This window comes from Roseovarius sp. D0-M9, from assembly GCF_037083805.1.
Classification (GTDB): domain Bacteria; phylum Pseudomonadota; class Alphaproteobacteria; order Rhodobacterales; family Rhodobacteraceae; genus Roseovarius.
In genome coordinates this window covers 80501-137687 of the sequence record NZ_JBAPKZ010000002.1, presented here as the reverse complement: position 1 = coordinate 137687, position 57187 = coordinate 80501, and the positions used below count along the sequence as shown (strand labels likewise).

At 63.4% G+C, this 57187-nt stretch carries 53 protein-coding genes (1 of these 53 only partly in view); 33 read left to right on the top strand and 20 right to left on the bottom strand.

Features of this window, described 5'->3' with window-relative positions; all coding sequences use genetic code 11:
- From glyS to folP, 5 genes are all read left to right on the top strand, one after another.
- Positions 1–301 carry the end of a glycine--tRNA ligase subunit beta gene (gene glyS, locus V8352_RS02390; protein ID WP_336422650.1) on the top strand. 1907 nt of this gene lie to the left of the window's left edge, so only the last 301 of its 2208 coding nucleotides appear in the window; the start codon falls outside the window, past its left edge; its stop codon occupies positions 299–301.
- Between the two features lie 76 nt (positions 302–377).
- On the top strand, positions 378–2975 hold the full coding sequence (locus V8352_RS02385; protein WP_336422649.1) for a putative PEP-binding protein: 2598 nt from the start codon (positions 378–380) through the stop codon (positions 2973–2975).
- Between the two features lie 150 nt (positions 2976–3125).
- Entirely contained in the window at positions 3126–3752 is a 627-nt protein-coding gene (locus V8352_RS02380; RefSeq protein WP_442970937.1) for a cell wall hydrolase, read from the top strand.
- 95 nt (positions 3753–3847) lie between these two features.
- On the top strand, positions 3848–4780 hold the full coding sequence (locus tag V8352_RS02375; RefSeq protein WP_336422648.1) for a dihydroneopterin aldolase: 933 nt from the start codon (positions 3848–3850) through the stop codon (positions 4778–4780).
- A 4-nt stretch (positions 4781–4784) separates the two neighbouring features.
- Positions 4785–5792: a dihydropteroate synthase gene (folP, locus tag V8352_RS02370; RefSeq protein ID WP_336422647.1), complete on the top strand. Its 1008-nt coding sequence runs from the start codon at positions 4785–4787 to the stop codon at positions 5790–5792.
- Here folP and V8352_RS02365 read toward each other — a convergent pair.
- Complete coding sequence (locus V8352_RS02365) at positions 5760–6710, bottom strand: DMT family transporter (protein ID WP_336422646.1); 951 nt, start codon at positions 6708–6710, stop codon at positions 5760–5762. The two genes, folP and V8352_RS02365, sit on opposite strands and share 33 nt — an antisense overlap.
- Positions 6711–6891: 181 nt before the next feature.
- Between V8352_RS02365 and V8352_RS02360 the strand changes: the two genes are divergently transcribed.
- On the top strand, positions 6892–7062 hold the full coding sequence (locus V8352_RS02360; protein WP_336422645.1) for a hypothetical protein: 171 nt from the start codon (positions 6892–6894) through the stop codon (positions 7060–7062).
- A 47-nt stretch (positions 7063–7109) separates the two neighbouring features.
- Here V8352_RS02360 and ilvC read toward each other — a convergent pair whose 3' ends face one another.
- On the bottom strand, positions 7110–8132 hold the full coding sequence (ilvC, locus tag V8352_RS02355) for a ketol-acid reductoisomerase (RefSeq protein WP_336422644.1): 1023 nt from the start codon (positions 8130–8132) through the stop codon (positions 7110–7112).
- A 132-nt stretch (positions 8133–8264) separates the two neighbouring features.
- On the opposite strand from ilvC, the gene V8352_RS02350 reads away from it, so the two are divergent.
- On the top strand, positions 8265–8720 hold the full coding sequence (locus V8352_RS02350) for an Lrp/AsnC family transcriptional regulator (protein ID WP_336422643.1): 456 nt from the start codon (positions 8265–8267) through the stop codon (positions 8718–8720).
- Complete coding sequence (locus V8352_RS02345; RefSeq protein ID WP_336422642.1) at positions 8717–9172, top strand: Lrp/AsnC family transcriptional regulator; 456 nt, start codon at positions 8717–8719, stop codon at positions 9170–9172. Before V8352_RS02350 ends, V8352_RS02345 begins: the two co-directional genes overlap by 4 nt.
- On the opposite strand, the gene V8352_RS02340 is transcribed toward V8352_RS02345, so the two are convergent.
- Positions 9169–10374, bottom strand: a complete 1206-nt coding sequence (locus V8352_RS02340) for a UbiH/UbiF family hydroxylase (protein WP_442970936.1) — start codon at positions 10372–10374, stop codon at positions 9169–9171. The two genes, V8352_RS02345 and V8352_RS02340, sit on opposite strands and share 4 nt — an antisense overlap.
- A 100-nt stretch (positions 10375–10474) precedes the next feature.
- Positions 10475–11119 carry a pyrimidine 5'-nucleotidase gene (locus V8352_RS02335; RefSeq protein ID WP_336422641.1) on the bottom strand — a complete coding sequence of 215 codons (645 nt, stop codon included), beginning with the start codon at positions 11117–11119 and terminating at the stop codon, positions 10475–10477.
- Positions 11120–11200: 81 nt separating this feature from the next.
- Here V8352_RS02335 and V8352_RS02330 point away from each other — a divergent pair, with 81 nt between their 5' ends.
- Positions 11201–11872, top strand: coding sequence for a GntR family transcriptional regulator (locus tag V8352_RS02330; protein ID WP_336422640.1), 672 nt, complete (start codon positions 11201–11203; stop codon positions 11870–11872).
- On the opposite strand, the gene V8352_RS02325 is transcribed toward V8352_RS02330, so the two are convergent.
- The 3 genes from V8352_RS02325 to carA all read right to left on the bottom strand — a co-directional run bounded on the left by V8352_RS02325 (position 11869) and on the right by carA (position 15026).
- A complete protein-coding gene (locus tag V8352_RS02325) occupies positions 11869–12984 on the bottom strand; it encodes a glycosyltransferase family 2 protein (protein WP_336422639.1) in 1116 nt (371 codons plus the stop codon). The genes V8352_RS02330 and V8352_RS02325 overlap by 4 nt on opposite strands.
- Positions 12945–13781 carry a hypothetical protein gene (locus V8352_RS02320; RefSeq protein ID WP_336422638.1) on the bottom strand — a complete coding sequence of 279 codons (837 nt, stop codon included), beginning with the start codon at positions 13779–13781 and terminating at the stop codon, positions 12945–12947. The genes V8352_RS02325 and V8352_RS02320 overlap by 40 nt, the downstream gene beginning before the upstream one ends.
- Before the next feature lie 81 nt (positions 13782–13862).
- The gene (carA, locus tag V8352_RS02315; RefSeq protein ID WP_336422637.1) at positions 13863–15026 is read right to left on the bottom strand and encodes a glutamine-hydrolyzing carbamoyl-phosphate synthase small subunit; all 1164 of its coding nucleotides are present in this window, start codon (positions 15024–15026) and stop codon (positions 13863–13865) included.
- Positions 15027–15256: 230 nt separating this feature from the next.
- Between carA and V8352_RS02310 the strand changes: the two genes are divergently transcribed.
- Complete coding sequence (locus tag V8352_RS02310; RefSeq protein WP_336422636.1) at positions 15257–15724, top strand: GatB/YqeY domain-containing protein; 468 nt, start codon at positions 15257–15259, stop codon at positions 15722–15724.
- Positions 15725–15813: 89 nt separating this feature from the next.
- Here the strand turns inward: V8352_RS02310 and V8352_RS02305 are convergent, their stop codons facing one another.
- The 3 genes from V8352_RS02305 to V8352_RS02295 all read right to left on the bottom strand — a co-directional run bounded on the left by V8352_RS02305 (position 15814) and on the right by V8352_RS02295 (position 18922).
- Positions 15814–16314 carry a DUF2244 domain-containing protein gene (locus tag V8352_RS02305; RefSeq protein WP_336422635.1) on the bottom strand — a complete coding sequence of 167 codons (501 nt, stop codon included), beginning with the start codon at positions 16312–16314 and terminating at the stop codon, positions 15814–15816.
- Positions 16315–16444: 130 nt separating this feature from the next.
- Positions 16445–16891: a GNAT family N-acetyltransferase gene (locus tag V8352_RS02300; RefSeq protein WP_336422634.1), complete on the bottom strand. Its 447-nt coding sequence runs from the start codon at positions 16889–16891 to the stop codon at positions 16445–16447.
- A 63-nt stretch (positions 16892–16954) separates the two neighbouring features.
- Entirely contained in the window at positions 16955–18922 is a 1968-nt protein-coding gene (locus V8352_RS02295) for a protein meaA (RefSeq protein WP_336422633.1), read from the bottom strand.
- Positions 18923–19279: 357 nt separating this feature from the next.
- Here V8352_RS02295 and V8352_RS02290 point away from each other — a divergent pair, with 357 nt between their 5' ends.
- The 4 genes from V8352_RS02290 (at position 19280) to V8352_RS02275 (ending at position 25505) form a co-directional block, all read left to right on the top strand.
- The gene (locus V8352_RS02290; RefSeq protein WP_336422632.1) at positions 19280–20704 is read left to right on the top strand and encodes a 1-acyl-sn-glycerol-3-phosphate acyltransferase; all 1425 of its coding nucleotides are present in this window, start codon (positions 19280–19282) and stop codon (positions 20702–20704) included.
- A gap of 140 nt (positions 20705–20844) precedes the next feature.
- Complete coding sequence (gene ccrA, locus V8352_RS02285; protein WP_336422631.1) at positions 20845–22131, top strand: crotonyl-CoA carboxylase/reductase; 1287 nt, start codon at positions 20845–20847, stop codon at positions 22129–22131.
- Positions 22132–22346: 215 nt separating this feature from the next.
- Positions 22347–23339: a TAXI family TRAP transporter solute-binding subunit gene (locus V8352_RS02280; protein ID WP_336422784.1), complete on the top strand. Its 993-nt coding sequence runs from the start codon at positions 22347–22349 to the stop codon at positions 23337–23339.
- A 75-nt stretch (positions 23340–23414) separates the two neighbouring features.
- A complete protein-coding gene (locus V8352_RS02275) occupies positions 23415–25505 on the top strand; it encodes a TRAP transporter permease (protein WP_336422630.1) in 2091 nt (696 codons plus the stop codon).
- Positions 25506–25545: 40 nt separating this feature from the next.
- Here the strand turns inward: V8352_RS02275 and V8352_RS02270 are convergent, their stop codons facing one another.
- Both V8352_RS02270 and V8352_RS02265 read right to left on the bottom strand, forming a co-directional pair.
- A complete protein-coding gene (locus V8352_RS02270) occupies positions 25546–26412 on the bottom strand; it encodes a branched-chain amino acid aminotransferase (RefSeq protein WP_336422629.1) in 867 nt (288 codons plus the stop codon).
- A 271-nt stretch (positions 26413–26683) separates the two neighbouring features.
- Positions 26684–27205, bottom strand: coding sequence for a hypothetical protein (locus V8352_RS02265; RefSeq protein ID WP_336422628.1), 522 nt, complete (start codon positions 27203–27205; stop codon positions 26684–26686).
- Between the two features lie 292 nt (positions 27206–27497).
- Between V8352_RS02265 and V8352_RS02260 the strand changes: the two genes are divergently transcribed.
- Positions 27498–28760, top strand: a complete 1263-nt coding sequence (locus V8352_RS02260) for an MFS transporter (RefSeq protein WP_336422627.1) — start codon at positions 27498–27500, stop codon at positions 28758–28760.
- A gap of 60 nt (positions 28761–28820) precedes the next feature.
- Here the strand turns inward: V8352_RS02260 and V8352_RS02255 are convergent, their stop codons facing one another.
- Positions 28821–29477 (bottom strand): winged helix-turn-helix transcriptional regulator, encoded by a 657-nt coding sequence (locus V8352_RS02255; RefSeq protein WP_336422626.1) that lies wholly within the window; start codon positions 29475–29477, stop codon positions 28821–28823.
- Between the two features lie 87 nt (positions 29478–29564).
- Here V8352_RS02255 and V8352_RS02250 point away from each other — a divergent pair, with 87 nt between their 5' ends.
- Complete coding sequence (locus V8352_RS02250; protein ID WP_336422625.1) at positions 29565–30290, top strand: DUF1428 domain-containing protein; 726 nt, start codon at positions 29565–29567, stop codon at positions 30288–30290.
- A gap of 155 nt (positions 30291–30445) precedes the next feature.
- Here the strand turns inward: V8352_RS02250 and trpS are convergent, their stop codons facing one another.
- Entirely contained in the window at positions 30446–31483 is a 1038-nt protein-coding gene (gene trpS, locus V8352_RS02245; RefSeq protein WP_336422624.1) for a tryptophan--tRNA ligase, read from the bottom strand.
- Positions 31484–31577: 94 nt separating this feature from the next.
- Between trpS and V8352_RS02240 the strand changes: the two genes are divergently transcribed.
- Positions 31578–32264 carry a rhomboid family intramembrane serine protease gene (locus V8352_RS02240; protein WP_336422623.1) on the top strand — a complete coding sequence of 229 codons (687 nt, stop codon included), beginning with the start codon at positions 31578–31580 and terminating at the stop codon, positions 32262–32264.
- Here V8352_RS02240 and murJ read toward each other — a convergent pair.
- The 3 genes from murJ to V8352_RS02225 are packed head-to-tail and all read right to left on the bottom strand — an operon-like array spanning position 32255 to position 37821.
- The gene (gene murJ / locus V8352_RS02235) at positions 32255–33799 is read right to left on the bottom strand and encodes a murein biosynthesis integral membrane protein MurJ (RefSeq protein ID WP_336422783.1); all 1545 of its coding nucleotides are present in this window, start codon (positions 33797–33799) and stop codon (positions 32255–32257) included. The two genes, V8352_RS02240 and murJ, sit on opposite strands and share 10 nt — an antisense overlap.
- Positions 33800–33825: 26 nt before the next feature.
- Positions 33826–36597 carry a [protein-PII] uridylyltransferase gene (locus V8352_RS02230; RefSeq protein ID WP_336422622.1) on the bottom strand — a complete coding sequence of 924 codons (2772 nt, stop codon included), beginning with the start codon at positions 36595–36597 and terminating at the stop codon, positions 33826–33828.
- Between the two features lie 36 nt (positions 36598–36633).
- A complete protein-coding gene (locus V8352_RS02225; RefSeq protein WP_336422621.1) occupies positions 36634–37821 on the bottom strand; it encodes a penicillin-binding protein activator in 1188 nt (395 codons plus the stop codon).
- A 78-nt stretch (positions 37822–37899) separates the two neighbouring features.
- Between V8352_RS02225 and rsmI the strand changes: the two genes are divergently transcribed.
- The 4 genes from rsmI to V8352_RS02205 are packed head-to-tail and all read left to right on the top strand — an operon-like array spanning position 37900 to position 41073.
- Positions 37900–38763, top strand: a complete 864-nt coding sequence (gene rsmI / locus V8352_RS02220; protein ID WP_442970934.1) for a 16S rRNA (cytidine(1402)-2'-O)-methyltransferase — start codon at positions 37900–37902, stop codon at positions 38761–38763.
- A gap of 7 nt (positions 38764–38770) precedes the next feature.
- Positions 38771–39178 carry a YraN family protein gene (locus V8352_RS02215; RefSeq protein ID WP_336422620.1) on the top strand — a complete coding sequence of 136 codons (408 nt, stop codon included), beginning with the start codon at positions 38771–38773 and terminating at the stop codon, positions 39176–39178.
- A gap of 57 nt (positions 39179–39235) precedes the next feature.
- On the top strand, positions 39236–40183 hold the full coding sequence (gene gshB, locus V8352_RS02210) for a glutathione synthase (protein WP_336422619.1): 948 nt from the start codon (positions 39236–39238) through the stop codon (positions 40181–40183).
- Complete coding sequence (locus V8352_RS02205; RefSeq protein ID WP_336422618.1) at positions 40180–41073, top strand: alpha/beta hydrolase; 894 nt, start codon at positions 40180–40182, stop codon at positions 41071–41073. Before gshB ends, V8352_RS02205 begins: the two co-directional genes overlap by 4 nt.
- Here the strand turns inward: V8352_RS02205 and V8352_RS02200 are convergent.
- The 3 genes from V8352_RS02200 to cobU all read right to left on the bottom strand — a co-directional run bounded on the left by V8352_RS02200 (position 41051) and on the right by cobU (position 43802).
- Positions 41051–42565 carry a YifB family Mg chelatase-like AAA ATPase gene (locus V8352_RS02200; protein WP_336422617.1) on the bottom strand — a complete coding sequence of 505 codons (1515 nt, stop codon included), beginning with the start codon at positions 42563–42565 and terminating at the stop codon, positions 41051–41053. The two genes, V8352_RS02205 and V8352_RS02200, sit on opposite strands and share 23 nt — an antisense overlap.
- 143 nt (positions 42566–42708) lie before the next feature.
- Positions 42709–43281: a histidine phosphatase family protein gene (locus tag V8352_RS02195; RefSeq protein WP_336422781.1), complete on the bottom strand. Its 573-nt coding sequence runs from the start codon at positions 43279–43281 to the stop codon at positions 42709–42711.
- Complete coding sequence (gene cobU, locus V8352_RS02190) at positions 43278–43802, bottom strand: bifunctional adenosylcobinamide kinase/adenosylcobinamide-phosphate guanylyltransferase (protein WP_336422616.1); 525 nt, start codon at positions 43800–43802, stop codon at positions 43278–43280. Before cobU ends, V8352_RS02195 begins: the two co-directional genes overlap by 4 nt.
- A gap of 155 nt (positions 43803–43957) precedes the next feature.
- Here cobU and V8352_RS02185 point away from each other — a divergent pair, with 155 nt between their 5' ends.
- The 12 genes from V8352_RS02185 to V8352_RS02130 all read left to right on the top strand — a co-directional run bounded on the left by V8352_RS02185 (position 43958) and on the right by V8352_RS02130 (position 57152).
- Entirely contained in the window at positions 43958–44791 is an 834-nt protein-coding gene (locus tag V8352_RS02185) for an RNA polymerase factor sigma-32 (RefSeq protein ID WP_442970932.1), read from the top strand.
- Positions 44792–45015: 224 nt separating this feature from the next.
- Positions 45016–46212 carry a bifunctional phosphopantothenoylcysteine decarboxylase/phosphopantothenate--cysteine ligase CoaBC gene (gene coaBC, locus V8352_RS02180; RefSeq protein ID WP_336422614.1) on the top strand — a complete coding sequence of 399 codons (1197 nt, stop codon included), beginning with the start codon at positions 45016–45018 and terminating at the stop codon, positions 46210–46212.
- 81 nt (positions 46213–46293) lie between these two features.
- Positions 46294–46587 (top strand): hypothetical protein, encoded by a 294-nt coding sequence (locus tag V8352_RS02175; RefSeq protein ID WP_336422613.1) that lies wholly within the window; start codon positions 46294–46296, stop codon positions 46585–46587.
- A 35-nt stretch (positions 46588–46622) separates the two neighbouring features.
- Complete coding sequence (locus tag V8352_RS02170) at positions 46623–46856, top strand: TM2 domain-containing protein (RefSeq protein WP_336422612.1); 234 nt, start codon at positions 46623–46625, stop codon at positions 46854–46856.
- Between the two features lie 278 nt (positions 46857–47134).
- Positions 47135–47518, top strand: a complete 384-nt coding sequence (gene sdhC, locus V8352_RS02165) for a succinate dehydrogenase, cytochrome b556 subunit (protein WP_336422611.1) — start codon at positions 47135–47137, stop codon at positions 47516–47518.
- A gap of 13 nt (positions 47519–47531) precedes the next feature.
- Entirely contained in the window at positions 47532–47903 is a 372-nt protein-coding gene (gene sdhD, locus V8352_RS02160) for a succinate dehydrogenase, hydrophobic membrane anchor protein (protein ID WP_336422610.1), read from the top strand.
- A 19-nt stretch (positions 47904–47922) separates the two neighbouring features.
- Positions 47923–49728, top strand: coding sequence for a succinate dehydrogenase flavoprotein subunit (gene sdhA / locus V8352_RS02155; protein ID WP_336422609.1), 1806 nt, complete (start codon positions 47923–47925; stop codon positions 49726–49728).
- Positions 49728–50042: a succinate dehydrogenase gene (locus tag V8352_RS02150; protein ID WP_336422608.1), complete on the top strand. Its 315-nt coding sequence runs from the start codon at positions 49728–49730 to the stop codon at positions 50040–50042. Before sdhA ends, V8352_RS02150 begins: the two co-directional genes overlap by 1 nt.
- A 13-nt stretch (positions 50043–50055) precedes the next feature.
- A complete protein-coding gene (locus V8352_RS02145) occupies positions 50056–50835 on the top strand; it encodes a succinate dehydrogenase iron-sulfur subunit (RefSeq protein WP_336422607.1) in 780 nt (259 codons plus the stop codon).
- A 149-nt stretch (positions 50836–50984) separates the two neighbouring features.
- The gene (locus V8352_RS02140) at positions 50985–52670 is read left to right on the top strand and encodes an NAD(P)H-dependent oxidoreductase subunit E (RefSeq protein ID WP_336422606.1); all 1686 of its coding nucleotides are present in this window, start codon (positions 50985–50987) and stop codon (positions 52668–52670) included.
- Positions 52670–55450: a formate dehydrogenase subunit alpha gene (fdhF, locus tag V8352_RS02135; RefSeq protein WP_442970931.1), complete on the top strand. Its 2781-nt coding sequence runs from the start codon at positions 52670–52672 to the stop codon at positions 55448–55450. Before V8352_RS02140 ends, fdhF begins: the two co-directional genes overlap by 1 nt.
- A 25-nt stretch (positions 55451–55475) precedes the next feature.
- The gene (locus V8352_RS02130) at positions 55476–57152 is read left to right on the top strand and encodes a formate--tetrahydrofolate ligase (RefSeq protein WP_336422605.1); all 1677 of its coding nucleotides are present in this window, start codon (positions 55476–55478) and stop codon (positions 57150–57152) included.
- Positions 57153–57187: the final 35 nt, after the last annotated feature.

The window sequence follows — 57187 nt, the reverse complement described above, 5'->3', positions numbered from 1 at the left end:
TAACGACGGCGTTGAATACTCCTTTGGCGCGGATGTGAAATTTTCCGAAACGGATGAGGAGCGCGCGCTCTTCAACGCGCTCAAGGATGCCGCGCCGCGGATCGACACCGCCCTCAAGTCCGAGGATTTCGCCGCGGTCATGAGCGCGCTTGCGAACCTGCGCGCGCCGATTGATGCCTTCTTCGAGGCGGTGCAGGTCAATGCGGAAAATCAGGTGGTGCGCCGCAATCGGCTGAATATGCTGGGCCAGATCCGCAAGATCGGTCTATCGGCGGCGGATCTGACCCGGATCGAAGGGTAGACTCCCCTCCGTTTCGCCCGGCTGGCGCAGGCTCGGACAGGCGCCAGTTTTCCTTGCCTTGTGCGGCATCACGCCTATGCTCCTCCGACACAGCAAGGATGCCGCAGTGCAGCAAACGAACCCAGATATCACGTGCGTCACGCCCGATGCCCCCATCGCCGCACAAACGCATGGCGGTCGCGCGAAATGCCTGCAACGGCTGGCGCGGTTGAACCTGCCCGTGCCCCCGACCGTGGCGCTATCGTTCAAGGCTGTTCACGCGATTGCGGTGGGCGACTTGCCCGACATGCGCGCGCTGTTGTCGCAGCTCGATCCCGAGGCGCTGCTCTGTGTGCGCCCCTCGTCGGAGGATGGCGATTGGGGCGGGCCGCGTGCGGTGCTGAACATCGGCATGTCGGACGCGATGTGCGCTCACCTGGCCGGGCGGATCGGCTCCGAGGCGGCCACGCGCCTATACCTGCGCTTTGTCGAAAGCTACGCGATCCATGTCGCGCGGCTGGACCCGGACATGCTGGACGATATGCCGAGCGATCCCGATGAGGCGCTGGCCTTTGCCTTGCGCGTCTATGAGGACGAGGTCGAAGAGGCGTTCCCCCAGGATCCCGCCAAGCAACTGGCCGAGGTGCTGCGCTCCATGGCGCGGGCATGGGACGGCACCACCGCCCGCCTCTTGCGTCAGGCCAAGGGCGCGCCTGCGGATGCGGGGCTGGGCCTTGTGGTGCAGGAAATGGCCATCGGCCTTGGCCGCGGCGAAAGCGGCAGCGGCGTGATGCAACTGGTCAACAGCAAGTCGGGCGCGCGCCAGATCACGGGCCGCTACCTCAGCCAGAGCCAGGGGCGCGATGCGCTGTCCGGTGGCAAGGAGGCGCTCTATCTGGAGCGTGACCCGCGCGGGCCCTCGCTGGAAGAGCTGGCGCCAGAGGCTTTTGCAGAGCTGAAATCGCACCTGTCGCTGATGCGCGAAAAGCTGTGCGAGGAAATGCAGGCCGAGTTCACCATCGAAAACGGCAAGCTGCACCTTCTGGACGGGATGCGCGTCGCGCGCAACGCCCGCGCGGCGGTCAGCATCGCGGTGGCGCTGGCCGAGGATGGCATCATCGCCCGCGAAGAGGCGCTGATGCGGATCGAGCCGCGCGCACTGAACGAGTTGCTGCACCGCCAGGTTGATCCCGAGGCCAAACGCGACGTGCTGGCGCGCGGTGTCGCCGCCAGCCCCGGCGCGGCCACGGGCAAGATCGTCTTTAACGCCGAAGCGTCGCAGGCCGCCGCCGCGCGCGGCGAGGCCACCGTGCTGGTCCGGCGCGAGACGACGTCAGAGGATATTCGCGGCATGCACGCCGCCGTTGCCATCCTGACCGAGCGGGGCGGCATGACCAGCCATGCCGCCGTGATCGGGCGTGGCATCGGCTTGCCTTGCGTCGTTGGGGCCTCCTCGATCCGCTTTCAAACTGTCAATCGCAAGCTGACGGCTCCCGATGGCCGGGTGCTGAAGGAAGGCGACGAGATCACCATCGACGGGACCAATGGCGAGGTTCTCTTTGGTCGGGCGCCGCTGCTGGACGCGGGCCATGACGACAGCTTTCGGGTGCTGATGGAATGGGCCGACGATGTGCGCGACATCGCCGTGCGGGCCAATGCCGACACGCCCATGGACGCCAAGATGGCGCATAACTTCAACGCGCAGGGCATCGGTTTGTGCCGGACCGAGCATATGTTCTTTGAGGAGGCGCGCCTGCGCGTCATGCGCGAGATGATCTTTGCCGGCAGCAGCGCCGACCGCGCCGCCGCGCTCGAGCGTCTTTTGCCGATGCAGCGTGGCGATTTCGCGGATCTGTTCCGCATCATGCAGGGCCAGCCGGTCTGTATCCGCCTGTTTGATCCGCCGCTGCACGAATTCCTGCCCAGTGACCGCGCCGGTCACCGCGAGTTGGCCGAGGCACTGGACCTGCCCCTCAGCAAGGTGACGCGCCGGGTCGAGGCGCTGGCCGAGTATAACCCCATGCTGGGCATGCGCGGTGTGCGCCTTGGCATCACGGTGCCGGAAATCTACGAGATGCAGGTGCGCGCCATTTTCGAGGCGACCATTCAGGTCGCGCGCGAAGGGGTCGAGATCGTGCCCGAGATCATGATCCCGCTGGTCTCGGCCAGCCGCGAGGTCGAGCTGGTCAAGGGCCGCATCGACGCCATCGCCGCAGCCGTGCGCAACGAGACGGGCCAGAATTTCGATTATCGCCTCGGGGTCATGGTGGAGACGCCGCGCGCGGCGCTGCGCGCGGGCGACATTGCGCCGCAGGTGTCGTTCCTTAGTTTCGGGACGAACGACCTGACGCAGATGACCTACGGGCTCAGCCGCGACGATGCCGGGCGCTTCATGTCCGAATATGTGCAACTCGGTGTCTATCCCGAGGATCCCTTTCACACGCTGGACCTCGATGGTGTGGCCGAACTGCTCAGCATCGGGGCCGAGCGGGCGCGCGCGGCCAATCCCGATCTGATCCTGTCGATCTGCGGCGAGCATGGCGGAAATCCCGAATCGATCGGCTTCTGCCGGGCGGCGGGTTTCGATTATGTGTCCTGTTCGCCCTTTCGTGTCCCGGTGGCGCGGCTGGCCGCCGCACAGCTTGCGGTCCGGGACAAGATCGGCGGAATTTTACATCAAGCTACTGAAATTTAATAATTTTTATCTCCTGGCGCATTTCTGAGTGGAGTCTGAAAACGGCGCAATCTTGCCTAAAATCGTCGCGGGCTGGACGGCTGGAACTTATAATTATATGGCTCCGCGATCTTGGGGGGCATCGCCCGTCGCTGCTAGCAGGTCTCTTTTATGTCGCGCAGTCTATGTTACTTATTCGCCGCTGCACTCGTCGGCTTGGCGCCCGCTGTTCCCGCCGTGGCCGATACGGCCATGCACAAGCTTCTGGGCCAAGAGCGCCGTGGCCTCTCGGCGATGCCGCAATCACGTGTCGCAAGCTATCTGAAAAAGCCGGCCGCCACTGCCGGATACACCCGTGCGTGGCTGGACGCGCAACAGCCTGCCGAGGGCGATGACGAGTGGCGCTGCCTGTCCGAGGCGCTCTACTTCGAGGCACGTGGCGAGACGGTCAAGGGCCAGTTCGCTGTTGCCGAAGTGATCCTGAACCGCGTCGATAGCCCGCGCTATCCCAACTCGATCTGCGGCGTCATCAATCAGGGCACCGGCGCGAAATACGCGTGCCAGTTCACCTACACCTGCGATGGCCACCCCGAAGTCATCGCCGAGCCACGCGCGTTCGAGCGTGTGGGCAAGGTTGCCAACATCATGGCGAGTGGCGCCGAGCGGCCCCTGACCAAGGGTGCGACGCATTATCATACCCATGCGGTCAATCCCCGCTGGGCGCGTACATTCCCGCGCACCGCCGAAATCGGCTATCACTACTTCTATAAGCAGCCGACGCGCCTGTCGCAGAACTGAGGCCCCGCGCGGCTTTGCCGATTTGTGTGCGCCCCGCCGCCGTGTTAAGGCGCGGCTGCGGGGCAATTTCCCCGCGAGGCGATCAGGAATGCGGCATGAGCAACGACACCACCTTGGCCTTCGGGCACCCCGATGCCCGCGCCGAGGCGACCGCGCCTGACGGCCCGCTCGACCGGATTTCGGTGCGCGACCATATCGTCGAGGTCGAGATCGGCGCGTTCCAGTCCGAGCGCGGGATTACCCAGCGCATCTGCTTCAACGTCGTGGTCGAGGTCCGCCCAGTGGACGACGATCTGGACGACGATGTCGACCGCATCCTCAGCTATGATCGCGTGACGCAGGCCATCGCCGCCGAACTGGCCGAAGAGCGCCTGAACCTTCTGGAGACGCTGGCCGAGAACGTGGCCGAGCGCATTCTGGCCGAACCTCAGGCCGTCCGCACCTTCGTGCGCATCGAAAAACTGGATCGCGGCCCCGGCGCACTGGGGGTCGAGATCGTGCGCTCGGTCAGCGATCTGGCGCAAAAGCCTGCCAGCGCCCATTCCGTCGCCGTCCCGCGTCCGCATGTCGTCTACCTCAGCAATGATGCCGTCGCCTCGCCAAACTTGAACCGGTGGCTGGACCAGCTGGAACAGCGGGCCGAGCCGGTGATCCTCTGCGTGGGGCGCGCGGGCGCGATGCCGCCTCAGACAGGGCATAAGATGACCCAGCGCCGTGTCGACCTGCTGGCGATCGAGCAGAACGCATGGGTGCTGGCGGGCCGCGATGACCGCTGCGTCGTGGTGGACACAAGGACCGAGCTGGACTGGGCGATGCGCAACGCCCGCATCAGCGTCTGGGCACCGTCCAAGATCGTGCTCGATGCGGTGGATGGCCCCACCGTGGGGCCGGACAAGCCCGTTGCCCTGGCCGCATGGTTTGCCGGGCATATGGACGCGTCTGATCTTTTGCTGATCGGCGAGGCGCCGCCCGATGACGGCGCGCGTGTGCCCGTGCTGGTGCAGGACATTGCCGAATCGGGGCTGTAACCCCATGCGCAGCTACTATCGCCCCATTGCCCAGCTCGATCCATGCCGCCCGCCGCATGCGCGGCCCCTTGCCGGGGGCTGGGCATGGTTTGACCGGGCCGAGCGCCTTACGCGCGGCGGGGCCGAAATGGTCAGCGCAGAGGACATCCCGCGCGACGTGTTGGAGCGGTTGACCGCGCCGCGCGCGCCCATCGCGGGCCTGACGTGGGATGCGCCAAGGCTGATGGGCATCCTCAACGTGACGCCCGACAGTTTCTCCGACGGCGGGCAGTTTCACGCGCCCGAAGCCGCCTTGGCCCAGGCCAAAGCGATGGCCGAGGCCGGTGCAGATCTCATCGACGTTGGCGGCGAATCGACCCGCCCCGGTGCGCTGCCCGTTGCGGTGAGCGACGAGATCGCGCGCACCGCGCCGGTGATCGCGGCCATTCGGCAGGTGCTGGGCACGCCCATCTCGATCGACACGCGCAAGGCCGATGTGGCGCAGGCGGCGATCGAGGCGGGTGGCACGCTGGTCAACGATGTGTCTGGTTTTACTTTTGACGCCGCCCTTGCGCCTTATTGTGCGGGCGCAAGGCTGCCGGTCTGCGTGATGCATGCCCAAGGCGACCCCCAGACGATGCAGGATGCGCCCAGCTATGACGACGTGACGCTGGACGTTTACGATTTTCTGGCGGGGCGCATCGACGCGCTGGTGGCCCAAGGCATCCCGCGCGCGGCGATCATCGTCGATCCCGGCATCGGCTTTGGAAAGACGCAGGCGCATAACCTGACCCTCCTTAGCCGCCTCAGCGTCTTTCACGGGCTTGGTTGTCCGATTCTTCTGGGCGCGTCCCGCAAGAAATTCATCGGCACCATCAGCGGCGCGCCGGAGGCGTCCGACCGTATGCCCGGCTCGGTCGCCGTGGCGCTGGCGGGCATTGCGCAGGGCGTGCAGATCATCCGCGCGCATGACGTGCGCGCCACGCGCGCCGCGATGCAGCTATGGCGCGCGGCGACCACCGGCGCCGCGTGAGGCGCGCCCGGCAAAGAGCCGGCGCAGCGCCCCCAACTGGCTGAGCGCGAGACCTGACAGGATCAAAAGCAGTGCCCAGTAGATGTTGGACGGCAGCGCCTCACCAAGGAATATGATCCCAAGGGCCACCGACCAGATCGGCACCTGATAGTTGACGAGGCTCATGAAAACCGGACCGGCGCTGCGGATGATGCGCACCAAGAGGATCTGCGCCACCGCGGTGGGCAGCACCCCGAGGTAGAGCAGCGCCAGCGCGCTCGAGCCGGAAATCTGCGCCGGGATCTCTTCGACCGCGAGCGCGTAGGGCACGAATAGCGCCGCCGCCACCGTCAGCGCCGCCGCCGAGAGGGACATCATGTCCACCTCTGGGCAGAGGCGCGTGATGATCGACCCGATGGCATAGCAGCAGGCGGCACTGACGCAGGCGATACGCGCGGCCAGCTCGAACTCGGCCCCGGTCGCGGCGAAGGCGGCTGGCCCGATGAGCACAATGACACCTGCCGTGCCGATGACAAAGCCGATGAGGCGGCGCAAATTCATCTGCTCGCCCGGCACCAGCAGATGCGCGAGCGGCAGGGTCAAAAGGGGCACGACGGACATGCACACCCCGGCAAAGCCCGAGGCGACATATTGCTGCCCCCAACTGAGCAGGAAAAACGGCGCGGCGTTTGAGAAAAGCCCCATCCCGAACACGCAAAGCCAGATCGCGCCCGCACGCGGCCCGCGCAGCGGCGGCAGGCCGACGCCGCGCAGATGCGCGAGGATCAACAGCAGCACGGCCCCCAACCCCAGCCGCGCCGCGACAAGCAGGCGGGGTGGCACTCCCTCGAGCGCGATGGTGATGAACATGAAGGACGCACCCCAGATCACCCCGAGGGCGGTCAGGCGCAGCCAGTTGACCGGCGTGATCGTGGACATGGCACGCGCTCCGAGATTGTGACGAGGTAGGGCGCAACCCGAAGCAGCGCCCCTGAAACCGGCTTAAAATATCGCCTGGTCCGGCGCCTGGCGGCGGATGGCACGGGGCGTCATGTCGCAGGCCGGGAACGGCGGGAATGTCATCGACGTTGGCTTGGCAATGATGGAAAGGAGTCTAATCATGGAAATGCCATTACTTCTCATCCTTGCCGGCGTCACACTCGTTCTGGCGATCGGTGTGGCGCTCTGGAGCAAACGTGCAACCGACAAGCGGATGCGAGATCATGACCAGCCGAAATCCACGCTGGCTGCGGATGCCGAAAGCAAGGGCAAACCTGCCGACGTGGAGTGATGTCACGCCCGGCCACAGGGACTACTACGGCCGGGCGATAACGTGGTTTAGTTCTTGTCTTGGTCGACAAGCTTGCCAGCCGAAATCCACGGCATCATGCCGCGCAGTTTCTTGCCGACTTCTTCGATCTGATGCTCGTCGTTCATGCGGCGCGTGCCCTTGAAGAACGGCTGGCCAACTGAATTTTCCTGCATGAAATCACGCACGAACTTGCCCGACTGGATGTCGTGCAGGATCGCCTTCATCTCTTTCTTGGTCTGCTCGTAGGGCAGGACGCGCGGGCCGCTGACATACTCGCCATACTCGGCCGTGTTCGAGATCGAGTAGTTCATGTTGGCGATGCCGCCTTCATAGATCAGATCGACGATCAGCTTCACCTCATGCAGGCACTCGAAATAGGCCATCTCGGGGGCATAGCCCGCCTCGACCAGCGTCTCGAAGCCCATGCGGATCAGCTCGACAAGGCCGCCGCAGAGCACGGCCTGCTCGCCAAAAAGGTCTGTCTCGCACTCTTCGCGGAAATTCGTCTCGATGATGCCCGAACGCCCGCCACCGATGGCCGAGCAATAGCTGAGGCCCAGCTCCAGCGCCTTGCCGGATGCATCCGTGTCGACAGCCACGAGGCAGGGAACGCCGCCGCCTTTGGCATATTCGCCGCGCACGGTGTGGCCGGGGCCCTTGGGCGCCATCATGATGACGTCGATGCCCTCCTTGGGCTCGATCAGGCCGAAATGCACGTTGAGGCCGTGGGCGAATGCGATGGCCGCGCCCTCGCGGATGTTGTCGTGAACGTATTTCTTGTAGGTCTCTGCCTGAAGCTCATCGGGCATGGTGAACATGATGAGGTCGGCCCAAGCGGCCGCTTCGGCGATGCCCATGACCTTGAGGCCCTCGGCCTCGGCCTTCTTGGCCGATTTGGAGCCTTCGCGCAGCGCGACAACGAGGTTCTTGGCGCCGGAATCGCGCAGGTTCAGCGCGTGCGCGTGACCTTGGCTGCCATAGCCGAGGATGGCCACTTTCTTGTCCTTGATGAGGTTGATGTCGCAATCGCGGTCATAATAAACGCGCATGATATGATCCCTTTCGGTTGAGTGATTGGTGCTGAAATTACAGGCATATGCCCGAGAGGAAATGCAAAAGCGCGTTGCAGCTGTGGTTATTTTGAGTATTTATAACCAAGATGAAGTATGGGCGGGATTTTCATGCTGGATGACACAGACAGGCGCATCCTGCGTCATTACCAGCACGCGCCGATGCTGGCGCAGGCGGATCTGGCAGATCTGGCGGGTGTTACCGCCAATACCTGCGCGCGGCGGTTGGAGCGGATGGAAGCGCAAGGGGTGATCCTGGGCAACCGCGCCGTGATCGACTGGCGCGCGCTGGGCTATGAGGTCGAGGTGTCCTTGCGCGCGCAGCTGGACAAGACGCAGCCGCGCGCCTTTGACGAGTTCACGGCGGCGGCGCGCGAGGTGCCGGAGGTGATCGAGATCCAGACATTTCTGGGCCGTGTCGATCTGCGGCTGTATGTGATTGCGCGCGATATGGCGCATTACCAGCACATCTACCGCAGTGCGATCCTGCCGTTGCCGCATATCACCGATATCGAGGCGCTGATGCATATGGCGCGGATCAAATCGGACGAGGCTCTGCCGCTATGATCCAGCTGGATGAGATGGACCGGCGCATCTTGCGCGAATTGGTCGTGGACGCGGCGCAAAGCGCCTCCGCGCTGGGCCGCAAGCTGGGCCTGTCGCAGCCCGCGACATGGCGGCGTGTGCGGCGCCTTTACGAGACGGGTGTGATCAAGGGGCAGCGGCTGGATCTGGACCGCGAGAAGCTGGGCTTTGGCGTGAGCGTTTTTCTGGGGGTCAAGCTGGCGACCAAGGGGCGCGTCAGCCTTGATGATTTCGAGCGGGCGGTCAGTGCCATCCCCGAAGTGCAGAGCGTCGAGCATATCCTGGGCGTCTATGACTACCGGCTGCGCGTCGTGGCGCGGGACATCGGCGATTTTGAGCGCGTGCTGCGGCGGCGCATCATGACGCTGCCGGGGGTGGGGGATGTGGAGGCCAACGTGCTTTTGAGCGAGGAACGCAGGCCCGGCCCGATCTAGCCGCGCTTGCGCGCCGTTCCCATGCCAAGGCGCATCAGGCCGCGCCGCACCGGGGCCAGCGCATGAAGCGCGTTCAGGCCCATTGCGCGTGCATCGCGCAAAGGCTGCGCATCCATCATCGAGGCACGGTTCAGCAAATCTATGCCGCGCATGCGCAGCGCCACTTCGGTATGGCGCGCGCGGTGATAGGCGTTCAGCATGGCAGCATCGCCCAGCGCCTCGGGCGATTTTTCGGCCAGCGCGAGCAACGCGCGCAAATCGGCGAGCGAGGTGTTCAGGCCCTGTGCGCCGATGGGCGGCATGACATGTGCGGCCTCGGCGATCAGCGCCACGCGCTGGGCGCTGTAGCGGTCTGCGATCTGGCTGATGATCGGCCAGACGCCGCGCTGCGACGCCAGCTTGAGCGGGCCAAGGACATGACAGCTGCGCGCGCTGGCCTCTGCGTTGAAGGCATCCTCGTTCAGCTCGGCAAGGCGCTGCACTTCGGCTCCACGCTCCATCCAGACGATGGCGGAGGAGGGCAATCCCTCGTGATCCGGCAGCGGGACCAGCGTGAAGGGGCCCCCGCTGCGGTGAATTTCGGTCGAGACATTGCCATGAGGGATCGGATGCGTGACGGCAAAGGCCAATGCCTTTTGGCCATAGCGCGTGGTTTGCACGTCAATACCGGCCGCGCGGCGAATGGGCGAGGCGCGGCCATCGGCGGCGATCACCAGCCTTGCGGTGACGTGGCTGCCGTCCGTTAGGTGCACGCGCGCTTCGGCGGTGCGTGTCAGCAGGCCATCGGTGCCGACGCCGGGGCGAAACGTAATGTTTCCGGCGGCCTCCACATGGGCCAGCAGCTCGCGCCGCAGCAGCCAGTTGGGCAGGTTCCAGCCAAAGGGGCCATCTGAAATCTCGTCGGCATCGAAGTCGCGGGTCAGGCGCGCCTCGGGTGCTGCGCCGCCCGCGTCGATGATGCGCATCGTCTGGAGCGGCATGGCATGAGGGGCAAGGCGATCCCAGAGGCCAGCCTGCGCGAGCAGACGCTGCGCCGGTTGGAGAAAGGCGGTGCTGCGCAGATCGGCACCCTTGGCCTCCCGCTCGGTCACGGGGGCGGCGGGATCGACGCAGAGCACGCTGAACCCGGCGGCACCAAAGGCGCAGGCCGCCGTCAGCCCGGCAATTCCGCCGCCCGAAATCAGGATCTCGACCTTGTCCATGATGGTGCCCCTTTTTCGCGGACGTGCGTTTCTGAACTCTTGCGCCCAATATAGGGATCCGTGGGGTCCGGGGCCAGTTGGCACAAGGCCGCAGGCTTTCTTAGATCAGGCGCGCCAGAAATCCGCTGAGATCGTCGGTATGGTGGTGGATGTGATCGGCCTCATGAGGATCGGGCGCGACCAGAACAGTGCGCAGGCCCATGGCGTGCGGCTGGGCAAGGTTGCGCGGATCATCCTCGAACATGGCAGCCGTCCGGGCCGTCAGCCCGTCGGCGGCAAAGATGGCCTCGAAGGCAGCGCGCGCAGGCTTGGGTGTATAACCTGCATGCTCGACGCCATAAACGGCATCGAAAATACCGCCGAGGCCGCGCGCGCTGGCGACCCGCTCTGCATAGGGTGCGCTGCCGTTGGTAAAGATGATCTTGCGCCCCGGCAGCGCCGTGATGCGCGCGCGCAAGTCCGGATCGGGGGAAAGGATGCTCATGTCGATGTCATGCACGTCGATCATGTATTGCTCGGGGTCCATGCCATGCAGGTTCATAAGGCCCGCCAGCGTAGTGCCGTGATCGCTCCAGTATTGCACCCGCAGACGATCCGCCTCGGCATGGTCCACGCCGAGCGTATCCATCACGAACTGCGTCATCCGCACCTCGATCTGATCGAAGAGGCGCAGGTGCGGCGAATAAAGCGTGTTGTCCAGATCGAACACCCAGGTGTCGACATGGCTGAAATCCTGTTTCGGCATGCCGGGCAAACTAGACGCATGGCGCGTGCTGTCAATCTATGCAGGCTTGATCAGCGTGCATTGCGCGCCTACCGTCGCATCATGACAGGACCAAACAAATCCGCGCCCGCGAAGACGCCGCCTACAGATGCTTATTCGCTGATCCTGGAGGCGATCGACATGGGCGATTTTCGCCCCGGCGACCGCTTGGTCGAGAGCGACCTGGCAGAACGGTTCGGCGTGTCGCGCACTCCGATCCGCGAGGCGTTGCAGCGGCTTGAGACGCAGTCATTGCTGACGCGCGACGGGCGCAGCCTGATCGTCGCCTCGCTGGATCACAACCAGCGCGCCGAACTGTACGTCGTGCGCGCCGAGTTGGAGGGGCTGGCCGCCAGCCTCGCCGCGCGCCATGCCACCCCCGAAGAGGTGGCGGTGCTGCGCGGCATGGTCGAGCAGGATCGCGCCCTGATCGGCGACCCGGCGCGCATGGCGCGCGCCAATCGCCGCTTTCACAAGCAGATCCACTTGGCCTCGCACAACCGCTTTCTTGTGCAGCAGCTGGGTCTCGTCCACCGCTCGATGGCGTTGATGGCGACGACATCGCTGGCCGCCGAGGGCCGCGGCGAGGTGGCAATCGCCGAGCATGACGCCATCGTCACTGCCATCGAGGCGGGCGATGCGGGCACTGCGCATGATGCGCTCAAGGCGCATATTTCCAAGGCTTTCGTCACCCGGCTCAGGCTGGAAGCGGGCGAGGTGAAATCGACGCTCTAGGGCGCCTTGACCTCGGTCTGGACCTCGTCGACCGAATGGCCATGGCTCGTCTTGTCCCAATAGAACGGCGCGACGATCATTTCATAGAGCGCCTTGATCGCGGCGATGGTGCCAAGTGGCGTATAAAGATGCATGGTCGGTGCCCAAGGCAAAAGGTGACGATGCCCCTTTCCCGACACGCCCAGCATGTAGAACCCGATATTCAGGATCTCGACGGCGAGGAACAGCCTGCCGAAAAGCAAAAGCCCCTCGCGCGGCAGCACCGGGTCCAGCGGGTGCGGCAGGCCAAACAGGACCAGCCAGAAGGACCACAGGAACGGCGCCAGCAGGAATTGCGACAGCGCGGCCAGAAAATGCGCCTGAAATCCCCAGAATCGCCAAGCGCCCAGCTGGCGATGCAGCAGCAGGGGGCGCCGCATATGCACCAGATAGGTCGTCATATACCCCTTGAGCCAGCGCGAACGCTGCTTGACCCACGGCCAGGGGCGGCAATTGGCTTCTTCGCCGGTGACGGTGCCGATAACCTCGCTGCGGAAGCCATGCCGCACCAGCCGAAAGCCCAGATCGGCGTCCTCGGTCACGTTATGCGCGTCCCATCCGCCCAATTCCTCCAGCACGTCGCGCCGAAAATAGAGCGTCGTGCCCCCCAGCGGAATCGCGAGGCCCAAGCGCGCCATGCCGGGCAGCATCACGCGAAACCAGGTCGCGTATTCGATGGTAAAGCACCGCGCGAGCCAGTTCTGGCGGAGGTTGTAGTAATCCAGAATGCCCTGAAGGCACACCACATCGGGCGGCGCCACGGCAAAACGGCGTGCGATCTGGGTGATCTGATCGGGGGCTGGGGCGTCCTCGGCATCGAAGATCCCGACGATGTCGCCTTCGCAGAAATCGAGCGCATAGTTCATCGCGCGCGGCTTGGTGCGGGGCTGGCCGTCGGGGACGATCACGGCGCGCATCCATGGTGGCAGGTTGATGGCCGAAACCGTCTGGCGCGTTGTGTCATCCGTCTCTTCCAGCACGAGGATGACGTCCAGCAGGCATTTGGGGTAGGTCAGCCGACTGAGCCGCTTGATCAGCACTTGCGCGATCCGCGTCTCGCGATAAAGCGGCACGAGGATTGACACCTTGGGCAGTTTGACCCCCTCGGGGAGGGGGGCTGCACCGGCTCGGGGCGGCCCGAAATGGCGCTTGCGCAGACGGCGGCGGTCTTGAGCAGTGCCGAGACGACAAGGGTCAGCGCCGCCCATCCGGCAAAGAGGCCAAAGGTGATGGTTGGATAGAACACAGCGGCGAGCACACAGGCGCTGATGACCGCGAGGGCGAGGATCCCGCGCCGGACGGGAGATGCGCGCCAGGTTCGGCAACTCTCGCTGGCGGCGGGGCGCGCCTCGGCGGCAGCTGTCAGCGCGGTGCGCGCGGCGGTCGCCATGGCGCCCTGAATGGCGCGGCGCGGTGCGATCAGGGAGGGGTGGCCGCAAAGCGCGCCGGGCAGATTGCCGAGTGTCTGGCTTGCCTCGGGCCGGTCAACGGCAAGGCGCAGAATGCCGTCCGTGCCGCGCAGCGGAACAAGGCCGCGCCGGATCAGCTCGCGCGCGTCGATGCCGGGGAGCGTCTCGGCGCCGCTCTCCAGTTCGGCGTCGGTTGCTTGCCTCAGCCCGGCGCGCGTAGCTTGCGCGCGGAGTGCGTCATCCTCGTCCAGCAGCCCCTCGGCCTGCAGAACGCGGTCGATGGGCGCATCGCATTGGCTCTGCACGATCTGCGCCAGTTCCGCGTCCGAGCCCGAGATCATGCCAGTCTGCACCAGATGCTGGCCCAGCGCACAAAGGGGCGCGATCTGGCCTGCGCCCTCGCGCAGACTGGCAGACGTCCAAGACTGCGTGTCCAGCAGTCGCAGCTTTGATAAAGCCATTTTATTCCCTTCGCCCGCACCCTAGCGAAGAGTTTCGTTCATCTCGGTTAATGAAAGGTAAACGGTTTTCGGAAAAAACCCTTAGGAAACAGGGCTTCGGGCAGCCATCGAGGCTGCAAACCGCTCAAAAAGGTAAAAGCTGTCCTGCGGACCGGGGCTGGCCTCGGGGTGGTGCTGCACCGAAAAGACAGGCCGATTCGCAAGCGCGATGCCACAGTTTGATCCATCGAAGAGCGACACGTGGGTCTCGTCGACGCCCTCGGGCAGGCTCTGTCCATCGACGGCAAAACCATGGTTCATCGACGTGATTTCGACCTTGCCGGTGGTGTAATCCTTGACCGGATGGTTGGCGCCGTGGTGACCATGGCTCATCTTGACGGTGCGTCCGCCCAGCGCCAGCGCGAGCATCTGGTGGCCAAGGCAGATGCCGAACATCGGCAGATCGGCCGCCAGCAACTCCTTGATGACCGGCACGGCATAGGCGCCCGTCGCGGCCGGATCACCCGGCCCGTTCGTCAGGAATACGCCGTCAGGATTATGCGCCAGCACCTCTTCGCTGGTTGCGGTCGCCGGCAGAACCATCACGTCGCAGCCCGCGCTGGCGAGGCAACGCAGGATGTTGCGCTTGGCGCCGTAATCAATCGCGACCACCTTGTGCGGCGCATTCTCCTGCACCGGATAGCCATCGGGCCAGGCCCAGCGCATCTCGTTCCAACGGTAGGATTGCGTGCAGGTGACCTCCTTGGCCAGATCCAGCCCCTCGAGACCGGCAAAACCGCGCGCCTTTTCGACCAGCGCGCCGATGTCGAAATTGCCCTCGGGATCATGCGACAGCGCCACATGCGGCGCGCCCTGCTGGCGGATCGCGCGCGTCAGGCGCCGCGTGTCGACGCCGCCCATCGCAATGCGCCCGCGTTGCTCCAGCCAATGCTGTAGCGTCTGCGTGCTGCGCCAGCTGCTGGGCGCGGTTGGATCCCATTTGACGACCATCCCGGCGGCGACAGGGTCGGCGGTTTCGTCGTCCTCGGCATTGGTGCCGGTGTTGCCGATATGCGGGAAGGTGAAGGTGACGACCTGCCCGGCATAGCTGGGGTCGGTCATGATCTCTTGGTAGCCCGTCATCGCAGTGTTGAAGCACAGCTCGGCCACCACCTCGCCCGTTGCACCAAAGCCGTGGCCGAAGAACACCGTGCCATCGGCCAGCGCAAGGCAGGCAGTGGGGCGAGGCTGGGGCGCATCTGGCATGGCGTCTCTCCGGAATGTGGGGTGAGGGCAGGTTAGGAAGCCGGGCAAAATCTGCGCGAAACTAAGGGTGCGGGCCCATGGGGTCAAGGCCAGATGCCCCGCAAATGACGCTGCGGCAGCGCGCATGCGGCATTGGCGCAGGTTGCTTCGCCGCGCTTGATTGGATAGATGTGCGGTCTTGTGAACCCGCGCCGGAGCTTCGGCGTTCACCGCTGCCAAAGGACCTCGACATGGAAAACACCCTGCGCGACCGCGTCAACGCCGCCCTCAAACAGGCCATGCGGGACAAGGACGCATCCCGCCTCGCGACGCTGCGCCTTATCAACGCGGCGATCAAGGATCAGGAAATCGCGGCCCGCGGCACCGGCCGCGAGGCTCAGCTTAGCGACGACGACGTGCTGACGATCCTCGGCAAGATGACCAAGCAGCGACAGGAATCCGTCCGCGCCTACGAGGAGGGTGGCCGCATCGACCTGGCTGAACGCGAAGAGCAGGAAGCTGCCATCATTTCCGAGTTTCTGCCGCGCCAGCTGTCCGAGGCCGAAGTGGATGCCGCGATCGAGGCCGCCATAGCCGAAACCGGCGCGAATTCGATCCGCGACATGGGCAAGATCATGGGCGTGCTCAAGGCGAAATACACCGGCCAGATGGACTTTGGCGCGGTCGGCCCCCGCATCAAGGACCGCATGACGCAATAGGCGCATAGCGCCCGGCCAGCGGTGCCGGGCCGGTCTTTCATTGTTCCAGAAATACTCGAAATGCCCGGCCTGCGGCAGGCGCGGCGGTCCTAGCTCTTGGCCCGCGCGAGGTTCAGCGCGCCGGTCAACTCTCCGAAGAGCGCCTTGCGCTCGTCCTCGGACAGGAATGCGCCCACTTCCACCTCGCGGCCCGCGCCGCGCAGGGTGATGTAATAGGCCACCGGCCCGCCCGAGGGATAGATCTGCGCCTTGGCCCAGTAGGCGTTGCAATCCCATTTCTGCACGTCGCCGCGCGGGTTGGTGCGGGTCAGCAGGATTTCTTGCGCGTCGATGATCAACGCCTCATGCATGCGCCCCGCCGCATAGCTGCGCTCCAGCGCCCACCACATCAGCGCGACAGCCCCTGCAAGAAAGGGGAGCAGCCCCCAAAGCACGACCGTTCCGACCAGCGCGAACAGCGGGATCGAGAACATGATGCAGGTCACCAGCATGAACAAGGCAAAGCCCTTTCGTGGCAGGGACCGATGCGGCCACATGTCCAGACGGCGCGTGTCTGTACCAATCGCGGGTGGGGACCATTCGTAGGGCATGAGGCGCAAGGTAAGCTTGTCGAGCGTTTTGAACAGTGGGCAATCTGCGATTTTTTGCCGCTCCGGTCCAAGCCCTCCTGAATCCTCCTCTCGCTACTTTGCCTTGCCCGCCAGCCAACGGCACGGCCAATCAGCGCGAATACTTGATGAAGGGCGTCAGCACCCCGATCCGGTCATAAAGCCGCCGCGCGGTCGTGTTGAAATCCTGCGTCATCCAATAGACAGACGGGCGCCCATTGGCATCGGCCGCCGAATAAACCGCCTCGATCAGCTTGCGGCCCACGCCGGTGCCTCGGGCAGATGGATCGGCGTAGAGGTCCTGAAGATAGCAGACCTCCTCGATCTTCCAGTTGTGCGGATGGTAAATGTAATGAACGAGACCTACGGGGTGATCGCCCTTGAGGGCCAGCAGGCCATTCTGCTTTGGATGATCGGGCGACAGCAGGCGCTGGAACGTTGTCTTATAGACCTCGTCCGGGACCGAGGTCTCGTAATATTGCAGATATCCGGTCCAGAGGTGCCGCCACTCGGCCTCGTCCGAAGCTTTGAGCGGGCGGATGGTGATATCGTCGGACATGGGCGCCTCGTTGTTTCATGCTGTAGCGCCACCCTAGCGAATGGCTCCCCAGCCGCCAGCCCCTTATTCGGCGGCCACCGCGCCCGGATCGACCAGCGCCACGATATCGCGCATGATCGTGTTCAGCTCGAAATCCTTTGGGGTATAGACCCGCGCGACACCCATGGCGCGCAGGCGGGCTGCGTCCTCTTCGGGGATAATGCCGCCCACGATGACGGGAATGTCGCCAAGCCCTGCGGCGCGCATCCGCTCCATCATGTCCTCGACCAGCGGGATGTGACTGCCCGACAGGATCGACAGGCCGACGACATGCGCGCCATCCTCCAGCGCGGTGCGCACCAGTTCCTCAGGTGTCAGGCGGATGCCGCGATAGTCGATGTCCATGCCGCAATCGCGCGCGCGGAATGCGATCTGCTCGGCCCCGTTCGAGTGCCCGTCAAGGCCCGGCTTGCCCACGAGGAACTTCAGGCGGCGGCCCAGTTTGGTCGAGGCGGTGGCGACGGCCTCGCGGATATCGTCCAGCCCTTCGGTCATGTTCGACGGGCTGGCGCTGACCCCGGTTGGGCCGCGATATTCCCCGTGAATGGCGCGCATCTCTTCGGCCCATTCGCCGGTGGTCACGCCGGCGCGGGCGGCGGCGATAGAGGCGGGCATGATGTTGCGCCCCTCTCTGGCGGCGCTGCGCAGCTCGGCCAGAGCTGCATCGACGGCGGCGGCATCGCGTGCGGCGCGCCAGTCGTTGAGCCGCCCGATCTGCTCGGCCTCGACGGCGGCATCGACCGTCATGATGCCGCCATCGGCATCCATCAGGGGCGACGGCTCGCCGTGTTGCCATTTGTTGACGCCGACCACGGTGGTCTCGTTCCGCTCGATCCGGCCCAGGCGGGCCGCGTTGCTGCCGACCAGCTGCGCCTTCATGTAGTCGATCGCGCCAATCGCGCCGCCCATCCCGTCAAGGCTGGCCAGCTCGCGCCGCGCGCCATCCTTCAGCGCCTCGACCTTGGCGTCCACCGCGGGGTTGCCGTCAAAGAGGTCGTCGAATTCCAACAGATCCGTCTCGTATGCCAGGATCTGCTGCATGCGCATCGACCATTGCTGGTCCCACGGGCGCGGCAGGCCCAATGCCTCGTTCCAGGCGGGCAGTTGCACGGCGCGGGCGCGGGCCCTCTTGCTGAGCGTCACGGCCAGCATTTCGATCAGGATGCGGTAGACGTTGTTCTCGGGCTGCTGCTCGGTCAGGCCGAGGCTGTTGACCTGCACCCCATAGCGAAAGCGGCGGAACTTGGGGTCTTCGACGCCATAGCGCTCGGCCAGGATTTCATCCCAGAGATCGACGAAGGCGCGCATCTTGCACATCTCGGTGACAAATCGGATGCCTGCGTTGACGAAGAAACTGATGCGCCCGGCCAGCACCGGGAAATCCGCCTCGGGCACGCGGGGGCGCAATTCGTCCAGCACGGCGATGGCGGTGGCAAGGGCAAAGGACAGCTCCTGCTCGGGCGTCGCGCCGGCCTCTTGCAGGTGGTAGGAACACACGTTCATCGGGTTCCATTTGGGGATATGCTTGTAGCAGTATTCGGCCACGTCCCCGATCATCCGCAGCGATGGCTTGGGCGGGCAGATATATGTGCCGCGCGACAGATATTCCTTGATCAGGTCGTTCTGCACCGTGCCTTGCAGCGTACTGGGGTCCACGCCTTGCTCTTCGGCCACGGCGATGTAGAGGGCCAGCAGCCAGGGCGCGGTGGCGTTGATCGTCATCGAGGTGTTCATCTGCTCCAGCGGGATATCCGCGAAGAGCTGCCGCATGTCGCCAAGATGGCAGACGGGCACGCCCACCTTTCCGACCTCACCGCGGCTGAGGACATGATCGCTGTCATAGCCTGTCTGCGTCGGCAGATCGAAAGCCACCGACAGGCCCGTCTGCCCCTTGGCCAGGTTCGCACGGTAGAGCGCATTGGACGCCGAGGCAGTCGAATGGCCCGCATAGGTGCGGATAAGCCATGGGCGGTCTTTGGTTGGGCTGGACATGATCAAACCTCGCGAGCAGGTAACAATATTGCGTCTTGGCCTCACTATGGGAAATATTGCGCCGTTGTCAATTCGCTGCGTTGCAGCGACAGCGCCATTGTGGGCACCTGGGGCAACAGGCGGCAATTCTTGGTCAAAATGTGCAAGAACTGGCAAGGCTGACCAAGCGACCGAGAATACCGCCCGGAGCCGCCCAGCCGGCCTCTCGCGGCGGATGCGCCGCATATGGCCCGAAGGCAAGATCACCGAGATGGTGTCGATTTCCCCTGATACGCAAGGTATCGCCGCGTAATTTGTGGGGGCGCGGCAGGCCATGGGACTTGCGGGATGCAGGCAGTGGTGCCAACGTCCGGGACCATGACAATGCCCGTAACCCTGCCGCTCTGGCTGTTCGTCCTGATCCTGCTTTTTGCGGCTGTCACTTTTGCATCGCACTTTCTCTTTCCCTCGGTGCGCTGGTATCTTCGCCGCCGACTGGAGCGTGCGGTGGGGCGCCTCAACAGCCGTCTCAAGCGCCCAATCGAGCCGTTCAAGCTGGCCCGGCGAAACGATATGATCCAGCGGCTGGTCTATGACCCGGATGTCACGCAGGCCATCGTCGACTATGCCGCGCGCAACAACGTCCGCGAGGATGTCGCGTTCGAAAATGCGCGCAAATATGCGCGCGAGATCGTGCCGAGTTTTAGCGCATTTGCCTATTTCAGCTTTGGCACGCGGGTGGCCAATTGGCTGGCCAACCTTCTTTATGACGTGCGAACGGGGCCGCATAACGCCGCCATCGTCGACGGAATCGAGCAGGATGCGACGCTGATCTACATAATGAATCACCGCAGCAACATGGACTATGTGCTGGTCACGACCTTGGCGGCGCAATCCTCGGCGCTGTCCTATGCGGTGGGCGAATGGGCACGTGTCTGGCCGCTGAGCCGTCTGATCAAGGCGATGGGCGCGTATTTCATCCGGCGACGCTCGCGCGGGGGGCTCTATCGCACGGTTCTGGCGCGTTACGTTCAGATGGCGACGACTGGCGGCGTGACCCAGGCGATTTTCCCCGAGGGCGGCCTGACACTCAACGGCACGGTGAGGCCAGCCAAGCTGGGCCTGCTATCTTATGTCGTCGAAGGGTGGAAGCCTGGCGGGCGCGACGTGGTCTTTGTGCCTGTTGCCATCAATTATGACCGCGTGCTGGAGGACCGCGTCCTGATCGGGGCCGGGGCGCGCGGTGATCGCCGCTTTCGCGCCAGCAAGCGGATGGTTTTGCGATCGGCCCTGCGGATCATCTGGCAGCGGATGCGCGGGCGGTTCAGGCGCTATGGCACGGCGGCCGTTGTCTTTGCCCAGCCGGTGCGCCTCAGCGATTATGGCGATGCGCCGCAGTTGGCCGATCTGGGGCGTGACCTGATGGGCCGCATCAAGTCCGCGATGCCGCTTTTGTGCGTGCCCATGGTGGCGCGCGCGCTTTTGCGCAGTGGCGCGCCCCTGAACGATGGCGCGTTGGTGGGCGAGTTGCACAGCATGCAGCAAAGTGGCGGCGCAGACATTCCCTTGATCGACGACATCGAGGCCGAAACCGCGCGGGCCTGCGCCACGCTGATGGCACGCGGCGCAATTGCCAAGGGCGCTGAAGGCTGGACCGTTGCCGAAGGCGGCGCGCCCCTGCTGGCGTATTACGCAGCCTCGATCGCGCATCTGCTGCCGGGGGGCGCGCCTGAAACGGTGCAGGCCGACCCGTCCGAGGATGCTGCGCTTGCACCAGATATTTCTGCGCCTGCGGGGTCATAAAGTTACAAAAGAACACCCCTCGGCATTGCATTATTGCGCGTGTCTGGGTATCCCCATATCCAGACACCACGATTCTGCGTTGCGGCAACACACAGCCACGCAAGACGCAGCTCAGCTAGAAACCGGCAAGGGAGACCCTCATGGCACTGGACACCGACACCGTCATCGCGCGCTACGATGCGCCGGAAAAGGATCTCTACGAAGTCGGGGAGATGCCCCCGATGGGTTACATACCGCGCCAGATGTATGCCTGGACCATCCGCCGCGAGCGGCATGGCGAGCCTGACAAATCCTTCAAGCAGGAGGTCGTCGACGTGCCGACCCTGGACAGCAACGAGGTGCTGGTGCTGGTGATGGCCGCAGGCGTCAATTACAACGGCGTCTGGGCGGGCCTTGGCCAGCCGATCAGCCCCTTTGATGTGCACAAGGCAGAGTATCACATCGCCGGCAGCGATGCCGCCGGGATCGTCTGGGCCGTGGGTGACAAGGTGCGCCGCTGGAAGGTCGGCGACGAGGTTGTGATCCACTGCAATCAGGACGATGGCGACGACGAGGAATGCAACGGCGGCGATCCGATGTTTTCGACCTCGCAGCGCATCTGGGGGTATGAGACGCCGGACGGCTCCTTTGCGCAGTTCACCAACGTGCAGGCGCAGCAGTTGATGCCGCGCCCCAAGCATCTGACATGGGAGGAAAGCGCCTGCTATACCCTGACGCTGGCCACTGCCTACCGGATGCTCTTTGGCCATGAGCCGCATGATCTCAAGCCGGGGCAGAACGTGCTGGTCTGGGGCGCGTCGGGCGGTCTGGGGTCGTATGCGATCCAACTGATCAATACGGCCGGCGCCAATGCCATCGCGGTCATCTCGGAAGAGGACAAGCGCCAGTTCGTCATGGATCTGGGCGCCAAGGGCGCGATCAACCGCAAGGATTTCAGCTGCTGGGGCCAATTGCCCAAGGTCAATACCGACGAATACAATGCCTGGCTGAAAGAGGCTCGCCGCTTTGGCAAGGCGATCTGGGAGATTACCGGCAAGGGCGTCAACGTTGACATGGTGTTCGAGCATCCGGGCGAGGCGACATTTCCTGTCTCGTCGCTGGTCTGCAAGAAGGGTGGCATGGTCGTGATCTGCGCGGGCACCACCGGCTTCAACTGCACATTCGATGTGCGCTACATGTGGATGCACCAAAAGCGCCTTCAGGGCTCGCATTTCGCGCATCTGAAACAGGCAAGCGCCGCAAACAACCTGATGGTCGAGCGCCGTCTCGATCCGTGCATGTCCGAAGTGTTTCCATGGGCCGACATCCCCGCCGCGCATACCAAGATGCTGCGCAACGAGCATAAGCCCGGCAACATGGCCGTGCTGGTGCAATCGCCCCGCACCGGGCTGCGTACTCTTGAGGATGCGCTGGACGCCCGCGGCTAGGCCATTCAGGCACCAAGATTCACGGCCAAAAACGCCCGTCTGCCCCTGTTCGGGCAGGCGGGTTTTTGCATCTTCATGCGGCAGCGCAGCACACTGGCCGTTGCGTCAGCCGAGGGCTCGCGCATTGCAATGCCGCTGCGCCTGTTGTTAAATTGGTATTCATTTCTCATAGAGTTCAAGGAGGAACCCTCATGAAATTCGGTTTCACACACATCATGCGCGCGGCCACTGTCGGCGCTGCGATGATGGCTGTCGGCACAGTCGCATCCGCGCAAGAGCCGCAGTTTTTCCGCATCGGCACCGGCGGCACGGCCGGCACCTATTATCCCATCGGCGGTCTGATCGCGAACGCGATCTCGAACCCTCCCGGCTCGCGCCCCTGCGAAGAGGGCGGCTCGTGCGGGTTTCCCGGCCTGATCGCCTCGGCACTGTCGGCCAACGGCTCGGTCGCCAACATCAACGCGATTGCGGGCGGCACGCTGGAGTCCGGTTTCTCGCAGTCGGATGTCGCCACATGGGCACAGACCGGCACCGGCATCTGGGAGGACCGTGAGGCGGTCGACAACCTGCGCGCCATCGCCAACCTCTATCCCGAAACGATCCACCTCGTCGCTTCTGCGGATGCGGGCATTGAATCCGTCTCCGACCTCGAGGGCAAGACCGTCTCGCTGGACGAGCCGGGTTCGGGCACGCTGGTCGATGCACGGATCATTCTGGACGCCTATGGCCTGAGTGAGGACGACATCGACGCCGCCTTCCTCAAGCCCGATCAGGCGGCAGACCGTATGCGCGATGGCGCGATGGATGCGTTCTTCTTCGTGGGCGGCTTTCCCGCAGGCGCAATCGCCGAACTGGCCAGCCAGGAAGACATCGTTCTCGTCCCGATTTCGGGCGCCGAGGCCGAGGGCGTGACCGATGAATACACGTTCTTTGCCGAGAATGTCGTGCCGGGTGGCACCTACGAGGGCGTGGACGACGATGTCACCACCCTTTCGGTTGGCGCGCAGTGGGTCACCAGCGCCGATCAGTCCGAAGATCTGATCTATGGCGTCACCGCCGCCCTGTGGAACGAGAATACCCGCAAGCTGCTGGACTCGGGCCACCAGAAGGGCAAGGAGATCACGCCTGAAACGGCTCTTGACGGTGTCGGCATTCCGCTGCATCCGGGCGCCGAGAAGTTCTATCGCGAACAGGGCCTGATCGAGTAATCAAGCCACGATCCCAAGCCGGCCCGCCAAGCGCGGGCCGGCTTTTCCAACCCCTTTCATCGCAGCGAGGCGGCAATGGCCGAAACACCCGAATCGGATCGCGTCAAGGATATGAGCGACGAGGAAAAGAGGGCTCTGGAAGAAAAATATGATCCAGAGGTCCGTTTCCGTCCCCTCTTGCCCAGCATGGCGTGGATCGTTGGCGGCGTGCTATTCTTCTTGTCGTGCTACCACTTCTATACCTCGGGCTATGGCATTCCGCAGGCCACCGTGCATCGCGGCACGCATCTGGCCCTGACCCTCGGTCTGATTTTCTTTTCGTTTACCGTACTAGGCGCGCGCCCCGAGCCGCGCAATACCTTGGCGACGCCCATGGGCGTCTCGCTGATCGACTGGGTGCTGGCCATCGCCGGTATCGTATCGGCGCTCTATGTACCTTGGGTCTTCAATGATCTGGCGTTCCGCGTCGGCAATCCGCTGCTGATCGACTCGGTCATGGGCACCATCCTGATCGTCGTGCTGATGGAGGCGACGCGCCGCGCGATGGGCTGGCCCCTGCCGCTGATCGCCGTCCTCTTCATGGCGTATGCCTATTTCGGTCAGTCGATGCCGGGGGTGCTGACGCATCCGGGCGCCAGCTGGACCAATATCGTCAACCATCTCTACCTGACATCCCAAGGCATCTATGGCACCGCGCTGGGCGTGATTTCGACCTATGTGTTTCACTTCGTCCTCTTCGGCGTGATGGCGACGCGCATCGGCCTTGGCCAGCTTTTCATCGACCTTGCATCGTCGCTGGCGGGCCGCTTTGCCGGTGGCCCGGCCAAGGTGTCGGTGGTCTCTTCGGCGATGCTCGGCTCGATTTCGGGGTCGTCCATCGCCAATACGGTCACCACCGGCTCGCTGACCATCCCCGCGATGATCCGCATCGGCTATCCGCGCCATTTCGCGGCGGCGGTCGAGGCGGCATCCTCTACCGGCGGGCAGATCACGCCCCCCGTCATGGGCGCGGTTGCCTTCCTGATGATCGAATACTTGGGCGTTCCGCTGACGACGATCCTGACGGCGGCGCTGGTTCCGGCATTCATGCACTTCTTTGGCGTCTTGGTGCAGGTCCACCTCGAGGCGCGCCGTCGCGGCCTGCGCGGCCTTTCCAAGGACGAGCTGCCGGTCGCATGGGCGGTCTTCAAGGCTGGCTGGCTGACAACCCTGCCGCTCTTCGTGCTGGTGGCAACGCTGCTGTCGGGCAAGACGCCTTATCTGGCGGCTTTCTACGGCATCTTGTCGTGCATCCTCGTGCTGATCATCCAGAACCTCCTGCGCCACGGCACCGACATCGTTGGCGCGGGCCGGCAAACCGTGTCCGAGCTGTGGGACAGCTTTGTCGTCGGCGCCAAATTCTCGCTGTCGGTCACGGCGGCGGCGGCGCTGGTCGGGGTCATCATCGGCGTTGTCACCCTGACCGGTGTTGGCTTCAAGATCGCCTATATGGTGACTTCGGTCGCGGCCGGGTGGGCCGAGGATGTCTCGGGCCTGCTGGCGGTGCTGCCGTTCGAGGTAATGTCCGTCTCGGCGTTGACGCTGCTCTTTACCCTGATCATGACGGCCGTCGTCTGCATCCTGATGGGGTGCGGCATCCCGACCACGGCCAACTACCTCATCATGATCGCCGTGGCGGCGCCCATCCTGAACATGCTGGGGGTGCAGCCGCTGGTCGCGCATTTCTTCGTATTCTACTACGGGGTCATGGCCGACATCACACCGCCCGTGGCGCTGGCGGCCTATGCGGCGGCGGGTATCGCGGATTCCAACGCGTTCAAGACGGGCAACACGGCCTTCCGCCTTGGCATGGGCAAGGCGCTGGTGCCCTTCGTCTTCGTCTTCTCGCCCTCGCTGCTGCTTGTGGTCGAGGGATTCACCTGGTCGCAGTTCTTTATCGGCGTGACAGGCGCCATGGCAGGCATCTGGATGCTATCCGCAGCCTTTGCCGATTGGCTGATCGGCCCGATGCGCGGGTACGAGCGCGCGCTGCTGGCCGTGGCCGCGATCCTCTTGGTCGCGCCCAATCTCTATGCGACCCTTGTGGGCCTTGTGCTGATATCGCCGGTGGTGTTGCGCCAGCTTCCGTTGCTGCGCATGACAGCGGCCGAGCGCGCGGCGCTGTAAGCAAAGCGCGCCGGGCGGCCGAACCGCCCGGCGCACTGGATCATAGAGGGCTGCCTGCGGCCCAGTCCCAATACATCTCGCGCGCTTTTCGCGTGATCGGGCCAATCTGGTAGGATGTATCGTCGAAGGCCGTCACCGGCGTGACCTTGGCCATGTTCCCGGTCAGGAACACCTCATCCGCCTTGTGAAAATCGTCAAAACTCAGCACGGTCTCATGCACTTTGACGCCACCTTCACGCAGATTGGCGATGTGCCGCGCCCGCGTGATCCCGGCCAGAAACGTGCCGTTGGGCGCGGGCGTGAACACTTCGCCATCCTTGACCATGAAGGCATTGGCCGTCGCGCTTTCGGCCACATTCCCCAGCGCATCGGCGCACAGGACATTGCCAAAGCCCTTGGCCCGCGCCTCGGCCAACATCCGGGCGTTGTTGGGATAAAGGCAAGCCGCCTTGGCGTTGACCACGGCATCCTCCATCACCGGGCGGCGAAACCGTGTTCGCGTCAGCGTGGTCGACGCACCCTCGGGCGGCATCGGCACCTCTTCGAGGCAGACCGCAAAACCCACCGATGCCGCATCCGGCACGATCGCCATATAGCCGGTGTCCTGCCCCCAATACATCGGCCGGATATAAACAGCCGATCCGGGCGCATAGGCGCGCAGGCCCTCGCGGATGATGTCCACCATCTCGTCCGTCGCCACAGTCGGCTCCAGCATCAGCGCCCGCGCCGAGGCGTTGACGCGCGCGCAATGCAGATCGAGATCCGGCACCACCCCATGCGCCAGACGCGCCCCGTCAAAGACGGCACTGCCCAGCCACATGCCATGATCGCCGGCCCGAATGACGGCGGCATCCCCGTCATGCCAAGCGCCCTCAAACCACGTCCGGATATTCGTGCCCGTCGCCATGCCGCGTCCCTTCTTTCATTGTTCAAAAAATACTCTTACCGAAGGGGTATGCTTCTTGTGCCTCACGTTTTCAAGGCGCCTCAAACCGCATTACTTTCACTGAAAAGGTCATAAATCCTTTGAGGGTTTCATCTCGTGAAGCCAGCGTGGTCGCTGGGACGCATGAGCAGACGCGCCGGCCTACAAGATCAGGAGTTGGGAAGTTTGCATTGAATTTGTGCAAATGTGTCATGCCAACCCACCAGACGGGGGTTGGCATGACAAACAGGATTTAGTGCTCGATACGCTCGACAACGGTATCGGCGTAGGCATTGATCAGGGCGTCGTAGAAATCACCCTGGGACGGGTCTATCACGATCCAACCTTCCGGAGCATCGTCCGAACCCGTGACGGCCGTCATACGGAGGGGATAACCGCCGGTTTGCTCGTCTTGGGTATCGGTGTTCAGCCCCGAGTTGACCGAGTTGCTTCCCTGATGCATCACCACGGTGCCTTCCAGCTGATTGAACTCTCCGGAGTCCGGCAGGAAGGTGTCGCCATCAATCGCGACCTTATTGATCTCGACGGTGAGCCGGGGTGCGTCAGCGTTGTCGTCGACGGTCAGTTTGGAGCCGATTGCGGTGGCCAGATCGTTCTCCAGAGTTGGCCAGTATTTGAGAACGTTGCTGTCCTCGTAGGCGCTCATGTCGGCCTTGACCTCGACGGCAGACACGGTTTTGTCCATTGCGGCAAGCGGGCCAGCGAAGGCCAGCGCGAGACCGGTGCAAAGTGCTGTGGTCCACAGATGTTTCATTGGGTGGGTTCCTGTGATTCAGGTCCATCGCAAAGCGCTATGCGTTGACCGATTGGCCATTTGGCATGCGCAATTGTTCGATGTGATGTGATTTTTCTGAACGGTCCCATTCTCGTCGGGGCAGCTCAGCTCACGTCCCTGATCTCGTAGCCCGGATTGATGCTTTCGTCGCTAATCTGGATCAGCGTGCAATGATGATTTCTATACTGAAGAAGACGCCATCATGTCGTTGACGGCAATGCAGCTGAATTGATCTTTGCCTATTGGTCATCAAAAAGCTTGATGGTCTCATATGCATGAACGTCGAATTCCCGAATGGCTGCGCCACGCCCCAGCGCCTAGCGTTCGCGGATTTGCATTGCTCGCAGGTTCAGAGGCGGTCGCACGCGGCATCCTGATCTCGGTCTTTCCCTTGGCGATGTACAAGGCGTTGCAGGATGCTGCCGTCGTTTCCGAAGTATACTTCGTGATCGGTATTCTGTCGTTAACCGGCGGGCTGATGGTGCCGTTTGTTGCGCGCACCATCCCGCGGCGTTGGGTCTATGTCGCGGGGGCGTCGCTCTTCGTGCTGGGGGCGCTGCTCGCCATCATTGGATCCGCGCCAGCGATCGTGGCTGGCCTGCTTCTGACCACGCTGGCGACCGTCATTACATTTGTATGCTTCAACGCCTATGTGCTCGATTATATCGCCAAGATCGAGCTGGGTCGCTGCGAGACATCACGGATGTTCTACAGCGCCACAGGCTGGACCGCCGGGCCGGCTCTTGGCGTCATCCTGTATCGGTGGTGGGAGCCCGCCCCGTTTCTGGTTGCCGCGCTGGCCACGTCGATCATGATTGCCATTTTCCTGATCATGCGGCTGGGGAACGGGCGGCTGATTACGAAAAGCCGAGCGCCGCCGACCAACCCCTTGGCCTTTCTGCAACGCTTCGCCACTCAGCCAAGGCTGGTGGCGGGATGGCTGTTTGCCATGATCCGATCATGTGGCTGGTGGGTTTACGTGGTGTATCTCCCGATTTTCGCAATCGAGGCGGGGCTCGGCGACCAGCTGGGCGGCATTGCCCTGTCGATCTCGAACGCAGCGCTCTTCGTCACGCCGCTGATGCTGCGCTGGATGCAGCAAAACTCCATTCGGACAACCGTCCTGACAGGATTTTTTGTCTCGGGCGTGCTTTTCGGGGTGGCAAGCCTTGCCGGGGGTGCCCCGTGGGTGGCCGTGATATGCTTGATGGCTGCGTCCTTTTTTCTTGTCTTGCTGGACGTCTCGGGTGGCCTGCCCTTTTTGCTCGCGGTCAAGCCGTCGGAACGCACCGAGATGTCGGCAGTCTATGCGAGCTACCGCGACGTGTCGGGCATCGTCACCCCCGGCGCCGCATGGTTGGTGCTGCTTGCTGCCCCGGTGACAGGCATCTTTGCGGCTGCGGCTGGCGGGCTGGTTTTCGCTTGGGCATTGGCCCACAAACTTCCCGTTCGCTTGGGGCAGGCACGTGTCGCAAGCGGACGGGCAGGATTGGAAGACACTCATGCTGCGCCTGCTTTGCATCCGGGCCTGTAAATTCACGCAATAGGTTTGCGTGATGTCCCTGACAGGCAACAGCATTCGGCCCGCGCAGGGCTAGGAGGTCGGAGCCAGACTGAACAGATCGGCAAATTGCTGAGCGACGGCAATGTCGCCATCCATGCCGATGATGCGCTTATCAAGGAGTTGCGACAGCGGTTCGGGGCCATAGACCGCCATAGCCAGCGCATTTCCGTTGCCGGACAGAACAAAGGCCGCCTCCGGTTTTGCAACTGCTACCGTGTGGAGCCTTCCCTCTTTCAGATGCATCTCGAACGCCTCGCGCCCGAAATCAAAGCCGGCACGGATCCGCTGCCCGGCGGCCCTGTCGTGCATCAGGTTCGCCCCCATCGAGATCATGAGGGCCGACGGGCTTATGAACTTTGTCGGGTCATGGCCCGGAACCGTCAGCGCCCAGCGACACAGGGCGTCCAGCACCGGCAGCAGTCCCCGTCCAGCATCCGTCAGCTCATAAACGCCCAGCTTGTCATCATGATCTACCACGCCCGCCATCTGCAACTGGTTGAGGCGGCCGGTCAGCACGCTGGCAGTGATGCCGGGCAGGCCAGCGCGGATCATCTGGAAACGCTTGGGCCCGAACATCAGTTCACGCACCACGAGCAGCGCCCAACGGTCGCCTATGAGATTGAGCGCATGCGAGGCCAGACAGCCTTCGTCATAGCGGATGCGCGGAGCATTGCCTGTTTCAGTCATAATTTCATACTAATGGTTGCTTTTTGATACTAAAACGCCATCCTGACGCCATAGACTGCATCTGCCTGCGACAAAAGGAAGCGCACCATGTCATACTATACTGCCTCCATTGCTGCCGTTCCCGCCGGGAACAAGCAGAAGTACATCGATCACACCACCGCAGTTTGGCAAATGTTCAAATCCTACGGCGCGACCCGCATGGTCGAGACTTGGGGCGTTGACGTGCCAAAGGGAAAGGTCACCGATTTCTATGGTGCGGTCGACGCAAAAGACGATGAGGCCATCGTGCTGTCTTGGATTGAATGGCCCGACAAGGCGACGGCGGATGCGTCCTGGCAGAAAATGGAAAACGATCCGGCGATGAAGACGCTGCCCGAGATGCCCTTCGATGGCAGCCGCATGATATTTGGCGGATTCACCCCGGTATATGAGAAGGGCACCCACAGCGGTGCAGATCACTATCAGGGGTTCACGCTGGCCGTCCCGCAGGAAAACAAGGCCGACTATGTCGAGATGGCCGATTGGGGGTGGAAGATGTTCCAAGAATACGGCGCGCTTGGCGTAGTCGAGGCTTGGGGTGAGGATGTCCCGCGCGGCAAAAAGACCGACTTCTACCGCGCGACCAAGGCAGAGGATGGCGAGGTTCCGGTGTTCAGCTGGGTCGCCTGGCCCGATCGCGCCACCTGTGACGCTGCCGCCAAGGCGATGGAGGCTGAAATGGGCGAAGCGCAGATGCCCCCCATGCCTTTTGACGGGATGCGGATGATGTGGGCCAGTTTCGAGCCGATCTTCGACTCCGGGCTGCAATCATGACGACGGCGCTTCCTGCTTTCGCACTGGGTGCCGCCACGCCAAATGGCACTCGCGCCCTCTGCTATGGCGCAGAAAGCCGCTTTATCGCGCCATTGCCGCCTTGGGAAAATCGCCACTGACCATTCCCGCGCCCGCGCGCGAATGAGGCCCGAACATCAAGGCGCCTTCGGCGCGCGGCCTCCGACCAGTCCGACGATCTCATAGGTTTGCGCGAGGATGGGCGCTGCGATGTCGCGCGCGCGTTCGGACCCGCGGCCAAGGATCGCGTCGATTTCGCCCACATCCTGCATCAGACGGCCCATTTCATCCGAAATCGGGGCCATGCGCGCAACAGCCAGATCGGCCAGCATCGGCTTGAACTCCGAGAAGCTGCGCCCGCCCATGTCGCGCATCACCTCGGCGGCGCTCATGCCCGCCAGACCCGCGTAGATGTTCACCAGATTGCGCGCCTCGGGCCGCCCTTCCAGCCCGTCCAGATCCGATGGCAGCGGCTCGGGATCGGTCTTGGCCTTGCGGATCTTCTTGGAAATGGTGTCGGCGTCGTCGGTCATATTGATCCGGCTCATGTCCGAGGGATCGGACTTCGACATCTTCTTGGACCCGTCCCGCAGGCTCATGACCCGCGTGCCCGCGCCTTCGATCACCGGCTCGGCCATGGGAAAGAAATCCACTTCGTAATCGTGGTTGAACTTGGCCGCGATGTCGCGGGTCAGCTCGAGGTGCTGCTTCTGGTCCTCGCCCACCGGCACATGCGTCGCGTGATAGACCAGAATATCGGCGGCCATCAGCGCAGGATAGCCAAAGAGGCCAAGCGAGGCGTTCTCGGCATTCTTGCCCGCCTTGTCCTTGAACTGGGTCATCCGCTTCATCCAGCCCATGCGCGCCACGCAATTGAAGATCCATGCCAGCTGCGTGTGCTCTGGCACCTGGCTCTGGTTGAAGAGGATTGACTTTTCAGGGTCGAGGCCCGAGGCGATGAAGCCTGCCGTCAGCTCGCGCGTCGCATGGCGCAGCTTGGCCGGGTCTTGCCAGACGGTGATCGCATGCAGATCGACCATGCAATACAGCGACTGCACGCCCTTGTCCTGCGCCTCGGCAAAGCGTTTCAGCGCACCGAGATAGTTGCCAAGGTGCAGATCGCCAGAGGGCTGGATGCCCGAAAACACCCGTGGGGTGAAGGCTGCATCGCTCATCTTGCGTCTCCGTCTGGATTTCCGTGCCGTCCTCCACTACCCATGCGCCAATGCCCCGTCAAGCAAAGGGCCGGATCAACCTGCGAGCGCACCCATGAGCCATCCTGACGACTCCAGCCCCTTCAACCCGCTGCCGCCCGTCGTGGTGGTGCTGTTTCTGGCCGTGGTGATTCCGGAAATCGCCTTTTTCCTAGGCTCAAAGGGGCTGATTGGCGGCCCTCAGGCCGTGGGCTGGCGGCAGGCCATGATCCAGGATTACGGGTTCAGCGGCGATATCCTGCGCTGGATGATCTCGAACGGGATCTACCCGCCGGAACATCTGGTGCGCGTCTTCACGTATCCTTTCCTGCATGGTGGCTTCAGCGAGACGCTTTTTGCCGCCGCGCTGTTGCTGGCGATGGGCAAGTTCGTGGGCGAGGTGTTTCGCCCGGCCGCCACGCTGGCCGCATTCATCATTCCCTCGATCTGCGGGGCGCTGGTCTACGGTCTCGCCGCGCGGGATAATCCGTGGCTCTATGGCGCCTTTCCCGGCATCTACGGGCTGATCGGCGCGTTTACCTATCTGCTCTGGTTCAAGCTGGGCCAGCAGGGGGGCAGTCAGGCGCGCGCCTTTGTGCTCATCGGGTTTCTCATGGGCGCGCAGCTGCTCTTCAGCCTCTTTTTTGGAGGAATGCTGCGCTGGGTGGCGGACCTTACAGGGTTCTGCACGGGCTTTGCGGCATCTTTCGTCCTGCGCCCCGGCGGCTGGGCCAAGCTGCGCGCAAGGCTGCTTCAGCGCTGACGGCGCAGCGCGGATTTCAGCTCGCTCTTCTTGAAGGCGCCAAAAAGGGATCCGGCGAGGTAATAGGCGACCCCGCCCAGCGCGATCATCACCATCAGGGCCAGGGCGCGCCAGCCCGGCACCCCGAAGAAGGGCGAGAGGCCCACCATCAGCGCCCAGAGGGCCGCACCCATGATGGCGGAGGCCGCGCATATGCGCCACAGGCGGCTGCGAAAGCGGTGGTCAAACCGGGCCACGTCGCCAAAGGGTCGCACGCCGCGCGCCAGCAGCCAGACCATCGCCCACCCCGCGATCGTGGTGCCGATGGCTGCCGCGATCCAGCCGATATAGGGCGCAAGGCCGATGGCCAGCGCCGCGTTCACCACCAGCGACACGACGGCGTAGTAGAAGGGCCGCTTGGTATCCTCGCGCGCGAAATAGATCGGCTGCAGCACCTTTTGCAGCACGAAGGCGGGCAGGCCGAGGCCGTAGATCGCAACGGCCAGCGCGGTTGCCGCCGTGTCGTCGGCGTTGAAATTGCCGCGCTGGAACAGCACCGTGATGAGCGGGATGGGGATGACCACCAGCGCCACGGCGCAGGGGATCGTCAGCGCCAGTGACACCTCGCCCGCGCGGCTGAGCGCCATGCGTGCGCCCGACCCGTCATCCGCGCGCAGGCGGCGCGACAGATCGGGCAAGAGGACAATGCCCACCGCGATGCCCACGACGCCCAAGGGCAGTTGATAGAGCCGGTCTGCCGCGTACAGCCAGCTGACCGCGCTCTCGAAGTTGGAGGCCACCTGCTGGCCCACCAGAAGGTTGATCTGCATGACGCCGCCCGCAAGGGCCGCAGGCACGGCAACGCGCACCAATTGGCGCATCTCGGGCGTCCACCGGGGGCGCACGGGCCGCACCTTTTGGCCTGCGCGGGTGGCCGCGATCCAGACAAGTGCCAATTGTGCGGCGCCCGCAAAGGGGATGGACCAGATCAGCGCAGTCGGCACGCTGCCGTTTGCCCAGACGGCGGCTGCCATGGCGCTGCACAGCATGATATTCAGCAGCACAGGTGCGGCGGCGGCGGCGACAAACCGCCCCGTGGCATTCAGCACACCCGACAGCAGCGCCGCCAGCGAGATGAAGAAGATATAGGGAAAGACGACGCGCCCGAACTCGACCGTCAGGTCGAACCGCGCATCGCCGGCAAATCCTTCGGCCGTCAGCCAGACAAGCGCGGGCATGAAGACCATGGCCAGCGCCACGAGGAACAGCAGCACCAGCGCCAGCCCGCTGAACGCGAGCCGCGCAAAGCCCTCGGGGTCTTCGCCGCCCTCGAGGCGTTTGGAAAACATCGGCACGAAGGCCGCGTTGAACGCGCCCTCGGCAAAGAAACGCCGGAACATGTTGGGCAGGCGGAAGGCTGCGACGAATGCGTCCATGACCGGCCCCGGCCCGATCAGACCCGCGATCATGATGTCACGGATGAATCCGAGGATACGGCTGAGCATGGTCCAGCCGCCCACCGTAAAGATGCTGGCCAGCAGACGCACGGGACGGATCGTTGTGCCCGAGTTGGTGGGACTGCTCACTCGATGGCCCTTTGCGTGCCTTCGGAGATGGCCGCGCGCAGCTTGGCCTCCAGCGATTTCTGCTTGGTCTCCGAATAGAATTTCAAACCGAACATATCCTTGACGTAGAATGTATCGACGACCTGCTCGCCGAAGGTCGCGATGACCGCGCTGGCGATATAGACGTTGCCGGCCGCAAGGGTGCGCGTCAGATCATAGAGCAATCCGGGCCGGTCGCGGGTATCGACCTCGATGATCGTATAGATCTCGGAGCCCTCGTTGTCGAAGGTGATATGAGTCGGCACGCGAAAAGCGCGCTCGCGCTTCTTGATCTTGTCGCGCGATTTGATGGCGTCACGTGCAACCACCTCGCCGTTAAGCGTCTTGTGGATGGTCTGTCGCAGGCGCGGCAACCGCTCGGCGTCGAAGGGGTGGCCGTCCGCGTCCTGAATCCAGAACGCGGCGGTGGCATAGCCATCCTTGGACGTATAGGTGCGCGCATCGACGACGCCCGCACCCACCAGCGCCAGCGCCCCGGCGAGGCGTGAAAAGATGCCGGGATGATCCTCCATGACAAAGCAGGCGCGCGTCGCGTCGCGATCCTCGTCAGGGTGCAGATCAATACCGATCTCGCCGTGCTTGCCTGCCATGTCGCGCAAAAGGCGGGCAAAGACGACATGCGCTGTGACATGAAGGCCCTGCCAGTAGGGCGGGTAGTGCCGCGCCGTCTCGGCTTTGAGGGCCTTGGCGTCCCAGCCCTCCAGCGCGCGGCGCAGGCTGTGCTTGGCATCCGATCCGCGCTGCTCGCGGTTCAGATCCTCCAGCCCGTTTTCCATCGCATTCAGGGTCTGGCGGTAGAGCGCGCGCAGCAGTGACGCCTTCCAATTGTTCCACGTGCCGGGGCCAACGCCCCGGATATCGCAGACCGTCAGCACGCAGAGCAGATCGAGACGCTCGCGCACCTGCACCGCCTTGGCAAAGTCGCGCACTGTACGCGGATCGGCGATGTCACGCTTTTGCGCCATGTCCGACATCAGAAGGTGATAGCGCACCAGCCATTCGACGGTGTCGACCTCCTTGGGCTTGAGTCCGAGGCGCGGTGCGACCTTGCGCGCGATCTTGGCGCCGAGGATCGAATGATCCTCCGGGCGGCCCTTGCCGATGTCGTGCAAGAGAAGTGCGATGTAGAGAATGCGCCGATTGACCCCGCGCTTGAGGATCGAGGAGGCGACGGGCAGCTCCTCGACTAGCTCGCCGCGCTCGATCCGGGCGAGGTGGCTGATGCACTGAATAGTGTGCTCATCGACAGTGTAATGGTGATACATGTTGAACTGCATCATCGCGACGATCGGCTCGAATTCGGGGATGAAGGCCGGGAGCACGCCCAGCTCGCTCATCCGGCGCAGCGCGCGCTCGGGGTTGCCGTGCCGCAGCATCAGGCCAAGGAACAGCTTTTGCGCAGCCGGATCGGCCCGCACCTCGTCGGTAAAAAGGTGCAGATTGGCCGTGACCAGCCGCATCGCGTCGGAATGGATCAAGAGGCCCGTGCGCAGCGCCTCGTCAAAGAGGCGCAAGAGGTTGATCGGATCGGCCAGAAAGGCGTCTTCATCCACGATGGCAAGGCGACCATGCACCTCGACATAGCCGTCCTTCAGCTTGCGCTTGCGCCGAAAAAGCCGTTGCAGCAGGGGCTCGGACTTTATGTGCGCCGCCTCCAGCTGGGTCAGAAAGATGCGCGTCAGATCGCCGACGGCCGTGGCGTGGCGAAAGTAGTCCTGCATGAACACCTCGACGCCGCGCCGCCCGGCGGTGTCGGAATATCCCATGCGCTCCGCCACATCGACCTGTAGATCGAACGACAGCTTGTCATTGGGGCGCCCCGTAATGAGGTGCAGCTGGCAGCGCACCGCCCAGAGAAAATTCTCGGCCTTGGCAAAGGTGTCGAACTCGTCGGCGGTGAACATGCCCTGGCCGATCAGGTCGGCCTTGTCCATGACGCGGTAGGTGTATTTCGCGATCCAGAACAGCGATTGCAGATCGCGTAGGCCGCCTTTGCCCTCCTTGACGTTGGGCTCGACCATATAGCGCTGGCCGCCCTGTTTTTCATGGCGAGCCTCGCGTTCTTCCAGCTTGGCCTCGGTGAATTCACGCTCGGTCCCCGAAAAAAGGTCGTTCCAGAGGCGATGGCGCAGATCCCCCGCCAGCGCGGCGTCCCCCGTCAGCCAGCGATGCTCCAGCAAGGCGGTGCGGATCGTGAAATCCTCCTCCCCGAGACGCAGGCAATCACGGATCGTGCGGCTGGAATGGCCCACCTTCAGGCGCAGATCCCACAGGATGTAGAGCATGGATTCGATCACGCTCTCGGCCCAGCCGGTGATCTTGTAGGGGGTCAGAAACAGCAGGTCGACGTCCGACTCGGGCGCCATCTCGCCCCGGCCATAGCCCCCGACCGCCAGCACGCTGAGGCGCTGCGCCTCGGTGGGGTTTGCCATGGGGTGGATCACCTCTGAGGCAAGGCGGTGGGCGGCCAGAACAAGGCAATCAGTAAGCCAGCTGTAGGAGCGTGTGGCCGCACGAGCGCGCAAGGGATGCGCGGACACGGCGGCGGCGATCGCGGCGCGGCCCCGGCGCATCTCGGCGCCCAGAACTTCCACGGCACGTTTGCGCATGTCGTCCACCGTCTCGCCCGGCAGGGCGGCGAGACGCGCATCGACGCCGGGCCGGTCAAAGATCTCGCCCGCCCCGCAGATCAGATTGTCCGGCGCGCAATCCTGCGCCGGGCCTGCCATTGCCATTGGTGTCATGTGGTGCCTAACGGTGCTGGATCAGAATCCTGCACCACCAAAGCCCTGGGGCGCCGGATCAAGGATGACCACACGGCCATCCCGCACGGTGCCCACGGCAAGGCCGCGCTGGTTCGTGCCATCCGGGCGCAGGCGGAAGACGCCATCAACACCCTGAAAGCCCGCCGATTGCGTAAGGCCGGACCGCGACAGCGCATCGCGCTTGCCCGTCTTGATCAGCGCGCCAACTGCGGCGATCCCGTCATAGCCGAGGCCAGCGATGGGATGTGGCTCATTGCCCGTCCTCTGGGCGAATCGCGCCTTGAAGCGCTGCGCCTTGCCCCGGTCAGGCAGCGCAAACCAACCGCCCTGCACCCCCGGTAGTTCCAGTGTCTGCGCGGGCGTGTCCCAGCGCGCCAGACCGATGTATTGCGTCATCTCCGGGCTCAGCCCGTTTTCAGGAAGCATCTGAGCAAAGAGCGGCAGCGCGCCTGCCGAGTTGGCGGTCAGGAAAATCGCCTCGGCCGATGTGCTGTTCGCGGTTTCCGTGACCCGCGGCACAGCATCGACAACACCGTCCTGCGAAAAATCATATCCGACTTCACCGACGATCTGCGCGCCGGCATTGGCGGCGGCCTTGGCGATGGCCTGCTGGCCCAGCTGTCCGGCGAGGTTGTTGGAATAGACCGTCACGATACGATCCTTGCCCTCGCGCGCGGCATAGCGGACCAGCCGATCAGCGGTGTTTTCGAAGGTCTGACCAAGGACAAAGAGGTTGCCGCCCGCGATGGTCGGATTGTTGGAGAACGCCAGAACGTTGACGTTCGAGGGCGCCACGGCCAGCGCGACGGCATTGGCCGATTCCGCGTGCAGCGGCCCGATGATGATCTTGGCCCCGTCCGAGACCGCGTTGAGTGCCGCTTGCTGAGCCTGTCCGGGTTGGCCTGCCGTGCCGTAGACACGCAGGTCGATCTGCACGCCCGAAAGGTCGGCCACAGCCATCTTTGCCGCCGCTTCAATATCGCGTGCCAGCGCGGCTTCACCCGACTCCGAAGAGCCATGTGGCACAAGAAGGGCCACCGCCACCGGGGCGCCCGGATCAATCGACTGGCCTGAACCGCCGGCCATCCCGCCCATGCCCACAGGTTCGCACGCGGCGACCCAGACAAGCGCAAAAAGGGCGATTAGGCGGGTCAGCACCTTGCGGGCGAAGGGCAAAACAGCAAACATGGGGGATACCTCGTTTCGGACATTTTTCTGATGGCGCGTTGCGGGCGATCATAGACGTCATGTGGAGCGGGTCCAGCAGTGAATCATATCAGGCAAACTCTCGCCCCCGGCATGTATCTGGTCGCCACCCCCATCGGTGCGGCGCGCGACATCACGCTGCGCACGCTTGATATCCTCGCGTCGGCGGATGTGATCGCCGCCGAGGATACGCGCAGCCTGCGCAAGCTGATGGACATTCATGCCATTGCGCTCGAGGGGCGGCCACTCGTGGCTTACCATGACCATAACGGCGCGCGGGTGCGACCCCGGCTGATGGAGGCGCTCGAGGCCGGAAAATCAGTGGTTTACGCATCGGAAGCTGGCACGCCCATGGTGGCCGACCCCGGATTTGACCTGGCCCGCGCGGCGATTGCAGAGGGGCACGGGCTGATCTCGGCGCCGGGGCCTTCGGCGGTGATCACAGCGTTGACCCTCTCCGGATTGCCGACCGACAGGTTTCTCTTTGCGGGTTTTTTGCCAAACACGAAGACCGCGCGGAAAACCGCCCTTCGCAGCCTCGCTGGCGTGCCCGCGACGCTGGCGTTCTACGAATCGCCCAAGCGCGCGGCGGCCATGCTGCGGGACGCGGCCAGCGTGCTAGGCGGGGAGCGGCAGGGGGCCGTGTGCCGTGAATTGACCAAGAAATTCGAAGAGGTCTTGCGCGGGTCTCTCGATGAATTGGCCGAAAACCTCGCCCAATCCCCACGCAAGGGTGAAATGGTGGTCCTGATCGACCGCGCCGGGGAACGGTCTGTTAACTTGTCTGATATAGAACAGGCCTTGGCAGAGGTGATGGATGATATGTCTGTTCGGGACGCAGCTGATTCTGTCTCGCATGATTTGGGTCTCAAGCGGCGGGATGTCTACCAGATTGCCCTGCGGATGGGCGCGGATAGCAAATAGGGTTGAAATGACACAGATGCTTGATCTTCGGGACGCGCCCCCGGCGGCGGCACGGCGCGACCGTGGCAAGCGCGCGTATAATTCCGGCCTTGCCGCCGAGGAACGCGCCATCGCGCTCTACGCCGCCGCCGGACTTCGGCTGCTGGAGACACGCTGGCGCGGGAAGAGCGGCGAAATTGACCTGATCCTGGCGGATGGTGAGGAGATCGTATTTGCGGAAGTCAAGCAGGCGCGCACGCATGATGCAGCGATTGCCAGCCTGCGGCCCGCGCAGATGTGCCGCATTCACGCGGCAGGCTCGGAATACCTCGCGCATTGCCCCAAAGGGCAGCTGACCGATGTTCGCTTTGATCTGGCCGTCGTTGATGGCACTGGGCGCTGTGACATCCTAGAGGGATTGTTCTCGCATTTCTGAATTGCACCCCCGGCGCCCTTGGCCCATGAAGACCGGGTAGCAAGACAGGGGAACCCCATGAAAATTGCGTTTCAGATGGATCCGATCGGCCCGGTCAATATCGATGCCGACAGCACGTTTCGACTTGCCGAAGAGGCGCAGGCGAGGGGGCATCAGCTTTTTTATTACACCCCCGAGAACCTCGCCTTTGACGAGGGGCACATCATGGCCCGCGGTCAATCTCTGAAGGTGCAGCGGGTCAAGGGCGATCATGCGATACTGGGCGAGATGGAGACAGTGGACCTCGCGGAGTTCGATGTTGTCTGGCTACGTCAGGACCCGCCCTTCGACATGTTCTACATTACCACCACGCATCTTCTGGATCGTCTCGCGCCGGGCACGCTTGTTGTGAATGATCCGTTCTGGGTGCGCAACTTTCCCGAAAAACTTCTGATCCTCGATTTTCCTGATCTTATGCCCCCCACGGCCATAGCGCGTGATCTCGCCACGATCCGGCGTTTCCGCGACCGGCATGGCGATATCATTCTCAAGCCGCTCTATGGCAATGGCGGTGCGGGGGTGTTCCTGCTCAAGGGCGGCGACAGTAACCTAAGTTCGCTTCACGAGATGTTCACCGGATTCAGCCGCGAGCCGCTGATCGTGCAGAAATTCCTGCCCGATGTGTCCAAGGGGGACAAGCGGGTGATCCTCGTCGATGGGGAGCCGGTGGGCGCGATTAACCGCGTGCCGGCCGAGGGCGAGACGCGTTCGAACATGCATGTGGGCGGGCGCCCCGAAAAGGTCGAACTGACCGACCGGGACCTCGAGATTTGCGCCGCTATCGGGCCGCTGCTGCGCGAAAAGGGTCAGGTTTTCGTCGGGATCGACGTGATTGGCCGCTACCTGACCGAGATCAACGTGACATCGCCCACGGGCATTCAGGAGCTCGAGCGCTTTGATGACGTGAATATCGCGGGCAAGATCTGGGATGCGATCGAGGCGCGCCGCGCGGCAAGCGCCGCGTGAGCCTGCGGGCCCGCCTGCTGAGTGGCTGGCTGCGCCGCACCGAAAAGCCCCTACTCGCGCGGGCCGCCCACCCCGAGCGGCTGCGCCGCCAAATGGAGCGCAGCGCGCGCTTGTTCTTTCGCGCCTCGAAGAATGCCGTCTTTGCACCCGTTTCGATTGGCGATCTGGAGGCGGTGAAGATCACGCCACCCGATGCGAAGGATGGCCCCTTGATCCTATACTTTCATGGTGGCGGTTACATCTTCGGCTCGCCTCGCACGCATCGCGCGCTGGTGGCGCATCTGGCCGCCCGAACCCGGATGCCTGCGCTCTTGCCGCGCTATCGCCTCGCCCCCGAGCATCCCTTTCCCGCCGCGCCCGACGATGCGCTGGCCTGCTATCGCGCAGTGATAGACCATCCGGGCGGTGTCATCCTCGGCGGGGATAGCGCCGGGGGCGGTCTGGCGCTGGTGCTGCTGGCGCAGATCTGTGCGGATGGACTGCGCCAGCCCTTGGGCACGTTCTGCTTTTCGCCGCTGACGGACATGACCTTTTCCGGCCGCAGCTTTGTGGCCAATGCCGCAGCCGATGCGCTTTTGCCAGCGGCTCGCGCCGCTGACTTGGCGCAGATGTATCTTCAGGGTGCGGACGCCGCAGATCCGCGCGCCTCACCGCTGAACGCGGATTTCACCGGGGCCTCGCCCGTGTGGATCACGGCAGGCGACACGGAAATCCTGCTCGACGATGCCCGGCGCATGGCAGAGCATCTGATGGACCAGCATGTCGATGTGACCTGTGTGATCGAGAGCGACCTGCCGCATGTCTGGCCGATGTTTCAGGGCCTTATCCCCGAGGCAGACCAGACGCTGGCCGAGCTGAATGGCTGGATCAGTTCTCTTTCCCGCCTGTGATGCGATAGCTCGCAGCCTCGGCCACATGCGGGCGGCGCACCGCCTCTGATCCGTCGAGGTCGGCGATGGTCCGCGCAACGCGCAAAACCCGGTGATATCCGCGCGCCGACAGGCCGAAGCGCTCTGACATGCGGGTCAGCAATGCGCGGCCCTCGGCGTCGGGGGTGGCGACCTCGGCCAGAACGCCGCCTTCGGCATCGGAATTCAGGTATAGGCCCGGCGCCTGCGCATAGCGCGCCGCCTGCACGGCATGTGCCGCCGCGACCCGCGCCGCCACCTCGGCCGAACTGTCGCCCGCGGGTGGCAGGTCAAGATCGGAAAAGCTGACCGGGGGCACCTCGACGCGCAGATCAAAGCGATCCATCAGCGGGCCGCTGATGCGGCCCAGATAATCCTCGCCGCAGACGGGCGCCCGGGCGCAGGCGCGGGCCGGATCGCTCAGATACCCGCATTTGCAGGGGTTCGCTGCGGCAATCAGCATGAAGCGGCAGGGATAGCTGACATGGGCATTGGCGCGGGCGATCATCACCTCGCCCGTCTCGATGGGCTGGCGCAGCGTTTCCAGCACGGCGCGCGAGAACTCGGGGAATTCGTCCATGAAGAGCACGCCGTTATGCGCGAGGCTGATTTCGCCAGGCGAGGCACGGCGTCCACCACCGACGATCGCGGCCATTGAGGCCGTGTGATGCGGCTCGCGAAAGGGACGCGTGCGACTGATGCCGCCCTCGTCCAGAAGGCCGGCGAGCGAGTGGATCATCGACGTCTCGAGCGCCTCGCGCGCGCTAAGGTGTGGCAGGATGCCGGGCAGACGTGCGGCCAGCATGGATTTGCCCGAACCGGGCGTGCCGATCATCATCAGATGGTGCCGCCCGGCGGCCGCGATTTCCAGCGCCCGCTTGGCCCGCTCCTGGCCCTTTACGTCGCGCAGATCTCGGTCCAGCGGGGGCGGCGTGACCTCGCCCGGCTCGGCCGGGGGAAGGGGCGATTGGCCGGTGAAGTGGCGCACGACATCCGCGAGCGTTGCTGCCCCGATGACATGCGCGGCGCCGACCCATGCGGCCTCAGCGCCCGAGGCCTTGGGGCATAGCAGGATGCGGTCCTCGTCAGCGGCGGCCATGGCGGCGGGCAGCGCGCCGATCACGGGCATGATGGTGCCATCGAGCGACAGCTCGCCCAGCGAGGTCGTGCCCTCGATCGCGTCCTTCGGGATGATGTCCAATGCCGCCAGAAGGGCCAGCGCGATGGGAAGGTCAAAGTGGCTGCCCTCCTTGGGCAGGTCAGCGGGGCTGAGATTGACGGTGATGCGTTTCGACGGCAGCGCAATGGCCATCGAGGTAAGCGCCGTGCGCACCCGGTCACGCGCCTCGCTGACCGCCTTGTCGGGCAGACCTACCAGTGAAAAGGCAGGCACGCCGGCCGTGACCGCACATTGCACCTCGACATGTCGGGCCTCGACCCCCTCAAAAGCGACCGTGTAGGCGCGCGCGACCATTTCCTGCCCCTTCGGCGGTAACTTTGGTTAACGCTAGCGCCGCAGAGATTTAGGAATGGTTAACGGGTGAGCAGAAACGTCATTAGCAGCGCCATGAATTGTGGCGATGCTGGCCGCATCAGCGGCGACCATGCGCGCCGCCATCAGGGCAGGTGATTGATCGCATCCGCATGCCAGCGCGACCCGTCGTGACGCAGCGATGTGACCGACAGGTTGTCGATGCGGTGGCCGAAAGCCTCATAGGCGCCTATGCCGAGGGCGGTTTGGACCTGTGTCAGGATCGCCCCCATATGCGCGACGGCGATGATGTCACGACCCGGATGCGCCGCCAGCAGCGCGGCGGCGGCGGTGCTGACGCGGGTTTGGATCATGTTCCACGACTCGCCTTCGGGGGCGCTCAGATCGCCGGGTGTTTCCCAAAAGGCGCGCAGCAGTTCGGGGTGCGGCGCAGTATCGAACTGCGCCATTTCCCAAGCGCCAAAGTTGATCTCGCGCAGGGCCGGGTCATCGGGCAGGCGCGTGCGCCTGCCGGTGATCGCGTTGGCGGTGTCGCGCGCGCGGGCTAGATCCGATGACACGATCAGCGCATCCTGCGGCAAATGCGCATCGAGGCGCGCGATCTGGGCCGTATCGCTGAGGTCGGCGGGCAGATCGGTCCAGCCGACCATGGATTTGGCATGCGTCGGCCCGTGACGGACCCAGAAAAAACGGCTCAGGGCAGTGCTCCTTTCATCACAAGGGGCAGGCCCGCGATCATCTGGACGACCAGCCCGGCCTCGGCTGCAAGGCGCTGGTTGAGGTTTCCTTGGGCGCGCTGAAACCGGCGGGCCAGCGCATTGTCCGGCACGACCGACAGCCCCACCTCGTTGCTGACCACCACGACCGGCGCGGCGCAGGCAGCTAGAGCGTCGATCAACCCCTCTTCGGCGGCCTCCAGATCGTGATCCGCCAGCATGTGATTGCTCAGCCAGAGCGTCGCGCAATCCAGCAAAACCACCTGACCGGGGGCGGCGCTGGCCAACGCGGGGGCCAGATCCAAGGGTGCCTCGATGGTGGTCCAGTCATCGCTTGCGCGCATCTTGCGGTGCGCGGCGATCTTGGCGCGCATTTCGTCATCATAGGCCTCTGCGGTGGCGATATAGAGCGGGTTTTCAGACGCCCCGCGAACCAGTTTTTCGGACCAGCGCGACTTGCCCGAGGCAGCGCCCCCTAATACCAATGCGAGCTTTGGCAACATTATTTATGAACTCTTTTGTGATCCGAAACGTTTCCTTAGCCGTAGCACTTGGCGAATGACTGAGAAAGAGCGCTAACTGACTTCGCGCGTACACCACCGGGGGAAGACTGATGGTAATCGACGTTCAACAAAACAGTTCATTGTCGCGCAAGGCCATGAAAGCCGAGCTTCTTGACGCTGAAACCGAATTGAAACTGGCCTATGCGTGGCGCGATCATCGCGACGAAGAGGCGCTGCACCGCCTCATCACCGCCTACATGCGCTTGGCCATTTCCATGGCGTCGAAATTCCGCCGCTACGGCGCGCCGATGAATGATCTGATCCAAGAGGCGGGGCTGGGCCTGATGAAGGCAGCCGAAAAATTCGATCCGGACCGCGGTGTGCGGTTTTCGACCTATGCGGTATGGTGGATCAAGGCGAGTGTTCAGGATTACGTGATGCGCAACTGGTCGATGGTGCGCACCGGGTCCACGTCTTCGCAAAAATCACTCTTTTTCAACATGCGCCGTGTTCAGGCCCGGCTGGAGCGTGAGGCGATGGCCCAAGGTCATGAGTTGGACGGATACCAGCTGCGCGAAATGATTGCCCAGGAGGTCGGCGTTCCGCTGCGAGATGTCGAAATGATGCAAGGGCGCTTGGCGGGTTCGGATTTCTCGCTGAATGCGACCCAAAGCTCTGAGGATGAGGGCCGCGAGTGGATCGACGCGCTTGAGGATGATGCCCCGCGTGGTGATGAGCTGGTCGAGGTCGATCACGATCTGGGCGCTCTGCGCGTCTGGCTGACCGAAGCGATGGGCAAGCTGAACGAGCGTGAACGCTTCATCGTGCGCGAGCGCAAGCTGCGCGACGAGCCGCGCACTCTGGAAAGCCTTGGCGAGGAATTGAATCTCAGCAAGGAGCGCGTGCGCCAGCTTGAGGCCGCAGCCTTTCAGAAAATGCGCAAGACGCTTGAGGCGAATGGTACCGAGGTGCAGAGCCTGTTGGCCTGATGCGCTGGCTTGCCGCGCTGCCGTCGCCGGCAACCTCTGTTCACAGCATTGGGCAGGGCGAGAATGGGGTATCGCCCATGGGCTCCTTCGACCAAGAGATCCATAGCCCTGCACCTCGCCGCGACGATGTTTGCGAGGCGCTCGCCTAGGCGCGCAACTGTCCAGGCGGCGCTCTTGTCTTGCACCGGCGCGCGCCATACTGTCGCGGCGCTTGGGGGTGGCTCATGACGCTTGCGAACAAACGAATTCTGCTGATTATCGGGGGCGGTATCGCTGCCTTCAAAACGCTTGACCTGATCCGCCGCCTGCGCGAGCGGGGGGCAAGCGTGACCCCGGTCCTGACCCGCGCGGGGGCCGAGTTTGTTACACCGCTGTCGGTCGCTGCATTGGCAGGGTCCAAGGTCTATACCGATCTTTTCGATCTGACGGATGAGGCCGAGATGGGCCACATCCAACTCAGCCGTAGCGCCGATCTGATCGTGGTCGCGCCCGCCACGGCCGATCTGATGGCCAAGATGGCGCAGGGCCATGCCAGTGATCTGGCGACAACGCTGCTTCTGGCCACCGATACACCCGTGATGATCGTGCCCGCGATGAATGTGCGCATGTGGGACCATGCGGCGACGCAGCGCAATCTGGCCACGCTCCGCGGCGATGGCATTGCCGTGATCGGCCCCGAAAGCGGTGACATGGCCTGCGGAGAGCATGGGCCGGGTCGCATGTCCGAGCCTTTGCAGATCGCCGCTGCCATCGAGGGCGCGCTGTCGGGTGGCCCGCTGAAGGGCCGCCGCATCCTTGTCACCTCGGGGCCGACGCACGAACCGATTGATCCGGTGCGCTATATCGCCAACCGCTCGTCCGGCGCGCAAGGGGCGGCCATCGCCCGTGCGCTAACGGCGCTGGGGGCCGAGGTGGTTTTCGTCACCGGCCCCGCCGATACGCCGCCGCCGGGCGGGGTCGATCTGCACCGGGTCGAGACGGCGGATCAGATGCTGGACGCTTGCCGCGCGGCCCTGCCCGTGGATGTGGCCATTTGCGCTGCCGCCGTGGCCGATTGGCGTGTCGCCAGTGCCAGTTCCTGCAAGATGAAGAAGACCAAGGGCGGCCTGCCGCAGCTGGAATTGACCGAGAATCCCGACATCCTCGCCACGCTGTCGCAGCCGGGCCCCCAGCGCCCCGCATTGGTCGTTGGCTTTGCCGCCGAGACAGATGACGTGATCGAGAACGCCACGGCCAAGCGTCAGCGCAAGGGCTGCGACTGGATCGTCGCCAATGATGTCAGCCCGCAAACGGGCATCATGGGCGGCTCGGACAACGAGGTGACGCTGATTACCGATGCGGGCGCCGAGGGCTGGCCGCGCATGTCCAAGGACGAGGTCGCGGCGCGTCTGGCTGTGCGCATCGCGGCCGATCTGAATTGAGCGCGCGCATGCAATAATTGTTGCGCGGATTCAGCTATTGGGCCAAGACAGATCGAGCAAATCCTCCGAATGGCACGCAACATGCAGCATTCTGCCGAAACGTCTCCCAAGTCCTACGGCATCGCCATCATGCTGTGCGGCATCTTTGGCGTCGTTGGTATCCATCATTTCTACCTCGAGGACTGGCTGCATGGCCTCGCCGATGTCGGTCTGCTGATCCTTGCCATCGGATTTGCGGTGCAGGGCATGGTCGGTCTGGCGCTGCTCGTGATCGTGCTGGATGCGCTTCATACCTTAATCGTATTTTACTACCTCATCATCGAAAAATGGCGCGACGGAAAAGGTCGCCCCATCTTGATGCAGGCCAATCCATAAGGCGCGCAGCGCCATCATTCATAAGGGACAATACAATGACACAGACGACCACAATCGGCCCCGTCAGCGAGAAGAAATTCGTGCCTGCGGTGCTCTTGTGCTTTTTCCTTGGCAGCCTTGGCATCCATCGGTTCTATCTGGGCAAGGTGGGCACCGGCATCCTGATGCTGCTGACGCTGGGCGGTCTTGGAATCTGGACGATCATTGATTTCGTGCGCCTCATCATCGGCTCGATGAAGGACAAGCATGGTCTGCCGCTCCAGCACTGAAGTCAGGGCCGCGCGGCTACGTGGTGCGCCCCTGATTCCACTTTGATTTCCGGTGATCAGCGGCATGATGTGCCGCTGATCTCTTTTGTGATCACATGATATTCCGCCGTGATCACAAAATCCCGCCTTGTAGGCTCGGATGCGGATTTTAATGGTTTTTCTCTGGGCAAGCGCGCCAAGACCGCTAAAACGTAACCCAAGCACCGCCCCGGCGACGCACGCGTGCCTCGTGCCCGTTTCAGCCTCCGGTGCGGGACCATAATAAAGGAAACCTGGATATGGCTGATGTGAACCGGGGCAATCGCCCGCTTTCACCGCATATTTCGATTTATCGCCCACAACTGACCTCTATTACGTCGATCCTGACGCGGGTCACGGGCAATGCGCTGCTGATCACGACGCTGCTGGTCGTATGGTGGTTTCTGGCCGCCGCATCCTCGCCCGAGGCTTTTGCAACGGCGAATGGCATTCTGACCAGCTGGTTCGGCGATCTGGTCATGACGCTCTCGCTTCTGGGGATTTGGTATCACACGCTGGCGGGTATCCGGCATCTGATCTGGGACACCGGTTCAATGCTCGAGATTGGCCGCGCCGAGATGTTGGGCTGGATCTGCCTTGGCGGCTCGGTTGTGCTGACCATCCTGACAATCCTGATCGTCTGAGGGGGCTATCGTCATGCGTTTTCTGACTGACCGCAAACGGGCCGAGGGCCTCGGCTCTGCGCAATCGGGCGTTCATCATCATTGGTCGATGATCCTCAGCTCTGTCGCGCTGGTTTTCCTGATCCCGCTGTTCATCTTCACCTTCGGGCCTGTTCTGGGCGCATCTTATGAAGAGGTCGTGGCCTACTACGGCCGTCCTTTCCCCGCGATCGTGGCCGCGCTGACGCTGATCGTCGGCCTGCGGCACTTTGCCGGGGGATGCCAGGTGATGATCGAGGACTATGTTCATGGGCTGGCACGGAAGGTCGCGATCCTTCTGATGTACTGCCTTTCCTATGCGGCGATGGCGGCTGGCGTTTTCGCCATTGCGCGCCTTGCCCTCTAAAAGACCGGAGTGACGACGAATGGCCGAATACGAATACGAGACGCATGATTATGACGTCGTGGTCGTCGGGGCAGGCGGCGCGGGACTGCGCGCCACACTCGGCATGGCCGAGCAGGGGCTGCGCACGGCTTGCGTGACCAAGGTTTTCCCGACCCGCTCGCACACGGTGGCGGCGCAGGGCGGCATCGCGGCATCGCTCAGCAACATGGGCCCGGATCATTGGCAGTGGCATATGTATGACACCGTCAAGGGGTCGGACTGGCTGGGGGATACCGACGCGATGGAATACCTCGCGCGCGAGGCGCCCAAAGCGGTTTATGAGCTTGAGCATTACGGCGTGCCCTTCAGCCGGACCGAAGAGGGCAAGATCTATCAGCGTCCCTTCGGCGGCCACACCACCGAATTCGGCGAAGGCCCGGCCGTGCAGCGCACCTGCGCTGCGGCCGACCGGACAGGCCACGCGATCCTGCACACGCTTTATGGTCAGAGCCTCAAGCAAAAGGCAGAGTTTTATATCGAATACTTCGCCATCGACCTGCTGATGTCGGACGATGGTGTCTGCACCGGCGTCGTCTGCTGGAAGCTGGACGACGGCACGATGCATGTCTTCAACGCCAAGACGGTCGTTCTGGCCACAGGCGGCTATGGGCGGGCGTATTTCTCGGCCACTTCGGCGCATACCTGCACCGGCGATGGCGGCGGCATGGTGGCGCGGGCTGGCCTGCCGCTTCAGGATATGGAGTTTGTTCAGTTCCACCCCACCGGCATCTATGGCGCGGGCTGCCTCATCACCGAGGGTGCGCGCGGCGAGGGCGGATATCTGACCAACTCCGAAGGCGAGCGTTTCATGGAGCGCTATGCACCGCAGTATAAGGATCTCGCGCCGCGCGATTATGTCAGCCGCTCGATGACGATGGAAATTCGCGAAGAACGCGGCGTCGGCAAGGACGGCGATCACATCCACCTGAACCTGTCGCACCTGCCCCCCGAGGCCCTGAACCTGCGCCTGCCGGGCATTTCGGAATCGGCCAAGATTTTCGCCGGTGTCGATGTCACCAAGGAGCCGATCCCGGTTTTGCCTACCGTTCACTACAACATGGGCGGCATTCCGACGAACTACTGGGGCGAGGTTCTGAACCCGACCGAGGATGAGCCGAACGCGATCGTGCCGGGCCTCATGGCCGTGGGCGAGGCGTCCTGCGCGTCTGTGCACGGGGCGAATCGCCTCGGCTCGAACTCGCTGATCGACCTTGTCGTGTTTGGCCGCGCTGCCGCGATCCGCGCCGGCAAGGTCGTCGATCCCGACAGCGCCGTTCCCGCAACGAACAATGCCGGCGTCGAAAAGGCGTTCGAGCGGTTTGACAGCATCCGCAACGCCAGCGGCGGCACGCCGACGGCTGCGCTGCGCGACGATATGCAAAAGACGATGCAGGCCGATGCCGCCGTCTTCCGCACCTCGAAAACTCTGGCCGAAGGTCTGGAAAAGATGAAGGGGATCGCGGCCAAGCTGGACGATCTGCATGTGACCGACCGCACCCTTGTGTGGAACACGGACCTGATGGAAACGCTCGAGCTGACGAACCTCATGCCGAACGCGATGGCGACCATCGCGGGCGCAGAGGCCCGTCAAGAAAGCCGCGGCGCCCACGCGCACGAGGATTTCTCGAAGCGTGACGATGAAAAATGGCGCGTCCATACTATCACCCGCGTCGATGGGCCCAAGGTCGATCTGACCTATCGCCCCATCATTGAAACCCCGCTGACCGATGAGGATGCCGGCGGCATCAGCCTCAAGAGGATCGCGCCCAAGGAACGCACATTCTGATGAGGGCGCTTGCGATCTTGGCTCTTGCCGGGCTGACGGCCTGCGCGGCGGCGAATGACGCCGCCGACGGCCTTGCGCGGCAGCAGGCCAAGAACGTCGTGAACACCTATGTTGCCGACAGGTATCCCGGCCTCAACGCCGCGCCGATCACCGATTGCATCATCGACGCTGCCGATGCGCGCGAGATCCTGCAAATCGCCAGCGGCGCAGTGACGGGAGTGGATGCGGCCCTTGCCGAACAGATCGGCCAGATTGCCCGCCGCCCCGAGGCATTGCAATGTATTGCCCAAAACAGCCTGACCCTGCTGGGCTGAAAAGGAGTAGAAGATGGTTCAACTGACCCTGCCGAAAAACAGCCGCATGGTGACGGGCAAGACTTGGCCCAAGCCCGAAGGCGCCACCAACCTGCGCAAGTTCAGCATCTATCGCTGGTCACCTGATGATGGCTCGAATCCCCGCGTCGATACCTACTTTGTCGACATGGACGATTGCGGGCCGATGGTTCTGGACGCCCTCATCAAGATCAAGACCGACATCGACCCCACCCTGGCCTTTCGCCGGTCCTGCCGCGAGGGGATCTGCGGCAGCTGCTCGATGAATGTCGGCGGCATCAACACCTTGGCCTGCATCTATGGCTTGGACGAGGTCAAGGGCGACGTGAAGATCTATCCGCTGCCGCATATGCCGGTGGTGCGCGATCTGGTCACCGACCTCACCCATTTCTACGCGCAGCATGCCAGCATTCAGCCATGGCTCGAGACAGAGACGAACGCCCCGGCCAAGGAGTGGAAGCAGTCGATCGAGGATCGTGAAAAGCTGGACGGGCTTTACGAGTGCATCATGTGTGCCTGCTGTTCGACGGCCTGCCCCAGCTACTGGTGGAACGGCGATAAATATCTCGGACCGGCAGCGCTCTTGCACGCCTATCGCTGGATCGTTGATTCGCGCGACGAGAATACTGGCGAGCGCCTCGATGACCTTGAAGATCCCTTCAAGCTCTACCGGTGCCACACCATCATGAACTGCACCAAGACCTGCCCCAAGGGTCTGAACCCCGCCAAAGCCATCCAGAATATCAAGAAGATGATGGTAGAGCGCGCAGTTTGATCCCAAAGTGACGCATGCAGATCAGCAGGCCGCATCGCGGCCTGCTTTTGTGTTTCACGATCCCACGTTTATCCACCAGTTTTTGACAGGCTTCTGTTGACTGGAGGGAAAATAAATTAAACAGTGGGAAATTAACGTGAGGAGTCGTCATGGGCGCAGATCAAGGTAGCGGTGTATGGAAATCCGGGCGCGGCAAGGGTCGCGTGACGCCCAAGGGGCGCCAACTGGATGATGCGGCATGGGCCGATGTCCGTGCCCTGCTGGACGGTCGCGAAATCCGCCGTGACCATCTGATCGAGTATCTGCACCTCATTCAGGACAAGTTCGGCCACCTGTCCGCCGCACATCTGCGCGCACTTGCCGAAGAGATGCGGATCTCGATGGCCGAGGTGTATGAGGTCGCGACCTTTTACGCGCATTTCGACGTCGTGAAGGAGGGCGAGACACCGCCCCCCGCACTGACCATTCGCGTCTGCGATTCGCTTAGCTGCGAATTGGCCGGCGCGCAGGAGTTGAAGGCGGCGCTGGAGCAGGGTTTGGACCCTGCCGAGGTGCGCGTGCTGCGCGCGCCCTGCATGGGCCGCTGCGATACCGCCCCGGTTCTGGAGCTGGGGCACGCCCATATCGACCACGCCACCCCTGACAAGGTCAAGGCGGCCATCGCGGGCGGCCATACGCACGCGCATATCCCCGAATATCAGGCGCTGGACGCCTACCGCGCGGATGGCGGCTATGATGTGCTGGCCGATCTGCGCAAGAACGGCAAATTCGAGACCGTCCAGCAAACACTGCTTGATTCGGGTCTGCGCGGTCTTGGCGGGGCTGGTTTCCCCTCGGGCAAGAAATGGGGTTTCGTCCGCGATGCCGCTGGCCCCCGCTATGTGGCCGTCAACGGCGATGAGGGCGAGCCGGGCACGTTCAAGGACCGCTATTATCTTGAGCGGACGCCGCATCTTTTCCTTGAAGGGATGTTGATCGCCGCATGGGCGGTCGAGGCGCAAACCTGCTTTATCTACATGCGTGACGAATATCCCGCCGTGCTGGAAATCCTTGCGCGCGAGATCGCGGCGCTGGAGGCGGCGGGCATAGTCCAAGAGGGCTATATTGAGCTGCGCCGCGGCGCAGGCGCCTACATCTGCGGCGAAGAAAGCGCGATGATCGAGAGCATCGAGGGCAAGCGCGGCCTGCCGCGTCACCGCCCGCCCTTCGTGGCGCAGGTGGGTGTCTTTGGCCGGCCAACGCTGGTCAACAATATCGAGACGCTGCACTGGGTGGCCCGGGTGCTGCGCGAGGGTGGCCAGATCCTGTCGGATGTCGAAAAGAACGGGCGCAAGGGTCTGCGCAGCTATTCGGTGTCGGGGCGTGTGAAATCGCCGGGCGTGCATCTTTTGCCTGCGGGATCGACCATCACCGATGTGATCGAGGCGGCGGGCGGTATGCTCGACGGTCACACCCTCAAAGGGTATCAGCCGGGCGGCCCGTCCTCGGGCCTCTTGCCCGCGTCGATGGACGATATCCCGCTCGACTTCGATACGTTGCAACCGCATGGCACCTTCATCGGCTCTGCGGCTGTAGTCGTGCTCAGCGACAAGGACAGTGCGCGCGCCGCAGCGCTGAATATGTTACGGTTCTTCGAGGATGAAAGCTGCGGCCAATGCACCCCCTGCCGGGTCGGCTGCGAAAAGGCGGTCAAGCTGATGCAGGCCGACACATGGGATCAGGATCTTCTGGGCGAGCTGTGCACTGCGATGGCCGACGCGTCGATCTGCGGTCTTGGGCAGGCGGCGCCCAACCCGATCCGCTCTGCGATGAAACATTTTCCCGAGGAAATCTGATGTCCGAAGCCAAGATGGAAACAGTCACCTTCACGCTCGATGGCGCCGAGGTCACCGCGCCCAAGGGTCAGACGATCTGGGAAATCAGCCACGGCCGTGGCCTGATCATTCCAAACCTCTGCCACAAGCCGCAGCCGGGCTATCGCCCCGATGGCAATTGCCGTGCCTGCATGGTCGAGGTCGAGGGCGAGCGTAACCTGATCGCCTCCTGCATCCGCGAGGCGACCGACGGCATGGTCGTCAAGACGGACTCCGCCCGCGCCAAGCAGGCCCGCAAGATGGTGATCGAAATGCTGGTTGCGGACCAGCCAAAGCCCGAGGTGGCGCACGACAAATCCAGCCACCTGTGGGACATGGCCGCGATGCAGGGCGTCGACTCCAGCCGCTTTCCCAAGCTGGAAGAGGGGCACATCCCCCTGCTGGATGACAGCCATGTCGCGATGAGCGTCAATCTGGATGCCTGCATTCAATGCGGCCTGTGCGTGCGCGCCTGCCGCGAGGTTCAGGTCAACGATGTGATCGGCATGGCCGGGCGCGGGCACAACGCCTATCCGGTATTCGATTTCGACGATCCCATGGGCGACAGCACCTGCGTCGCCTGCGGCGAGTGCGTGCAGGCCTGCCCCACCGGCGCGCTGATGCCCGCCACCGTCGTGGACGAAAATCAGGTCGGGGACAGCGCCGATTACGACACCGAGACCAAGAGCATCTGCCCCTTCTGCGGTGTTGGCTGCCAGATCAACCTCAAGGTCAAGGACGGCAAGGTCAAATATGTCGAGGGCATCAACGGCCCCGCCAACGAGGGGCGGCTCTGCGTCAAGGGGCGCTTTGGTTTTGACTATATCCACCACTCCCACCGCCTGACCAAGCCGCTCATCCGCCGCGATGATGCGCCGGCCAAGGGCCTGAATGTCGACCCTGGCAACTGGCAGGAATATTTCCGCGAGGCCGAGTGGGACGAGGCGATGGATCTGGCCGCGAGCCGGCTCAAGGGTCGCGGCCGCGAGGTCGCGGGCTTTGGCAGTGCGAAATGCACCAACGAAGAGGCGTATCTGTTTCAAAAGCTGATCCGTCAGGGCTTCCGCCACAACAACGTCGATCACTGCACGCGGCTGTGCCATGCCTCCTCCGTCTCGGCGCTGATCGAGAATGTTGGCTCGGGTGCGGTGACTGCGACCTTCAACGAGATCGAGAATGCTGATGTGGCCATCGCCATCGGCTGCAACCCGATCGAAAACCACCCCGTCGCCGCCACCTATTTCAAGCAATTCACCAAGCGTGGTGGCAAGCTGATCGTGATGGATCCGCGCGGTGTGGGGCTGCGCCGTTTTGCGTCGCACATGCTGCAATTCCGCCCCGGCGCGGATGTCAGTATGCTGAACGCGATCATGCATACGATCGTCGAGGAAAAACTCTACGATCAACAATATATCGACGCCTATACCGAAAACTGGGAGGCAGAGAAGGCGCATCTGGCCGACTTCTCCCCTGAAAAGATGGAAGGCATTTGCGGCATTCCCGCCGAGACGCTGCGCGACGTGGCGCGCACCTTTGCGGGTGCGAAATCCGCGATGATCTTTTGGGGGATGGGCGTCAGCCAGCATATTCACGGCACCGACAACGCGCGCTGCCTGATCAGCCTTGCGCTGATGTGCGGGCAGGTTGGACGCCCCGGCGCGGGCCTGCACCCCTTGCGCGGTCAGAACAACGTGCAGGGCGCCAGTGATGCGGGCCTTATCCCGAATTTCCTGCCTGACTATCAAAGCGTCACGGATGACGGTGTGCGAAACGCCTTTACCGAGGTGTGGCAATCGGAGGATTTCAGCGCCGAAAAGGGCCTGACCGTGACCGAGATCATGGATGCGGTCCATGACGGTGACATCAAGGCGATGTATATTCTGGGCGAAAACCCGGCCATGTCCGACCCCGATGTGGACCATGCACGCGATGCGCTGGCCAAGCTCGATACACTGGTGGTGCAGGACATCTTCCTGACCGAGACGGCGAATTATGCCGACATCATCCTGCCCGCGTCGGCCTTTGCCGAAAAATCGGGCACCGTCACGAATACCAACCGTCAGGTGCAGATCGCCCGCGCCGCCGTGCCGCCCGTTGGCGATGCGCGCGAGGATTGGCGCATCACGAACGATCTGGCCAACCGCCTTGGCCTGAACTGGAAATATGACAGCCCCGCCGATATCTTTGCCGAGATGAAGTTGAACATGCGCAGCTTGGACAACATCACTTGGGATCGTCTTGAGACGGAGGGCGCGGTGACCTACCCGTCGCTCAGCCCCACCGATCCGGGGCAGGCCATCGTCTTTGGTGACGGCTTTCCCAGACCGCAGGGTCGCGCGCGCTTTACGCCGGCATCGGTCATCGCGCCCGACGATGTGCCTGATGAGCATTTCCCGATGATCCTGATCACGGGCCGTCAGCTTGAGCATTGGCACACCGGTTCGATGACGCGCCGCAGCCGCGTTCTGGACTCGGTGGAGCCCGAGGCAAACTGCTCGCTCCACCCCTCGACGCTGCGCAAACTGGGGGTAGAGCCCGGCGAGCACGTGCGTCTGAGCACCAAGCGCGGCAGCATCAGCATCATGGCGCGCTCCGACCGCGCCATAGCCCCCGACATGGTGTTCCTGCCCTTCGCCTTTGTCGAGGCGGCGGCGAACATCCTGACAAACCCCGCGATCGACCCCTATGGCAAGATCCCGGAATTCAAGTTTTCTGCCGTCAAGGTAGAAGCCGACACCCAATCTTCCGTCGCCGCCGAGTGACGCAACCAACGAGGGACTGATCCTAATGGCCTACAAGAGCGATATCGAAATTGCGCGCGCCGCACAGAAAAAGCCGATCCAGGAGATCGGTGACAAGCTGGGCATCCCGAACGAACATCTGCTGCCCTACGGCCACGACAAGGCCAAGGTCTCGCAAAGCTATATCGACAGCGTTCAGGGCAACAAGAGCGGCAAGCTGATCCTCGTCACCGCGATCAACCCCACGCCCGCAGGCGAGGGCAAGACGACGACGACTGTCGGTCTGGGCGACGGCCTGAACGCCATTGGCAAGAAGGCGATGGTCTGTATCCGCGAGGCAAGCCTTGGGCCGAACTTTGGCATGAAGGGTGGCGCCGCGGGCGGCGGCTATGCCCAGGTCGTGCCGATGGAGGACATGAACCTGCACTTTACAGGGGATTTCCACGCGATCACCAGCGCGCACAGCCTGCTGTCGGCGATGATCGACAACCATATCTATTGGGGCAACGAACTGGACATCGACATCCGCCGCGTCGTCTGGCGCCGCGTGGTCGACATGAACGACCGCGCCCTGCGCCAGATCACGGCCTCACTGGGCGGCGTTTCCAACGGCTTCCCGCGTGAGACCGGTTTCGACATCACTGTGGCATCCGAAGTCATGGCGATCCTCTGCCTTGCCAAGAACCTCAAGGACCTCGAAGAGCGTCTTGGGTCCATGATCGTGGCCTATCGCCGTGATCGCAGCCCCGTCTTCTGCCGCGATATCGAGGCAGAGGGCGCGATGACCGTCCTGCTCAAGGATGCGATGCAGCCGAACCTTGTGCAAACGCTGGAAAACAACCCCGCCTTCGTGCATGGCGGCCCCTTCGCCAATATCGCGCATGGCTGCAACTCGGTCACGGCAACGACGACCGCCTTGAAGATCGCCGATTTCGTCGTGACCGAGGCGGGCTTTGGCGCGGACCTTGGTGCCGAGAAGTTTATGAACATCAAGTGCCGCAAGGCGGGCCTTGCGCCTGACTGCGTCGTGCTGGTGGCCACCGTGCGCGCGATGAAGATGAATGGCGGCGTCGCCAAGGCGGATCTGGGTGCCGAGAACGTGGATGCGGTCAAGAGCGGCTGCGCCAACCTCGGGCGCCACATCGGCAACCTCAAGAGCTTTGGTGTGCCGGTGATCGTCGCGATCAACCATTTCGTCAACGATACCGATGCCGAAGTGCAAGCGGTCAAGGACTACGTCAGCGGCCAAGGCAGCGAGGCGATCCTGTCGCGTCACTGGGAACTGGGCAGCGAAGGCAGTGCCGAACTGGCAACGCGCGTCGCCGAAGTGGCCGAAAGCGGCGTATCGGATTTCAAGCCGATCTACCCCGACGAGATGTCCCTCTTCGAGAAGATCGAAACGATCGCCAAGAACATCTATCACGCCGATGGCGTGGTGGCCGACAGCAAGATCCGCGATCAGCTGAAGCAGTGGGAAGAGGCTGGATACGGCAACCTGCCGATCTGCATGGCGAAAACGCAGTACAGCTTTACCACCGACCCAAGCCGCCGCGGTGCGCCCACGGGCCATTCGGTGCCTGTGCGTGAAGTGCGCCTGAGCGCCGGAGCGGGATTTGTTGTCGTCGTCTGCGGCGAGATCATGACGATGCCGGGCCTGCCGCGCGTCCCCGCCGCAACTTCGATCCGGCTCAACGATGGCGGCGAGATCGAAGGTCTGTTCTAAGGTCCAGGGGCGGCGCGCGCGGGGCATCGAGCCCC

Coding starts and splice junctions, on each gene's coding strand:
- V8352_RS02385 (WP_336422649.1), top strand. CDS start 378: ATGCTCCTCCGACACAGCAAGGATGCCGCAGTGCAGCAAACGAACCCA.
- V8352_RS02380 (WP_442970937.1), top strand. CDS start 3,126: ATGTCGCGCAGTCTATGTTACTTATTCGCCGCTGCACTCGTCGGCTTG.
- V8352_RS02375 (WP_336422648.1), top strand. CDS start 3,848: ATGAGCAACGACACCACCTTGGCCTTCGGGCACCCCGATGCCCGCGCC.
- folP (WP_336422647.1), top strand. CDS start 4,785: ATGCGCAGCTACTATCGCCCCATTGCCCAGCTCGATCCATGCCGCCCG.
- V8352_RS02365 (WP_336422646.1), bottom strand. CDS start 6,710: ATGTCCACGATCACGCCGGTCAACTGGCTGCGCCTGACCGCCCTCGGG.
- V8352_RS02360 (WP_336422645.1), top strand. CDS start 6,892: ATGGAAATGCCATTACTTCTCATCCTTGCCGGCGTCACACTCGTTCTG.
- ilvC (WP_336422644.1), bottom strand. CDS start 8,132: ATGCGCGTTTATTATGACCGCGATTGCGACATCAACCTCATCAAGGAC.
- V8352_RS02350 (WP_336422643.1), top strand. CDS start 8,265: ATGCTGGATGACACAGACAGGCGCATCCTGCGTCATTACCAGCACGCG.
- V8352_RS02345 (WP_336422642.1), top strand. CDS start 8,717: ATGATCCAGCTGGATGAGATGGACCGGCGCATCTTGCGCGAATTGGTC.
- V8352_RS02340 (WP_442970936.1), bottom strand. CDS start 10,374: ATGGACAAGGTCGAGATCCTGATTTCGGGCGGCGGAATTGCCGGGCTG.
- V8352_RS02335 (WP_336422641.1), bottom strand. CDS start 11,119: ATGCCGAAACAGGATTTCAGCCATGTCGACACCTGGGTGTTCGATCTG.
- V8352_RS02330 (WP_336422640.1), top strand. CDS start 11,201: ATGACAGGACCAAACAAATCCGCGCCCGCGAAGACGCCGCCTACAGAT.
- V8352_RS02320 (WP_336422638.1), bottom strand. CDS start 13,781: ATGGCTTTATCAAAGCTGCGACTGCTGGACACGCAGTCTTGGACGTCT.
- carA (WP_336422637.1), bottom strand. CDS start 15,026: ATGCCAGATGCGCCCCAGCCTCGCCCCACTGCCTGCCTTGCGCTGGCC.
- V8352_RS02310 (WP_336422636.1), top strand. CDS start 15,257: ATGGAAAACACCCTGCGCGACCGCGTCAACGCCGCCCTCAAACAGGCC.
- V8352_RS02305 (WP_336422635.1), bottom strand. CDS start 16,314: ATGCCCTACGAATGGTCCCCACCCGCGATTGGTACAGACACGCGCCGT.
- V8352_RS02300 (WP_336422634.1), bottom strand. CDS start 16,891: ATGTCCGACGATATCACCATCCGCCCGCTCAAAGCTTCGGACGAGGCC.
- V8352_RS02295 (WP_336422633.1), bottom strand. CDS start 18,922: ATGTCCAGCCCAACCAAAGACCGCCCATGGCTTATCCGCACCTATGCG.
- V8352_RS02290 (WP_336422632.1), top strand. CDS start 19,280: ATGACAATGCCCGTAACCCTGCCGCTCTGGCTGTTCGTCCTGATCCTG.
- ccrA (WP_336422631.1), top strand. CDS start 20,845: ATGGCACTGGACACCGACACCGTCATCGCGCGCTACGATGCGCCGGAA.
- V8352_RS02280 (WP_336422784.1), top strand. CDS start 22,347: ATGCGCGCGGCCACTGTCGGCGCTGCGATGATGGCTGTCGGCACAGTC.
- V8352_RS02275 (WP_336422630.1), top strand. CDS start 23,415: ATGGCCGAAACACCCGAATCGGATCGCGTCAAGGATATGAGCGACGAG.
- V8352_RS02270 (WP_336422629.1), bottom strand. CDS start 26,412: ATGGCGACGGGCACGAATATCCGGACGTGGTTTGAGGGCGCTTGGCAT.
- V8352_RS02265 (WP_336422628.1), bottom strand. CDS start 27,205: ATGAAACATCTGTGGACCACAGCACTTTGCACCGGTCTCGCGCTGGCC.
- V8352_RS02260 (WP_336422627.1), top strand. CDS start 27,498: ATGCATGAACGTCGAATTCCCGAATGGCTGCGCCACGCCCCAGCGCCT.
- V8352_RS02255 (WP_336422626.1), bottom strand. CDS start 29,477: ATGACTGAAACAGGCAATGCTCCGCGCATCCGCTATGACGAAGGCTGT.
- V8352_RS02250 (WP_336422625.1), top strand. CDS start 29,565: ATGTCATACTATACTGCCTCCATTGCTGCCGTTCCCGCCGGGAACAAG.
- trpS (WP_336422624.1), bottom strand. CDS start 31,483: ATGAGCGATGCAGCCTTCACCCCACGGGTGTTTTCGGGCATCCAGCCC.
- V8352_RS02240 (WP_336422623.1), top strand. CDS start 31,578: ATGAGCCATCCTGACGACTCCAGCCCCTTCAACCCGCTGCCGCCCGTC.
- V8352_RS02230 (WP_336422622.1), bottom strand. CDS start 36,597: ATGGCAGGCCCGGCGCAGGATTGCGCGCCGGACAATCTGATCTGCGGG.
- V8352_RS02225 (WP_336422621.1), bottom strand. CDS start 37,821: ATGTTTGCTGTTTTGCCCTTCGCCCGCAAGGTGCTGACCCGCCTAATC.
- V8352_RS02215 (WP_336422620.1), top strand. CDS start 38,771: ATGACACAGATGCTTGATCTTCGGGACGCGCCCCCGGCGGCGGCACGG.
- gshB (WP_336422619.1), top strand. CDS start 39,236: ATGAAAATTGCGTTTCAGATGGATCCGATCGGCCCGGTCAATATCGAT.
- V8352_RS02200 (WP_336422617.1), bottom strand. CDS start 42,565: ATGGTCGCGCGCGCCTACACGGTCGCTTTTGAGGGGGTCGAGGCCCGA.
- cobU (WP_336422616.1), bottom strand. CDS start 43,802: ATGTTGCCAAAGCTCGCATTGGTATTAGGGGGCGCTGCCTCGGGCAAG.
- V8352_RS02185 (WP_442970932.1), top strand. CDS start 43,958: ATGAAAGCCGAGCTTCTTGACGCTGAAACCGAATTGAAACTGGCCTAT.
- coaBC (WP_336422614.1), top strand. CDS start 45,016: ATGACGCTTGCGAACAAACGAATTCTGCTGATTATCGGGGGCGGTATC.
- V8352_RS02175 (WP_336422613.1), top strand. CDS start 46,294: ATGCAGCATTCTGCCGAAACGTCTCCCAAGTCCTACGGCATCGCCATC.
- V8352_RS02170 (WP_336422612.1), top strand. CDS start 46,623: ATGACACAGACGACCACAATCGGCCCCGTCAGCGAGAAGAAATTCGTG.
- sdhC (WP_336422611.1), top strand. CDS start 47,135: ATGGCTGATGTGAACCGGGGCAATCGCCCGCTTTCACCGCATATTTCG.
- sdhD (WP_336422610.1), top strand. CDS start 47,532: ATGCGTTTTCTGACTGACCGCAAACGGGCCGAGGGCCTCGGCTCTGCG.
- sdhA (WP_336422609.1), top strand. CDS start 47,923: ATGGCCGAATACGAATACGAGACGCATGATTATGACGTCGTGGTCGTC.
- V8352_RS02150 (WP_336422608.1), top strand. CDS start 49,728: ATGAGGGCGCTTGCGATCTTGGCTCTTGCCGGGCTGACGGCCTGCGCG.
- V8352_RS02145 (WP_336422607.1), top strand. CDS start 50,056: ATGGTTCAACTGACCCTGCCGAAAAACAGCCGCATGGTGACGGGCAAG.
- V8352_RS02140 (WP_336422606.1), top strand. CDS start 50,985: ATGGGCGCAGATCAAGGTAGCGGTGTATGGAAATCCGGGCGCGGCAAG.
- fdhF (WP_442970931.1), top strand. CDS start 52,670: ATGTCCGAAGCCAAGATGGAAACAGTCACCTTCACGCTCGATGGCGCC.
- V8352_RS02130 (WP_336422605.1), top strand. CDS start 55,476: ATGGCCTACAAGAGCGATATCGAAATTGCGCGCGCCGCACAGAAAAAG.